This is a genomic window from Bacillus sp. EB V-12, from assembly GCF_056158125.1.
This window is the reverse complement of the sequence record NZ_JBUXJL010000003.1, coordinates 633,933-691,603: the sequence shown is the minus strand read 5'-3', so window position 1 is coordinate 691,603 and position 57,671 is coordinate 633,933. Positions and strand designations below refer to the sequence as shown.

Genomic DNA, 57,671 nt, shown 5'->3' with positions numbered 1-57,671 from the left:
TTATATGCAAGGAGGTAAAACATGGATTACCTTTTATCGAAAGAAAAAGTGAAGCGATGGCCCAAAGATATGATAGCGGCGGGGCGTTGTCATACAGTTGGCCTGAAATCGGATGGCACGGTAGTAGCGGTGGGCCGGAATAAAGAAGGGGAATGTAATGTAAGTGGCTGGCGAGATATTGAAGCAGTCGCAGTGGGCAATGTTCATATGGCAACGAACACGGGTAATGCTCATACAATCGGTCTTACATGTGACAGTACTGCGGTAGCAGTGGGTTGGAATAAGCATGAACAATGTGATGTAAACGATTGGCATAATATTGTAGCGGTTGCGGCAGGGTGGCGTCGTACTATTGGCCTGAAATCGGATGGCACGGTAGTAGCGGTGGGCCGAAATAAAGAAGGAGAATGCAATGTAAGCAGTTGGCAAGGTATTGTGGCAGTCACAGCGGGTGACTGGCATACAGTCGGTCTTAAATTGGACGGCACATTGACGACTGTGGGGAATAATCGATATGGTCAATGCAATGTAAGTAGCTGGCGAGGTATTGTAGCGGTCAAGGCTGGGTATCTTCATACTGTTGGTCTTAAACGAGACGGTACGGTGACAGCAGTGGGGAATGATAAACATAACCAGTGTGATGTAAGTGGCTGGCGAGATATTGTAGCAATAGCGGCTGGTACGAATCATACAATCGGACTTAAATCAAACGGTACCGTGGTGGCAGTGGGTTGGAATGAGTATGGTCAATGTAACGTAAGTGATTGGAGAGATATTGTAGCGATAGCGGCTGGTTGTGCACATACAGTCGGACTAAAATCAGACGGCACGGTGATCGCGGTAGGTAATAATGAATTTGGCCAATGCGATGTAGTTAGCTGGCGCGACATTCGGTTACCTGGCAAATAGTCAATTTACAATAAATCATTAGTAATATTATTCTATTTTAGGAGTAATTATGGAATAGGATATGTAGAAAATAATTAAACTTAAATCTGCTGAATAAGAATCTCTTTTGAAAAGGGATTCTTATTATTTTTCATAAAATGAGGGTGTAAATGGAATTTTTGAACAAATTTTATTTCAAAATTACAGTAGAAGATATAAATTAAAAAGTATAGAGGAGATAAAGGAATGCTTAAAAGGTTTTTACTTTCTTTACCGGATGTTTTACTTATATGTATCGTTCTCTACATAATGTACACAAATTCTTTTAGTTTTGGACAGATGCTAGTAATTTCCATTGCAATCGGAATTATTGGTGGTCTTGCTATTAGAATTTGTAAGGATGTATTCACGTATATAAGATGGACAATTAAACAAAGAAAAAATTGAATATGTTTAATAGTTATTAGGAGGGAATGAAATGACTAAGAAAAAGAATAGAGTGAAAAACGAGATAATACTTTGGTCACTAACAGCAATTGTTCTGTTAATTGTATGGTACTTTTATCAAAAATAAAAACGCAACGTACTAAAAAAGCACGATGCGTTTTTATTATTTTTTTTGCCAATTTTCTTTTATAAAGTCTTCACGCCCAGATTCTTTTTGCTCAGTAGCATATTTCTCTGGATTCTTTTTATAGAAATGTTGGTGGTATTCCTCTGCTTCGTAAAAAGGTGCAGCAGGACGAATTTCAGTCACGATTGGATCTTTAAACATACCGCTTTCTGCAAGAGCTTGTTTTGATTTTTCAGCAAGCCCTTTTTGTGTTTCGTTATGGTAAAAAATAGCGGTACGATAAGATGGACCACGGTCAAAAAATTGTCCGCCATCGTCAGTTGGATCGATTTGTGGCCAATATAAGTCTAGTAATTTCTGATAAGGAAAAATAGAAGGATCGAATGTAATTTGAACAACTTCTAAATGTCCAGATGTTCCAGCTTTTACTTGTTCATATGTTGGATTTTCTACATGACCTCCTGCATAGCCAGAAAGTACTTTATGAATACCAGGAAGTTCATCAAATGGTTTTACCATGCACCAAAAGCAACCGCCTGCGAAGGTTGCGAGTTCGTATGTTTTTTCGGACATTGCTGTAATCCTCCTAAATGTATATGTTTTATATAGTATTATATAAATTGTTTTATTGCGCAATAAAAAAGATTTGAAAATATATGTTTTTTATAAACAAGATCCTCCGCTCACATCAATTAATTGTCCAGTAACCCAGCGGCTGTCTGGAGAAGCAAGAAATGCAGCAGTATCGGCAATGTCCTCTACTTCACCTAAGCGATTGAAAGCGGAAATAGTAGTAGCGTACTGCTTCATCATTGGGTCGCTCAAGAGTTCTGCATTCATATCTGTTTTAATAAATCCTGGAAGTATTGCATTCACCGTTATTCCTCGTGCTCCAAGCTGTTTTCCTAGCGTAAAAGTCATTGTATTAATAGCGCCTTTCGTCATACTATATGCAACAAAATCAGGTAAAGAAATGCGGGTGGCAGCGGATGAAATATTAATAATTCGGCTATTGTCACGTAAACGTGGTAGTGCTAGTTGAATGATAAAGAATGGAGCTTTTGCATTTACTGAAACCATTCTATCAAAAAACTGTTCAGTCGTTTCTTCAATAAAAGCACCAGGACCAATGCCAGCATTGTTTATTAAAATATCAAATTGTGTTTCACCAGTGCGCTTTTGTAATTCAGTATCTAAAGCGTTATAAAGGTTTTCTACACCGTGTAAGGATTCTAGATTTGCGCCGATAGAAAAAGCTTGGCCACCATCTGATCGAATTTCATGAACAGTTTCTTCAGCGTCATCTTTTCGACTACCGTAATGAACAGCAACCAATGCACCGTCATTTGCTAAACGTTTAGCGATCGCTCGTCCAATTCCTCGGCTTGCTCCTGTAACTAACGCTACTTTCCCTTTTAACATAGTTTCCTCATCTCCTCATAAACTTTATAAGCTTTTCTTTATGTAGTAATGCAAACATACTTAAGTAATATATGAGTGTATGTAAGTAATGCATTCCAATTTTGATTTGAGAAAAAATAAATAGAATGAATTTTGATTTTTTTGAAAAAACATATTGACAATGAAAAGAACAACGTCCTATAATACGTGTAACAAATAAAAGTTAATTAAGAATTTTCTAACTTTATATGTTGTATATGCAAAGAAGAGGAAAGTAGATGATTATGATCGTTTCAGAGAGCTACTCCAAGGCTGTGAGGGTAGTAACAATCGAATCATTGAAGATCACCTCGGAGCATCGCTTGCGAAAGGGAAACTGAGTAGAGGGCGGCGGCATCGTCTCCGGTAAAAGGACGGAGGTCTGATTGGACCTACAAAGCTTATATTTCGTGAGAAGTATAAGGAAGCTGAGTGGTAACGCGAAACTCTCGCCTCAGCAATCAAAGCTACTAAATTGTAGTAGTTGATTGCTGAGGCGAGAGTTTTTATTTTTAAAAATAGAAGAAGAGAATGCGTAGAAGAGGAGAGTAAATGATAAAGATTGTTTCAGAGAGCTGCCTCGAGGCTGTGAGGGTGGTAACAATTCACTCATTGAAAATCACCTTGGAGCACTACTTTTGAAAACTAGTAAAAAGTAGCGGGGTTGTTCCCGATAGAAAAACAAAAGTCTAATTGGACTTGCAGAGCTTATATTTCGTGAGAAGTATAAGGAAGCTGAGTGGTACCACGATTCCCTCGTCTCAGCAATGGATTGCTACAAGTATGTAAATAATCGATTGTTGAGACGAGTATATTTTTAAGGTTTATATACTGAATATTCTGTTAAAAATACTCATCTCAGCAATCGATGTAGAAATAGATTGCAAAAAATAGAGAAAAAAAGAGGAGCGATGTGAGATGGGAAACCAGTACATTTACATGAATGGGGAATTTGTAGAAAAAGAAAAGGCAGTTGTTTCAGTATATGATCACGGTTTTTTATACGGAGACGGTGTATTTGAAGGGATTCGTAGTTACGGAGGAAATGTATTTTGTTTAAAAGAACATGTGAAACGATTGTATGAATCAGCGAAATCTATTTTACTAACAATTCCAATGACGGTAGAAGAAATGGAAGAAGCAGTTTTACATACACTCCAAAAAAACGAATATACTGATGCTTACATTCGCTTAATTGTCTCAAGAGGAAAAGGTGACTTAGGGCTCGATCCGAGAAGTTGTGTGAAGCCGAGCGTAATTATCATTGCAGAACAATTAAAGTTATTCCCACAAGAATTTTATGATAATGGGCTAAGCGTTGTATCTGTTGCATCAAGACGTAATACGCCAGATGCGTTAGATCCACGTATTAAGTCAATGAATTATTTAAATAACGTACTTGTAAAAATTGAAGCAGCACAAGCAGGAGTGTTAGAGGCTCTTATGTTAAATCAACAAGGATATGTTTGTGAAGGTTCTGGCGATAATGTTTTCGTTGTGAAAGATGGAAAAGTGCTAACCCCGCCATCCTATTTAGGAGCATTAGAAGGTATTACGAGAAATAGTGTTATCGAGCTATGTGAACGACTGAATATTCCGTGTGAGGAAAGACCATTCACTCGCCATGATGTATATGTAGCGGATGAAGTATTTTTAACAGGAACAGCAGCGGAGTTAATTCCAGTTGTAAAAGTTGATTCGAGAGAAATTGGAGATGGGAAACCAGGAAGTGTAACGAAACAATTGACCGAAGAATTTAAAAAATTAACGAGAGAAAGAGGAGTACGTGTTCCTGGGCTGACGGAAAGCTTAGCATAAATAAGGAGAGGAGTTAATGGAAATGAAGCAGCAGTATACAGCGTATGAGAAGTTACAGTATGAAGAAATGACAGGCGCTGGGCACGTGATTCAATGTTTGAAGAAATTGGGTGTAACGACCGTTTTCGGCTATCCAGGCGGAGCGATTTTACCAGTATACGATGCGTTATACGAAAGTGGTTTGAAACATGTTTTAACTCGTCATGAGCAAGCTGCCATTCATGCGGCTGAAGGATATGCGAGAGCTTCTGGAAAGGTCGGGGTAGTCTTTGCTACCTCTGGCCCAGGGGCGACAAATTTAGTTACGGGTTTAGCAGACGCTTATATGGATTCGATTCCTTTAGTTGTCATTACCGGGCAAGTTGCAACGCCTTTAATTGGTAAAGATGGATTTCAAGAAGCGGATGTTGTCGGAATTACAGTACCTGTTACGAAGCATAATTACCAGGTTCGTGATGTGAATCATGTATCACGAATTGTGCAAGAAGCTTTTTACATCGCCAAAAGCGGGCGCCCGGGACCAGTATTAATTGATATTCCAAAAGATGTTCAAAATGCAAAAGTCACCAGTTTCTTTAATGAAGAAGTTGATATTCCGGGGTACAAACCAGAACTTGTACCAGACAGCATGAAACTTAGAGAGGTGGCTAAAGCAATTTCAAAATCTAAGCGTCCACTTCTTTATATTGGAGGAGGTGTCATTCATTCAGGTGGATCCGATGAACTCTTCGAATTCGCAAGGGAGAACCGTATTCCAGTCGTTTCAACTTTAATGGGACTTGGTGCATATCCACCGGATGATCCATTGTTTCTAGGGATGCTTGGTATGCATGGGACATACGCTGCTAATATGGCGGTAACAGAATGTGATTTACTACTTGCATTAGGTGTTCGCTTCGATGATCGTGTAACAGGAAAATTAGAACTTTTTTCTCCAAACTCGAAAAAAGTACATATTGATATTGATTCTTCTGAGTTTCATAAAAATGTAACTGTAGAACATCCGATTGTTGGTGATGTAAAAAAAGCGTTACACATGCTGTTACATATGTCTATTTATACACAAACAGACGAATGGCTTCAGAAAGTAAAGACATGGAAAGAAGAATATCCACTTTCTTATAAGCAAAAAGAATCTGAGTTAAAACCACAGCACGTGATCAACTTAGTAAGTGAATTAACGAATGGTGAAGCGATTGTCACAACAGAAGTAGGTCAGCATCAAATGTGGGCTGCTCACTTCTATAAAGCAAGAAAACCTCGGACGTTCCTTACCTCTGGAGGATTAGGAACGATGGGGTTTGGTTTTCCAGCAGCAATTGGTGCTCAGCTAGCTAAAAAAGAAGAACTTGTCATTTGTATTGCAGGTGACGCTTCTTTTCAAATGAACATTCAAGAACTACAAACAATTGCTGAAAATAATATCCCTGTAAAAGTATTTATCATAAATAACAAATTTTTAGGGATGGTAAGGCAATGGCAAGAAATGTTTTATGAAAATCGTTTATCAGAGTCAAAAATTGGATCACCAGATTTTGTGAAAGTAGCAGAAGCTTATGGAGTAAAGGGATTAAGAGCAACAAATTCAACCGAGGCGAAACAAGTGATGTTAGAAGCATTTGCTCACGAAGGTCCTGTCGTAGTTGATTTTTGTGTAGAAGAAGGTGAAAACGTATTTCCGATGGTTCCGCCAAACAAAGGAAATAACGAAATGATTATGAAGAGGTGGGAAGAATGAGTCATACTTTTTCACTCGTTATTCATAACGAGCCAAGTGTCTTATTACGTATAAGTGGGATTTTTGCTCGGCGTGGTTATTATATTTCTTCTTTACATTTAAACGAAAGAGATACTAGTGGTGTTTCTGAAATGAAACTCACAGCAGTTTGTACTGAAAATGAAGCGACATTACTTGTTAGTCAGTTGAAAAAATTAATTGATGTTCTGCAAGTAAATAAATTATAAGGAGTGTATGGAATATGAAAACATATTATGAAAAAGATGCAAATGTAGAGTTATTACAAGGGAAAACTGTTGCAGTAATTGGTTATGGATCACAAGGGCATGCGCAAGCACAAAATTTACGTGATTCTGGTGTAGAAGTAGTAGTTGGTGTTCGTCCTGGTAAGTCGTATGAAGTAGCGAAAGCGGATGGGTTTGAAGTAATGTCTGTTTCAGAAGCGGTTCGAACCGCACAAGTTGTACAAATGTTATTGCCAGATGAACAGCAAGCACATGTATATAAATCAGAAGTAGAAGAGAATCTCCGTGAAGGACAAATGTTACTTTTCTCACATGGATTTAACATTCACTTCGGCCAAATTAATCCGCCAAGTTACGTAGATGTAGCAATGGTTGCGCCAAAAAGTCCAGGTCATCTCGTTCGCCGTGTATATCAAGAAGGAAATGGTGTTCCGGCATTAGTCGCAGTGCATCAAGATGCGACGGGAACAGCGCTACATGTAGCATTAGCGTATGCAAAAGGTGTAGGTTGTACACGGGCGGGTGTAATTGAAACGACATTCCAAGAAGAAACCGAAACGGATTTATTCGGTGAGCAAGCTGTACTTTGCGGCGGGGTAACTGCACTTGTGAAGGCCGGGTTCGAAACGTTAACGGAAGGTGGATATCGCCCTGAAATTGCATACTTTGAATGTTTGCATGAATTAAAGCTAATTGTTGACTTAATGTACGAAGGTGGATTAACGACTATGCGCCATTCTATTTCAGATACGGCAGAGTTTGGAGATTATGTAACAGGATCGAGAATTGTTACAGATGAAACGAAGAAGGAAATGAAGCGTGTTTTGACAGAAATTCAGCAAGGTGAATTTGCGAAGAAATGGATTTTAGAAAATCAAGCAGGGCGTCCGACGTATAACGCAATGAAAAAAGCAGAGCAAAATCATCAATTAGAAAAAGTGGGAGCAGAGCTTCGTGAAATGATGAGTTGGATTCATGCACCGAAAGAATTAGTAAAGAAATAGAGTAAGAGAGTATAAATGAAAAATATGTAAGAGGGGATTTGACAAGATGAGAAGTGACATGATTAAAAAAGGTTTTGATAAAGCGCCGCACCGTAGTTTATTAAAAGCAACTGGTTTGAAAGATGAAGATTTTGATAAACCTTTTATAGCGATTTGTAATTCTTTTATTGAAATTATTCCAGGGCATAAACACTTGAACGAGTTTGGGAAACTTGTAAAAGAGGCAGTTCGTGCGGCAGGTATGGTACCATTCGAATTCAATACAATTGGAGTTGACGATGGTATTGCGATGGGGCATATTGGTATGCGTTATTCTCTTCCGAGTCGTGAAATAATTGCAGATTCAGTAGAAACGGTTGTAAATGCACACTGGTTTGACGGCATGATTTGTATCCCAAACTGTGACAAAATTACACCAGGTATGATGATGGCTGCACTACGTATTAATATTCCGACTGTGTTTGTTTCAGGCGGCCCGATGGCAGCAGGAAAAACATCTAAAGGAGAAGTTGTTGATCTGAGTTCCGTTTTTGAAGGAGTAGGAGCTTATCAATCTGGGAAAATTTCAGAAGAAGAATTAAAAGATATTGAAGATCATGGCTGTCCATCTTGTGGATCTTGTTCGGGTATGTTTACCGCGAACTCTATGAATTGTTTATGTGAAGTGTTAGGTTTAGCTCTTCCTGGTAACGGGAGTATTTTAGCAATTGATCCAAGACGTGAAGAGTTAATTAAACAAGCAGCAGAGAAATTGAAAATTTTAATTGAAAGAGATATTAAACCAAGAGACATTGTAACGGAAGAAGCAATTGATGATGCGTTTGCGCTTGATATGGCGATGGGCGGTTCAACAAATACAGTGTTGCATACATTGGCGCTCGCGCAAGAGGCTGGATTAGATTACGATATGAACCGTATTGATGCCGTTTCAAGACGTGTACCACATTTATGTAAAGTAAGCCCTGCTTCCAATTGGCATATGGAAGATATTGATCGTGCGGGCGGGATTAGTGCAATTTTGAAAGAGATGAGCCGGAAAGAAGGAGTACTTCATCTTGATCGAATAACTGCTACGGGGCAAACATTAAGAGAAAATATTGCTGAGGCAGAGATTAAAGATAAGGAAGTTATTCACTCTCTTGAAAACCCTCATAGTGAGGAAGGAGGATTGCGTATATTAAAAGGCAACCTTGCGAAAGATGGAGCGGTTATTAAAAGCGGTGCAACAGAAGTAAAGCGTTTTGAAGGACCTTGCGTTATTTTTAATTCACAAGATGAGGCACTTGCTGGCATTATGCTTGGGAAAGTGAAAAAAGGAGATGTAGTTGTCATTCGTTATGAAGGACCAAGAGGTGGCCCTGGTATGCCAGAAATGTTAGCACCAACATCAGCAATTGCTGGAATGGGATTAGGTGCTGAGGTTGCATTATTAACGGATGGACGTTTCTCTGGAGCTTCACGTGGAATTTCAGTAGGACATATTTCACCAGAAGCAGCAGCGGGCGGGATGATTGCACTTCTTGAACAAGGGGATATTGTATGTATTGATGTTGAAGAACGTTTGTTAGAAGTAAGAGTGAGTGATGAGGAATTAGAAAAGCGTAAAAAAGAATGGAAACGACCAGAACCGAAAGTGAAAACTGGCTGGCTTGGACGTTATGCACAAATGGTAACATCGGCGAATACAGGGGCTGTTCTGAAAATCCCAAATTTTGATTGAGCCAATTTAAAAGAGATAAGGATGATATATAATGGTGCAAAAGGTAAAGGAGAGAGTGAAAATTGAAGATATCTTAATGGCTCATAATTGCATGAAAGATATCGTTATTAAAACACCGTTACAACGTGATACAGTTTTATCTGAGAAATATGATTGTGACGTTTATGTAAAACGAGAAGACTTACAATTAATTCGCTCTTTCAAAATTCGTGGTGCATACAATTTGATTCAAAGTTTACCGAAAGAAAAGTTACAAAACGGTGTTGTTTGTGCAAGTGCTGGTAATCATGCGCAAGGAGTTGCTTATACATGTAATTTATTGAAGATTCCGTCGAAAATATTTATGCCCACAACAACACCGAAACAAAAAGTATCACAAGTACAATTTTTCGGTGGTGATTTCGCAGAGATTGTATTAGTTGGTGATACATTCGATAGCTCTTTCCAAGAAGCACAGTGTTATTGTGAAGAAAATAGAATGACATTTGTTCATCCGTTTGATGATCCGTATGTCGTTGCTGGTCAAGGGACAGTGGCAGTTGAAATTATGCATGATATGGAGAAACCGGTTGATTATATCTTTACAGCAATCGGTGGTGGTGGATTAGCATCAGGTGTTGGTACATATGTAAAAGGTGTTAGTCCTACTACAAAGGTTATTGGTGTAGAACCGATGGGAGCTGCATCTATGAAAGAGGCTTTTCTTCAAAATGATAATGTCGCATTAGAGAAAATAGATAGTTTTGTTGATGGGGCAGCGGTTAAAAAGGTAGGAAAGTTAACTTTTGAAACTTGTAAAGATGTAATTGATGACATTGTTTTAGTACCAGAGGGAAAAGTTTGTACGACGATTTTAGAACTGTATAAGAAAAATGCGATTGTAGCTGAACCGGCTGGTGCACTCTCTATTGCAGCACTTGATTTATACAGGGATGAAATAAAAGGTAAAACAGTTGTATGTACGCTAAGTGGTGGAAATAATGATATTGATAGAATGCAAGAAATGAAAGAGCGTTCGCTCATTTATGAAGGACTGAAACATTACTTTATCATTGAATTTCCGCAACGTTCAGGTGCGCTAAGAGAATTTCTTGATAAAGGATTAGGACCAGAAGATGACATTACGCGCTTTGAGTATATTAAGAAACATAATAAAGAAAATGGTCCAGCATTAGTCGGAGTAGAATTAAAACATAAAGGAGATTATGAGCAATTAATTACTCGCTTTAAAGAAAATAATATTCAATTTATGGAGCTTAATAAAAACCCTGTTTTGTTTGATTTGCTTATTTAATAGAAGGGAAGAGTTAGCATCTAAATAAAAAAGATAGATACAAGCGAGGAAATATAGTGCTTGTTCTATCTTTTTTATAGTTAAACTAGAACATAAAAGTAGAACTGCTATAGACATTTTATAAATATTCTCTAACAAACTTACATTTTCTAATAAGTCTTTCAGCATGTTTATCACCTATTCTGTAAAGTATATTACAGAGAAATAGATCTTGAACTGTCTAGTTTCGTTTGTTTTTTATTTTCCCTGTATCATCAATTTCTACATCAGTTGAAATTGTTTGTAAATATTGAAGAGCTTTTTTCTTTTCTTCCTCATTTACAGGGGAAACTTGGTTGTTGCGAATGATATAAGGATTGAATGACATTTGGACATCCTTTCCTTTAAAAGTTAAAGTTAATACGCCAGTTTCAGCGCTTTTCCCATTCACATAACTCGGGAATAAAAAGTTACCTAATGAGTAAGCGATAGGAACTTTATTATAATACTCAAACCCTTGTAACCAATGTGGATGGCTTCCGACAATTGCGTTAGCTCCTGCTTCAACCATTTTAGGTACATATTGCTTTTGGTATTCTACCGGACGATTTGATTTTTCAACGCCCCAATGCATATAGACGATTAAATAGTCTGCATCTTGTTTTTGTTCTTTAATTGTTTTTGTTACAAGATTTAAATCATAGCCATTCGCAACGCCAGGTTTATTCTCACCAGCTACCCAATTAGAATCAGGCATAAATCGAACGAAGGAAAGAAATTTAAATTTTTTCCCTTTTACGGTCATTTCTCGTGCTGTATATGCATCTTTCGCATTTTTTCCGGCTCCAGTGTAAGGGAACTTTAATTTTTCTACGTGAGAAATCGTATCTAATAATCCATCTTGCCCATAATCAAGTGTGTGGTTATTCCCAATATTTACGATGTCATATCCAGTGTTTTTAATAGCTTGTAGTGTAGATGGATCACTTTTAATCCAAAACAGTTGCCCAGGTGCTTTCTTTTCTTTCGTTGTAAATGCCGACTCTAAATTCACAAAAGAAATATCAGCTTTTTTTATTTCTTCTTTTACATGTTGGAATGGGTAATCAGCCCCATTCTTTTCGATTATAGGACGTAATTGCCAATCAAACATTGTATCACCAGAGAAGGTGAGTGTGATTTCTTGGTCTTCTATTTTCTTTTCGCTTTTTGAAGCGGTTTTACTAGATTTGTTTTGCAAATCGGGTTTGTCTTTTGCTTTTGAAATAAAAGAGTAATTGATTAATAAAACAATCGGTGTAATGAAAAAGGCTATTAACAAAAATCGTTTTAGTAAAGTTTTCATATATACCTTCCCTTTTAATATTATCCCGCAATTAAATTAACACTGAATCTATTAAAGGTAATTAAAGTTACAAAAAATAGCGGGTTATGTAGTGGAAAACATTTGTTAATATTCTCAATATTAAGTTAACATATAGATAACCTGTAAATCAATGTGTAAACCAAAATATAGAAATAAAGAATTCGAAGGGTGAAGAATGAGAAATGGTTATATTAGGAGCAGTTGTAAATGGGATTTGTATTATATTTGGTACTTTACTTGGTAAATTATTTAGTAGGATTCCAGAAAGTATGAAAGGGACGATAATGCACGCAATCGGTTTAGCGGTTACTGTGCTTGGGCTTCAAATGGCATTAAAAAGTGAAAACTTTCTTGTTGTCATACTGAGTTTAGTGATTGGTACGGTAATTGGAGAATGGTTACAATTAGAAGAAAAGTTAAAACATTTAGGGGATTGGCTAGAAAATAAAGTTGGATCGAAAGGGAAAGGTAGCATATCAGAAGGTTTTGTAACAGCTACTTTAATTTTTGCAATTGGCGCGATGGGGATACTTGGTGCACTTGACAGTGGGATTCGCGGAAATCATGATATTTTATTTACAAAGGCGATTATCGATGGATTTATTTCTATTATATTAACGACAACTCTAGGAATTGGCGTAGTATTTTCGGCGATTCCAGTTGTTTTATATGAAGGTGGTATTGCAGTTTTTGCAACACAAATTAATAGTTTTGTCTCGAAAGAATTAATGAACCAATTTATAGTGGAGATGACGGCTACGGGCGGCATTATGATATCTGCTATTGGATTGAACTTACTTAGTATTATTAAAATCAAGGTGGCAAATTTACTTCCAGGTATATTGGTAGTGGGTGTAATTGTTTCAATTATTTATGGTTACGGTTTGTTAGTAAATTAGTAGAGGATGGAAACACATATGGAGGAATTTCAATTTACAAAACGTGTGCATAAAATATTGGAGATTGCAGCAAAAGAGAGTGAGTATAACATAATTCACCCAGTCCATCTGTTTATAGGTATGTGTAAAGAAGGTACAGGAGTTTGCGCTGAGTTATTTATGTATTTGTTTCACAAAGTCGGTCCAGATTTTTTAGAAAAACTTTCGTTACGAAAACAATTCGATTTACATAATCAAGAGTATAAAAAAATAGGGCAATATAAACTATCTTATAAGGCGATAGAAATTTTACAAATAGCGAAGAAACGTATGGAACGCTTTCAGCAAGTAGTAGTAAATGAAGGACATGTTATGTATGCATTATTTCGTGTAGATACAAATATTGGTGGATTTATACATACACAAATGCAAAAAGATATATTACGTATTACAGCTGCACCGAGAGACTTAGCGGTTGATTTAAATCGTTTTAAAGCTATTTATAATACATTATTTTGTCATGTAAGAAGAGTTAGTCCTTCTGATTTTGATAAGTTATCACGATTTGTAGTGGATGAATTTGGTGAACGGTGGTTACAGTCGATTGATTATGGATTTCGGACATATAACGAAAAGTTACCTATCTATATTGCACAGCAGGAGGAAGTAATAGTTGGTTTCGCCTGTTACGATGTAGTGAGAGGAAAGAAAGGCTTGTTTGGTCCAATGGGCATAGCGAAACAAAATCGTGTGAAAGGTGTAGGAAAAGAATTATTGCATCATTGTTTATATAATATGAAGCAAGATGGATATGAATATGCGATTATTGGACAAGCAGGTCCCATTGAGTTTTACGAGAGAAATTGTAATGCTCGTTTAATACCGATAGATAATAAGTAACCAACTTCATATAGAGGAGTTGGTTTTATTATGAAAATGATGTAGAGATGTAGTGGTTTTTACTAGAAAATAGCGGGTTTTGTAGTAAATCTTGCATATAAAGCAAATTACTAAACTTTTTACAAGAAAGGGTGTAGAATGGGTATCTAAAGAAAGAAGGTGTGAAAATGGCCAGCTGGAAACGGAATTTAATGATTTGTTGGCTAGGTTGTTTTACCACTGCAGCCGGTATGAGTTTAGTAATTCCTTTCTTATCTTTTTATATTGAGGAATTAGGAGTAACTGGCACTTCAAGCATTGCACAGTGGTCGGGACTTGCATTTGGTGTAACATTTTTAATGGGTGCGATCGTATCGCCAATATGGGGAAAGCTTGGTGATATACATGGACGGAAATTGATGCTTATTCGTGCTAGCCTCGGTATGGCGATTATTATGACGCTTATGGGGTTTGTAACGGATGTGTATCAACTAGTCGCACTAAGATTTTTAATGGGAGCAGTATCTGGTTTCCTTTCAACAGCGATGACATTTATTGCAGCAGAAACTCCGAAAGAACATTCAGGTTGGGCGATTTCCACAATTTCAACTGGTGGTGTGAGCGGTTCGTTACTTGGCCCGTTACTTGGAGGTTATTTGTCTGAGTTAATTGGAATGCGTCATGTCTTTCTTGTTACAGGAGCTTTTTTATTCCTTTCCTTTCTCATCGTTTTTTTCTTCTTGCATGAAGAAAATCACTCTGCTCAAGCAAAAAAAACACAGCCGAAAAAAGTATGGACGATGGTCCCAGCGAAGCATTTAATTATTAGTTTATTTGTAACAACATTTATTATTCAACTTGCTAATATGTCAGTTCAACCAATTGTTACATTGTACGTGAAAAATTTAGTAGGTCCTCATACTGCACATATTGAAACAATTGCGGGTGCAGTTATGTCAGCGACAGGATTAGCAGTTATTTTGGCAGCACCAAGACTAGGAAGATTATCAGATCATATCGGTCCTCAAAAAACGTTAGTTGTAGCGTTGTTTGCAGCTGGAATTATTTTTATCCCGCAAGCATTTGTAACCTCAGCTTGGCAACTATTAATTCTTCGATTTTTATTAGGTATCGCACAAGCAGGATTATTGCCTTCCGTACAAACTCTACTAAAACAACATACACCAACCCATGTTACGGGACGAATATTTGGATATAATCAGTCGTTTCAGTTTTTAGGAAATATGATTGGGCCAGTGCTCGGGGGACAAATTGCAGCGCATGCAGGCTTCCAATATGTTTTCCTCTCTACATCATCACTATTATTTATTGCGTGTATTTGGGTTTATTTTCATAATAAGAACGAAGAAGTATCAGAGAAACAACGTTTGGAAGTTAGTTAACTAAGTGAATGAAAAAGAAAAAGGATGAAGCAACATGTGCTTCATCCTTTTCTTTAAAATCGAAGACAAAGATAACTTAATGTACCAAGCTCGTAACTACGGTGAATGACTTCACCGCTATTTTCACTACTTCCCATAGCGATAAATAAAGGAACAAAATGTTCTGCTCTTGGTACTGCTAATTGTGCATGAGGAGCATTTTTCTCCCAATTAAACAATGCATCTTTATCGTTATTCTGCATATGTTTAATAATCCAATCATCAAATTCAATTGCCCATTTTTCAGGTGTAGTTTGATTCCATTTCAGTGCTCGTAAATTATGAACGGTAACGCCACTCCCGATTACTAAAATATCTTCTTGTCCGAGTCCTTTAAGTGCTTCTCCAATTTCAAATTGTTCTTTTGCAGAAAGGAATGGATTGACTGATATTTGCACGACAGGAATATTTGCTTCTGGATACATGCGGTGCAGGAGTGTCCATGAACCATGATCTAAACCTCTCGTCATATTATGATGGACTGAAATACCTTTGTTCTTAAATTTTGTTTCTAAAATAGATGCAATATGAGAAGAGCCTTTCGCACGATATTTGATTTCGTATAACTCAGGGGGAAAACCTCCAAAATCATAAATTGTTTCATACTCGTTATCTGATGAGGAAATCGTTAATACTTCACTTTCCCAGTGAGCAGTGAAAATAACAATTGCTTTCGGTTTATATGTTTCTCCAAGTATTTTTAAAAATCGTGTATAGTCTGTATCTTGAATAGCGAGCATAGGCGAACCATGTGCTAAAAATAATGATGGCATCATAATAGTAGAAACCTCCTAAAAATTATATAATTACTTTATGTAAGTAACTATATAATTTTATTTTGAATTCGTCAAGAGATTAGTTTAAAAGCAAGTCTGAAAAATACATCATTTGTCATAATGAAAGCAATTACATATAATATAAAATAAGAAAAGTGAATGGATATTCATTTTCTTAAAGCTATACATAATAGAGTTGGGGGCTGACGAAATGAATGTACAGGAAAGTTTCGTTACGGCATTGGATGGATCGGAAATTTATTTGCGTAAATGGTTACCAGAAGGAGATCCGAGAGGAATTATTCAAATTGCACATGGCATGACAGAGCATGCAGGGGTGTATACAGAATTTGTAGATGCTTTATTGGAAGCAGGGTATGGTGTTTATGCGCATGATCATAAAGGACATGGGAAAACAGTAAAAAAAGAAGAAGATTATGGTCATTTTGAACCAAATATAGGGTGGAATCAAGTTGTATCGGATGTTATCTTTGTTTCAGAAAGGATAAAAGAAGAGCAGTCAAGTCCTTTGTTTTTACTTGGACATAGTATGGGTTCTTTTTTATCAAGACGTGCTGTACAACTTAGGGGTGAACTATACGATGGATTTCTGATTTCAGGAACAGGTGGAAATCCAGGGCTTTTAGGAGCTATTGGTCATAAAGTAGCAACAATCGAAATGAAATTGCGCGGGGCAAAAACGAAAAGTCCAATGTTAAACTTTTTATCTTTTGGAAACTTCAATTCGAACTTTAAGCCAAATCGTACAAAATTTGATTGGTTATCTTCAGATAATAATCAAGTTGATAAATATATTGCGGATCCGTTATGTGGTTTCATTTGTACGACGAGTTTTTACCGAGAATTATTTTCTGGAGTATTAGAAGTAAATAAACTAGAAGAATACAAGAAGACGCCAAAGAATCTTCCAATACATATATTCTCTGGTGATCGTGATCCTGTTGGCGATATGGGGAAAGGTGTAAAAGAAGTATATGAAAACTATAAAAAATGTGGTGTGAAAGACGTGACACTACGTTTATATGAAAATGGTAGACATGAAATGTTTCATGAAGTAAATAAGGATGAAGTATTTAAAGATTTAATTTCGTGGTTAGATGCGCATAATAAATGAGAAAGATAATCCCAAACTGTTTGTAATTTGGGATTATTTATTATACAGAAATAGGGGCAATAAATTCTTAAATTCACTTTACTTAATAAAAAATAAATCTTATTCTATAGTCGTTCAAAAAATAAAGAAATATTGTATGAGAGGAAACCTCACTTTTCTGAAGTGAGGTTTTTTGTAGTAACGAAGTAATAGTGAATAAAACTAATTTTAAAAGTAACCTAAAATCAAACTTTTTATAAAGCAACAGATGCTCGTTCATAATAGTAGTATAATAGTGAATGAGGTGTTAATAGAATGGAAGATAGAACATTAGGTTTATTACTAGATGTTGTTGGTGAATTATTTTCAGATGAAATTTCAATTGCTGTTTCGAATACGAAAGAATATATTTACTATCGGCCAAGTAAACGAATTGATTTAAAGATTAGTGTCGGGGATCCTATAAAGGAAGGAACGATTGCTCATAAAGCGATGGTGATGAATCAAAAAACATCTGAGTTTATGAATCGGGATGTTTTTGGTATTCCTTATCATGGAATGGCTGTACCATTTTCAAACAATGGAAAGCTTGAAGGGTGCGTAACGGCAATTTATCCAGCTTTAACGGATGGAAAGTCAGTCGTTACTTTAAAAACAACAGACGGCTGGATTCCGGTTCCTTTTTCAAAGGTTATGTATTTAGAGGCTAAAGATAAAAAGACGTACGTGAATTCAGAAGAGTTATCAGGAACACATAAATACTCTCTGCAAGAATTCGAATACTTGCTTCCGAAAGATTCATTTATTAGATGTCACCGTTCGTTTATTGTAAATGTTAATCATATTAAAGCGATTTATCCTGATACCCATTCTACTTTTGTACTTTCGATGGATAATGGTGAGAGAGTACCAGTTAGTCAATCATACGCTAGTTATTTCCGTAAGCTTCTAGGATTCTAAATTTTTCTGCTTTAGAACCTAGATTTGCTGTTCTGTCTGAATTTTCGGCATTGTATACTAAAATCCCTATTTTGATAGTGTTAATGTGTAAAATAATTATGAATATTCAATGAGAGAGGGATTACATATGGAGAATAATTTAGATAGAATCAGAGATCAACGTCTAAAAGATCGGGTAGTTACACCTGAAGAAGCAGCCTCCTGGATTCAAAGTGGAATGACTTTAGGCTTAAGTGGGTTTACACGTGCAGGTGATGTAAAAGCAGTCCCATTTGCGCTTGTAAACCGAGTTAAGAATGATGAATCTTTTAAAGTAAATGTTTATACTGGGGCTTCTTTAGGCTCGGATGTAGACAAATTATTTGCTGAGGCAGGAATTTTAGGGAAAAGATTACCTTTCCAAGCTGACGCGACTATGCGAAAAGGAATTAATAACGGAGACTTTTTATTTGTGGATCAACACTTGTCTCATACAGCAGAGTTACTCCGCGCTGACGTTCTGGATATAGATTTCGCTATTTTGGAAGCGGTTGCGATTACAGAGGACGGAATGATTATTCCAACCACTTCAATTGGAAATTCCTTAGCGTTTTCCTTAAATGCTAAGTCTATTATTATTGAAATGAATATGGCTCAATCCGCGCAATTAGAGGGGCTACATGATCTATATGAACCAGGTAAACAAGGGGAGAGGCTTCCAATTCCGCTTGTGAAAACAGATGACCGAATTGGAACAATCGGTATTCCAATTGATCCTGAAAAAGTAAAGGGAATTGTGTTTACGAATCAATTGGATTCGCCATCGACAATTGTTCCTCCGGATGAAGAAACTGTTATTATGGCACAGCATTTAATAGAATTCCTTCGAGAAGAAGTTAAAGTAGGCCGATTAACAAATCGTTTAGCGCCGTTACAATCAGGAATTGGTTCAGTGGCTAACGCCGTATTGCATGGAATGTTAGATTCAGAATTTGAAGATTTAGAAGTATATTCCGAGGTTTTACAAGATGCAGTTTTTGAACTTATGGATGCTGGAAAAGTCAATTTTGCTTCTTGTTGTTCTATCACGCTTTCTGAAGAGAAAATGCAACAAGTATTTTCTAACTTTGAAAAATATCGTGACAAATTAATGATGCGTCCGCAAGAGATTTCCAATCATCCTGAAATCATTCGTCGCCTTGGATTAATCTCAATTAATACTGCATTAGAATTAGATATATACGGAAATGTTAACTCTACTCACGTTTTAGGTACAAAAATGATGAATGGTATTGGTGGGTCTGGTGATTTTGCAAGAAATGCACGCTTAGCTATCTTTGTTACTAAATCGATTGCGAAAGGTGGTAACATTTCAAGTATTGTTCCTTTCGTTTCTCATGTAGACCATACTGAACATGATGTAGATGTTATCGTCACTGAACAGGGGTATGCCGACTTAAGGGGACTTGCGCCAAGAGAAAGAGTGGAACTTATTATTGAGAATTGCGCACATCCAATGTATCGTGATCAACTACGTGCTTATTACGAAGAAGCAAAAACAAGAGGTGGACAAACTCCTCATATTTTAGAAAAAGCTTTTTCTTGGCATACGAATTATGCTAAAAATGGAACAATGCTTGAAGCGGTAGTAGAAACTGTATAGGTTTGTATCGTACAAAATAGTAAAATGAATGAGTGAGTTTGAAGATTAAATTTTAGAAAAAGAGAACGCCAACTTTTAGGGATGGCGTTCTTTTTCTTTAAAAAAATTGTTGAAAATTGTACTGGTTATAATAAAGATTTATAAAAATAATCTCTAATTTATGAAAATAAAAGGTTTTTTGAAGTGCTTTCCGAATCAATTTAGTAGTTTACATATCGAAGGTGAGGAAAAAGAATCATGAAGATAAGAGAAGCGTTATTAAGTGAAGCAAATGAATTAAGTGAACTCGCACTACAATCAAAAGCAACGTGGGATTATAGTGAAGAATTCATACTTGCTTGTAAGGAAGATTTAACAATTACAGAAGAATACATAAAAAATAATTTTGTATATGTTTTAGAAAACGATAATGCGAAGATTGGTTTTTTCTCATTTTTACGTAATGATAAAGCTCTCGATTTCTTGTACATTCATCCTGATTACAAAGGAAAAGGTTACGGGAAAATACTTTGGGAGTATGTAATAGAAAAAGCCAATGAACTAGGATTAAAAAGTTTTACGATTGATAGTGATCCGAATGCAAAAGGATATTACTTGAAAATGGGAGCACAGTTAATAGGAGAGACACCATCAACTGTCTTTAAGGGTCGTGTACTGCCTCTTTTGAAATATGATGTGTAAAACTATTAATAGTAGGGGAAGATTAGAATGGATGATGTAAAGGAAAAAAGAATATATGAAGCACTAATAAAATCGTGGTCGATTGAAACAAGTTCAAAGTGGATAATTGAAAACCCAGCAAAGGGACAATGTGGTGTTACAGCTCTTGTCGTTCAAGACATATATGGAGGAGAAATTAAAAAGACAAAAGTAAGAGAGGTATGGCACTTTTATAACTTTATAGATGGGCAGAGATTTGATTTTACAGAGACTCAATTCAATGGGAAATTGAATTATATGGATGAAAAGTCAAATCGGGAAGAAGCATTTGCAGATACAAATGAAAAACAATATAGCATTTTGAAGGGAAAAATAACGAAAGAATTAAAATTATCTTTTGACTCTTAATCTTTAATAAGTTACTATAATGGTGGTAACTTATTAAAGGGAACTTCATAGAGTTGAAAGGGGAAATACTTTTGAAAACAACTTATGTAAACGCTACAATTGTAACGATGAATGAACAAAACGAAGTGATAGAAAATGGATATATCATTGTAGAAAATGATCAAATTATAGATGTAAAGAGCGGAGAATTCGCTAATGATTTTGAAGTAGATGAAGTAATTGACATGAAAGGAAAGTGGGTTTTACCAGGGCTTGTAAATACACATACACACGTTGTAATGAGTCTCCTAAGAGGTATTGGCGATGATATGTTATTACAGCCGTGGCTTGAGACGAGAATTTGGCCACTGGAAAGTCAATTTACTCCCCAAATTGCGGTCGCTAGTACGGAATTAGGATTACTTGAGATGGTGAAAAGTGGTACAACATCATTCTCTGACATGTTTAATCCAATTGGAGTAGATCAAGACGCAATTATGGAAACGGTATCAAGGAGCGGGATGCGAGCTGCTGTTTCAAGGACTTTATTTAGCTTCGGAACGAAAGACGATGAAAAGAAAGCGATTGAAGAAGCTGAGAAATATGTGAAGCGTTACTATAACGAAAGTGGCATGTTAACTACGATGGTTGCACCACATAGTCCATATACATGTAGTACAGAATTGTTAGAAGAGTGCGCACGGATTGCAGTAGAGAATCAAACAATGGTTCATATCCACCTTTCTGAAACAGAGCGTGAAGTACGTGATATTGAAGCACAGTACGGAAAACGTCCAGTAGAATATGCAGCGAGCTGCGGATTGTTTAAACGCCCAACAGTTATTGCACACGGTGTAGTATTAAATGATGATGAGCGTGCATTTTTAGCAGAACATGATGTTCGAGTAGCACATAACCCAAATAGTAATTTAAAACTAGGTTCTGGTATAGCGAATGTAAAAGCGATGCTAGAAGCAGGAATAAAAGTAGGAATTGCAACAGATAGTGTTGCATCTAACAATAATTTAGACATGTTTGAAGAAATGCGCATAGCGACTTTATTACAAAAAGGTATTCACCAAGATGCAACAGCATTACCAGTTGAAACAGCTCTTACACTTGCGACTAAAGGGGCTGCTGAAGTAATCGGGATGAAACAAACAGGGTCACTAGAAGCTGGTAAGTGTGCTGATTTTATTACGATTGACCCGTCTAATAAGCCGCATTTACAACCAGCGGATGAAGTGTTATCACACCTTGTATATGCTGCTAGTGGAAAAGATATAAGCGATGTAATTATTAACGGAAAACGTGTCGTTTGGAATGGCGAATGTAAAACGTTAGATGAAGAGCGTATTATATTTGAAGCAAGTCGTTATAAACGAGGTCTGCAAAGATAGATAATTATGTGGCAGTTGAAAAAGCTATCCTTTTAAAAGGATAGCTTTTTTCTTGAACGAATAAATATTCAAAAGAATGTCGCATCTTTCTGTTAGTATTTCTGCTATAATATATTACGCTTTATAATATTTTATATTTAAGGAGAACAACTCATGAAGCGAAAAAAGAGCCATTTAATGGTAATGGCACTTGTTACATCTTTATTATTAACAGCTTGTAATAATAAAGCGGATAAAAGTGACATAGAGGTTAAAAAACAAGTGTTAAATGTAACAGTATCAGAAGAAATTCCTTCTCTGGACACTGTGAAAACAACAGATGGTACATCAGCACACATTATGCAGAATATATTTGAAGGGTTATATGTATTAAACGATCAAGATCAGCCTACTCCAGCCATAGCAAAATCGTTTAAAAGAAGTGAAGATGGTAAGAAATATACATTTGACTTGCGTAAAGATGCAAAATGGTCAAATGGGGATAATGTAACAGCAAATGATTTTATATTTGCTTGGAAACGTGCAATTAACCCTGAAACAGCCTCTCAATATGCGTCCATGCTCTTTTATGTAAAAAATGCGAAAGAGATCAATAAGGGAACAATGCCTCTTGATGCACTTGGGGTTAAAGCGATAAATAATTATACGTTAGAAGTTGAACTCGAACAGCCAGTTCCGTATTTTTTACAGTTGTTAGCACTACCTATATACTTACCACAGCATGAATCATTTTTGAAAGAACAAGGAAACAATTATGCATTGGAACCTAGTAATCTCATATATAACGGTCCATTTGTATTAGAAAAATGGAAGCATGAACAAGAGTTTCAATTAAAGAAAAATACTACATATTGGGATCGAAAGAAAGTGAAATTAGATGAAATAAACTTTCATATCCTAAAGGATACAATGACAGCTGTAAATTTATATGAAGCCGGAGATTTGGATCGAGTACCTATTAATTCGCAAGTTGTAGACAAGTATAAAGGGAATAAGGAATTACATATGTCGAGTGATCCTGGAATTGCTATGCTTCGTTTTAATGAAAAAAATAACGCGTTAGCAAATAAAAAGGTGCGTCAATCTATTTCATTAGCGTTAAATAAAGATGATTTCGTTGCTCACTTTATTAATAACGGAGCAAAACCTGCAAGTGGACTTGTACCAGTTGGTCATGTAAATGAAGTGACTGGTAAAGATTTTAGAAAAGAAAATGGAGATATTTCCTCATATGATTTGCAAAATGCGAAAAAACTTTGGGAAGAAGCGAAAAAAGAGCTTGGGGTAGAACAAGTAAACCTAGGGTTCTTAACGTTCGAACAAGATAACGCAATACGTATGGCAGAATATATAAAAGGTGATTTAGAGAAGAATTTGCAAGGACTCGCGATACAAATTAAACAACAGCCATTTAAGCAAAAATTACAGTTAGAACAAATAGGTGATTACGATATAACTATGGCAAATTGGGGACCTGACTATAAAGACCCAATTAGTTATTTAGAGTTATTTACGACAGGGAATCCGAATAATAAAATGAATTATTCTAATGTTCGTTACGATGAATTAATAAAGAAAGCGAAAACGGATTTTGTACTAGATACGGAAAAACGATGGGAAGCGTTGCGAGAAGCCGAGCAGGTATTATTAGAAGATGCTGCGGTGGCGCCGCTTTATCATATTGGCTCAGCATATGTACAAAAGGATTATGTAAAAGGAATTGAAAAGCATCAATTTGGTGGTATTTATACTTATAAGAATGCTTATATTGCTAATGAATAAATACAAAAAACCTTACTTTTTAAAAGTAAGGTTTTTTACACATAAATTCTATTAAACTGATTTTAATAAAGCGTAAAAATTCGTATCATATGGGATATCATCTTGATACATATAATTTTTTAGAACGCCTTCTTTTTCAAAACCTAATTTTAATAGTACTTTATTGGAAGCTTCATTTTCAAGAAATACAATTGCTCCAATCCGCTTTAAATGAATCGTATGGAAACCGTATGATATAACCTCAGAAACAGCTTCAGTCGCATATCCTTTTCCCCAGTGTTCAGGCAAAAAGGCATAACTTATATTGGCTCGTTTATGCTCAGAAGACCAATCGTGAAAACCAATGGTACCGATGAGTTCTTTCTTGTCTTTTAATTCGATTCCCCATTTTATACCGCTTCTTGCATTGTAACTCAACTTAAAGTTATGAATGATTTGTTTCACTTGATCAACATCTTGTAACGGTTTTTGGCCATAATAGCGCAGTACATTAGTATTAGAAAAGCATTGTAGTATACGCGGTGCATCTTCTTCGGTAAGTTCTCTTAAAATAAGTCTTTCAGTTTTTAATAAAGGAAACATATTTTCGCTCCTTTTCACATGAAAATAGAATGTATTTGTTATTATATAATTTAATCTGAAAATAAAGATTATTCAAGGTGTAAGGGTAGATTTGATTTATGATAAACTTAGATGTGGAATATATTTCAAAAAAGAGGTTTGGAAATGGAAAAAAATTCGATATTAATTGTAGATGACGATAAAGATATTATTCAATTTATTAATGTGAATTTAAAACAAGAAGGTTTTAAAGTTTTTAGTGCTCATAACGGAGAAGAGGCTTTAGAAATAATAAATAATAACAGTATTCAACTTGCTATTTTGGATATTATGATGCCTCAAATGGATGGTATAGAACTTTGTAGAAGGATTAGAGAGAAACATAGTTTACCAATTATGTTTTTAAGCGCGAAATCATCGGATGTAGATAAGGTAATTGGATTTAGTACTGGGGCAGATGATTATATTGTGAAGCCGTTCAGTACAATTGAATTTATAGCAAGAGTGAAAGCTCAATTAAGAAGGTATACATATTTCAATCAAAATGCTCCCCAAGTAATGGAAAAGAAAATAAATATTAGAGGTTTAGAAATAGATGAAGTGTCGAGAACAGTAATGTTATATGGAGAGAGAATCAATCTTACGAAAACTGAATATGATATTTTACACTTAATGGCAGCTGCAAGGAATCGTGTGTTCACAATTGAAGAAATATATGAGAGCGTTTGGAACGAAAGAGCCTATGAAAGTAATAATACAGTAATGGTTCATATTGCAAGATTGAGAAATAAAATTGAAGAGAATCCAAAAGAACCGAAGTTTATACAAAATGTTTGGGGAGTCGGATATAAAATTGAAGATTAAATCATTACAAGGCATTAGAGCTAAGTTTTTTATCGCATTCATATGTAGCATCTTGTTAGCGACTGTAAGTATAATAGTGTTTCAAATTTTGGTTGGAAATATATATAGTCAGGTTAATGTTTTAGAGGAAAAATATTCATTTTTATATTTTATAGTTTTTTTGATTTTTACTACAACATACTTTGCATTAATGACAAAAACACTGATGAAAAGGTTGTCTCAAATTAAAAAGAACGTGAAGGAAATAAGTGACGGTAATTTTGAAATACATATACCTATTTTGAAAAATGACGAGATTGGTGAACTAGCGGCAAATGTTAATAGAATGGCGAAAAGTTTAAAAGAGTCTATCGAGAATGAAAAAAAATCACAGGAAATGAAAAATGAAATGATTAGTAATATTTCTCATGACTTACGAACGCCAGTAACATCTTTAATCGGTTATGCGGACCTGTTAGGAAATAAACTTCATTCGAATGGAGAAGAATGTGAACAGTATGTAAGTATATTAAAGCGAAAAAGTTATGAATTAAAAAATCAAGTAGATGATTTATTAGAATACTGTCAAATAAATTATAGAGAGATTGAATTACATAAAGATGAAGTAGATATGAAAGCATTAATTGAACAAATCATGATTGACTTTGTACCACAATTAGATGATGCCAATATGAGCTTTTATATTAAAAGTGATGAAGTGCTACATGTAGAAGTTGATGTGACACTTATAGTGAGACTATTTGAAAATGTAATAGGTAATAGTATTATGTACGGGAGAGATGGAAAGGGAATTGCAATTGAAATTTTCAATAAAACAATGAATGTTGAAGTAGAAATTAAAAATTTTGGACAATGCATTCCGAAAGAGGACCTTCCTTACATTTTTGAGAAGTTTTATCGTAGTGAAAAATCACGTAGTTCTCATACGGGCGGTAAAGGAATAGGACTTGCAATTTCAAAAAGTATAGCCGAGCTCCATCAAGGGGATATCACTGTACGTAGTAATGATAAAGAAACAGTTTTTACTGTGAAATTACCGCAGTATAAAAAAGTAAGAAAGTCGTAAGTATTTCTTTTATATGTCGTAATTTTTACTTTGTATCATTGAGAAAAAGGATATGAGAGTAGGGATGCGACATGTGGAAGAAATTTTTATTAGTAATTATAGTTTCTTTTTTAATTATAAGTTGGATCTTAGTTTATGTAGCTAATGGTGTTACATCAGTCTTTGTTTGGTGGAGTATACAGGCTTTTAGTGTAATTTCCGTTTTTCTCTTAATAGGATCAATAATAATATTTTTTTGGAAAGGCATTTTTAGAAAGCGGATAGATAGAACGCTATTTTTAATCATTCTGTTTTCTATAATTGGAGCTTGGCCTTTCGGTTGGTTTGCTAATATAGGTAGAATTGCTTACCCAGCAGATATACAATCTATGAGTCCTAAAGTAGTAGTTCGTTTTCCTTTGAAGGAACGAGCATTAATCGGTTGGGGTGGTGATCGGTTAGAAACGAACTATCACGTTATAAAACCAAATGAAAGGTGGGCATATGATATTCTCATTCCACCTGCTGAAGTGAAAAGTAGTAAGTTAGAGGATTACGGAATATATGGAGCAAAAGTAATGGCGCCAGCTTCTGGGACGGTTGTATCAATTAATAATAATGAACAAGATTTAGTTCCGGGATCGGATAATTTTCAGTCAATGGCTGGTAATCATATTTATTTACGACTAGATGAAACGGGCACATTTTTGTTCCTTGGTCATTTAAAGAAAGGCTCAATTAAAGTAAAAGAAGGGCAACGTGTAAATGAAGGGGATATTCTTGCGCAAGTTGGTAACTCAGGAAGTTCAAGTGAGCCGCATTTACATATTCATCATCAAAGGCAAGATCCGTCCAAAGTAAGTATGTTTTTTGCGGAAGGATTGCCACTTTACTTTCGAACTGAAAATGGTGTGATGATGCCGGAAAGAGGGGCATACATAAGTGGTAACTAGAAGAAAATCATTTCATCCAAAAAGGGTATTCCAAATTAAAATTGGAATACCCTTTTTCATTACCCTACAAATGTTTGATACAGTAAGAAGATATTTAAAACGATAACGAGAGCAGCAATTATCCATGCGATAAATGTTGTTATGCGGTGGTTAACGAGTGCACCCATAATCTTTTTATTACTTGTAAACATAATAAGTGGCACTAATGCAAATGCAATACCGAATGATAAGACGACTTGGCTCATGACTAGAGCGTATGTTGGATTTACACCTAAAGCGATAATTACTAGTGGTGGAATCATTGTAATAAATCGGCGTAAATATAACGGAATATGCATGCGAATGAAACCTTGCATAATAATATCACCCGACATTGTACCGACAGAAGAGCTAGATAGTCCTGCTGATAAAAGTCCAATCCCAAATAATGCAGCCGATACAGGACCTACTAAATTGGTAAATTGAGTGTAAGCAACATCTAAATCTTCAACGTGCAAGCCATTTTTAAAAAATAGTGCAGCTGCTACAATTAACATACTTGCATTAATTGCTCCAGCAATAACCATTGCAATAATAATATCGATAAATTCGAAACGAAAAATCTTTTTCTTTTGTTCGTCAGTTGTTCCGACCACACGGCGTTGTGTTAATGCAGAATGCAAGTATATTGCATGCGGCATAACTGTCGCACCTAAAATCCCTGCTGCAAGTAATATACTGTCTACACCTTGGAATTTTGGAATAAATAGTCCTGAAAGAAGGGGACTTAATTCTGGTTTTGCATAAAAAACTTGAATCCCAAAAGCAATTACTACAATGAAAATCATTCCTGTAATAATAGCTTCTAGTGGACGAAATCCTCTACGTTGAAATTCAAGGATAATAAATGATCCGGCTGCTGTAATTAAAGCGGCAGGTAGCATGGGGATTCCAAATAGTAAGTAAAGCCCCAATGCAGCTCCAATAAATTCCGCTAAATCTGTAGCCATAATAACTAGTTCACCTTGTATCCATAAGCCGATAGACACAGGCTTTGGAAAGTTTTCACGAGCTATTTCGGGTAAATTGTTTCCTGTAGCAATTCCTAATTTAGCCGATAAAGTTTGGATTAATACAGCCATTAAGTTAGAAGCGAGTATAACCCATAATAGTAAATATCCATATTGTGAACCAGCTGCGATATTTGTAGCAAAGTTGCCAGGATCAATATAAGCAACGGACGCGATAAAAGCGGGCCCTAAAAATGGTAACAGTCTTTTCCAGCCTTTTGTTTCTCCACTTAAAGCTAAATGAGCTGATTGTACAGTTGTACTTTCAGAAGGGAGATGTTCATCTTTTGTTATATCTTTATTCATAGTAGTTTTCCCCTTTAAAATGTTAACTTGATGAAATTATTGTATTTATTCTTACTCATTATTTCAATACATTTAAATATGTTATATGATAATTTCATTTGAACACGAAAGTTTCCTTAATGCAAATTATATGCCTTTATGCAATGGATGGTGTGATAACGTAAAATAAATTGGGAGTTTATGGTGTGATGACGTGGGGAAACATAATAAATTAAAGGGTCAATTTTGAAATTTATGTGAACATAAAGCCGATAATCCAGCATATTAATTGATGGAATTGCATTTGTATGATATATAATATATTGGGATTACAACATAACCATAGTGTTTTGATGTGTAATCTTGTTTTTTATTTTTGTTAACTGATAGAAAATAGTATAAAGAAAAGAAAATGGGATTCATTTTCTTATTATATATGTTTTGATATGAACGTTAACTTATACATGATTTTAAAAATTAGATAGGTGGTAGAAATACATTGGCAACTACAAAACCATACAGAGTATTACTATATTACATGTACACAACAATTGAAAACCCAGAAGAATTCGCGGCAGAGCATTTAGAATTTTGTAATTCACTTGAATTAAAAGGAAGAATTCTTGTAGCGAAAGAAGGTATTAACGGAACTTGTTCAGGAACTGTAGAACAAACAGAGAAATACATGGAAGCAATGAACAATGATCCACGTTTTGACGGTATTGTATTTAAAATAGATGAAGCTGATGGTCATGCATTCAAGAAAATGCACGTGCGTCCTCGTCCAGAGTTAGTTACACTTCGTCTAGAAGATGACATTAACCCACACGAAATAACTGGCAAGTATTTAGAACCAAAAGATTTTTATGAAGCAATGAAACAAGAAGATACAGTTATCATTGATGCACGAAATGATTATGAGTTTGATTTAGGTCACTTCAAAGGTGCGATTAAACCTGATATCGAATCATTCCGTGAATTACCAGATTGGATTCGTGAAAATAAAGAAGTACTTGAAGGTAAAAAGATTTTAACTTATTGTACAGGCGGAATTCGTTGTGAGAAGTTTTCTGGTTGGTTAGTTCGTGAAGGCTATGAAGATGTAAGTCAGCTTCACGGCGGAATTGTAACGTACGGAAAAGACCCAGAGGTACAAGGTGAGCTTTGGGATGGACAATGTTACGTGTTCGATGAGCGTATTGCTGTACCAGTAAACCAAAAAGAACATGTTATCGTTGGTAAAGACCACTTTACAGGTGAACCTTGTGAGCGCTATGTAAACTGTTCAAATCCAGAATGTAATAAGAAAATTTTATGTTCTGAAGAAAACGAAGCGAAATATTTACGTGCATGTTCTCATGAATGTCGTGTAAGTCCACGTAACCGCTACGTAATACAACATGAATTAACGGAAGAGCAAGTAGCTGCTGCATTAGAGCAAATCGAAGCAGGGAAGTAAACTGAATTCGTATAATAAAAGGGGTACTCCAAGTTTAATTTTGGAGCACCCTTTTTTTATTATCAGGTCCTGTTATTTGTCGGTAAGTCGATATATTAAAAAAATCGCTGATATATTTCGAGTTGCCGATATAATGGGAAAATCGCTGATAAAAATTCACTTACTGCAGCGGGCCAAGAATTTGAAAATAATCTTCTTTAATTTTTATCTTCTTTCTCTTTAACGGCAGAAAGTACAGTTTGTTTTACCCAAGCTTTTCTTCGTTTATGCTGTAAACCCCATTGGTATAAACTTTGAGCTCCTAAAATAAGTGAAATGACAATGCCGCTAATCGCAATTAATAGAGCGAAAAATTCAAGAGGTGACGATATTTTGTTTGAATCGGTGTTTCTTAAAAGGTCAATCATAGTAAACCCTAACATTTGGCCCACTACAGAGTAGAGCGTTAAAATTAATAATAAGAGGCTATCTTTTTTAGAGGCGACATTTTCTTGATATTTAAACAAACTATCAAGATTTTGTTTCGCGTTCGAGTATAGAACCTCAATATTAAAAAGTTTTCTTAAACGAAAGAAAATATCTTCACTCTGTGATTGGGATACTAATTCTAAAGAAAAATAATTAGCAGTGAACGAATTGATCGAATAAATTAATTTCTCTATTTCATTAGTATCTTGTTCAATATTTAGCTCAGCATAGGCGTTCGCCATTTTTAATAAAACAATTTTATGGAATAGGTTTAATAATAAAGCGTAATAAAATTCCCCGTACATTTGACTAGCAAGTTTAGCGATTTCGCGTTCTCCTTCATTTGTTACACATGTAAAAATATGTTCTTCCATTATGAAATAACGATTTGGAGCCCATCTCTGGTAAGCGTGTTTTTTTAAATAGTCATGAATGTAAGGAAGGTTATTTGCACTCACATATGGCTTACCATCACTTGTTAATCCGGAAAGACTAGAAGTACGATAAACATCCACTTCATTAAGTTCCATACCTTCTTTTAGTGACAATAAAGTTTGGACGTACATTCTTTGGTCTTCGAAGAAAGGGAAGGTTTGAAAGTATGAACTTCTTAATCTCTTCTTTTCAAAGAAATCAGTTACACCATGAAATAAATAACCAAAAATGAATTTTTCAACTTGGGAATACTTTTTTCCGTTACATTCAATACAAATAGTCTCATTTGTATCATTTTTAGTTTCAAGTACACGGAAGCGAGCAGCGAATTCGATTGCTTCAGATAAAGTCATGTTTGGAGCAGTGTTTACTTCTGTTCGAATTGTTAAGAAGCCAAGTTCATAAGGACAAAGTGTTACATCAATAGAGTGTATCTTGAATGGGATTGAAATAAGGTTTGTTGTTAAATGTCCAGTTAAGTTAAGGTCCTTTGAATAACGTTGCAAGCCCTTTTGATGCTCTGAGTGAGGAAAGAGAATTTTATTGGTAAATGAAAGATAGTATGCTTCCATATTTTGATGTGAAACTTTAAACTCCCCATAATATGTATTTTCATCATCGAGATGATCGAGCCGAAAAGGACGAAAATCGTTTTTTTGTAAGAAAGGGAACATATTTTGTTCATATCCAGTTTTAAAAGAAAACGGGAATATAAATTGAAATATAGCTGTTGTTACATCTTTTTCCTCAATTGCTTGTATTGCCTCCATCTACATTGTTTCCTTTCCGTATATGCTATAGAAACAACATGCCCAAATTTATTTGAAAATAACCACTGTTTTATACCCGATTGAGAGTGAAAATTCAGCTTATTTAGCAGAGGACATGTATAATGTTATGTATACTAAAAGTTATAAAATTTTATTTTGAAAAGGGGGATGCTGTATGCGGATTTTAGTATTAGGCGCTGGTGGAGTCGGAGGATTTTTTGGTGGCAGATTAGTCGAAAAGGGAGCAGATGTTACATTTCTTGTTCGTAGTAAACGGAAAAAACAATTAGAGGAAAGAGGACTTGTAATCCGAAGTGTTAACGGGGATTTTTCCTTTCAACCGAAATTAATAACGAAAGAAGAGAGAACTTCTCCATTTGATGTCATTTTATTTTCAACAAAAGCGTATCACTTAAACGAGGCAATTCAAGATTTGAAGCCGTTTGTTGGCGAAAATACTGTAATCATTCCATTGTTAAATGGTATCGCTCATTTATCGCTATTACAAAAAGAATTCGGCGAAGAAAAAGTAATTGGCGGTTTATGCTTTATCGAGACGACGTTAAACGATCAAGGAGAAATTGTACAAACTAGCGCTGCCAACAGAATTGTGTTTGGAGAAATTAAGTCTCAAAATTCAGAGAGAGTAAAGCATATTTCTAAAGCATTTGCAGGTACGAAATCTAGTTTTGTTTTAAGTGAAAATATTACGCAAGATATGTGGCATAAATATTTATTTATTACTGTAATGTCCGGTGTGACAACGTTAATGCGTGCACCAATTGGACCAATCCGTGAAAGTGAAGGCGGCCGTGATTTTATCCGTAATGTATTTGAGGAATCTGTACAAATCATGAGAGTATTAGGAGCTCCCGTAAAGGAAAATATTGCCGAGGAACATATGAAAACAATTGATAAAATTTCGTATGATATGAAGTCATCGATGCAACGTGATATGGAGAAGGGTTCGTTTATTGAAGGGAAGCACTTGCAAGGATATTTACTGGATGTAGCAGAGCAATTTTCTATAGCGGCACCATTATTAGGCACTATATATCAAAATTTAAAGGTGTATGAAGAGATGACCTTTAACAGATCTGTAATAGAATTAGATGTATGAAAAAATAAAAAAGATAGCAATATATAAGTGTATTGCTATCTTTTTTATTTTTTTGTATGACAAATTATTTATTTCTTTTCGTTCTATCTGTCAAATTTATTTCCTGTTCACGTTTACCATATAACTGATTAATTTCATTTGCTACTGCATCTAAATATGAATCGGAAAAAATAGGCTTCTTTTCTTTAGACATATGGGTCTCCTTTGCGGATTTTTTAGTATTCATTATGTATATTTCTCAGTGGATTATGCACAATCATTTTAATTTTTTTCTTATTGAAAATTTTTGTTTACTTTTTGAAAATAAAGGAGTATTATAATCCACAGTTTCAATTTTCTAAATCGCTGAAACCGCATGGTACGGGGGACCCGTTTTTACGGATTAGTACATAATCCGATGGGGTGAATCCTTAAAAAAGGTAGGGCTACTCATAGGCCCGAATCCGACAGCTAACCTCGTAAGCGTTATATTGAGAAGGAAGGTGGAGCTTGTGCGACAAAAAAAATAATGTCTACAAGTCTATTTCGCTATGGCTTGTAGACATTTTTTGTTTTCTGAGGAAATAGTTTACTGGCTGTAACAAGCAGAAAAGTTCGTACAAAATTATTGGAGAGTGGACAGCATTGGTTTCATCTATTAAAAGATTTTTAATTGGAAGACCGTTAAAATCAACGGAGCTTGGAGAACAAAAGCTTAATAAAACGAAAGCTTTAGCTATTTTATCTTCTGACGCATTGTCATCAGTTGCTTACGGTCCAGAGCAAATTTTAATTGCTTTAGCAGGTGTTGGAGCGATCGCTTATTGGTATTCCATTCCGATCGCTGTTGGGGTATTAGTATTATTGACAGCCCTTATTTTATCTTATCGTCAAATTATTTTTGCTTATCCGCATGGCGGGGGAGCGTATGTTGTATCAAAAGAAAATTTAGGGATGAATCCAGGCTTAATTGCTGGAGGATCTTTATTAGTTGACTATATTTTAACTGTTGCGGTAAGTGTGTCCGCTGGTACAGATGCAATTACGTCTGCGTTTCCTAGCTTACATGCACACAACGTAATTATTGCGGTTATATTTGTTATATTAATTACGATATTAAATTTAAGGGGAGTAACGGAATCAGCTTCCGTTTTAGCATATCCTGTTTATTTATTCGTTTTAGCACTATTTATATTAATTGGTGTAGGCATATATAATATTTTAACTGGTCATGTTTCACCCACTTTACATGCGCCGATTGGTACACCAGTTGCAGGGATTAGTTTATTTTTATTACTAAGAGCATTTGCATCAGGTAGTTCTGCTTTAACAGGTGTTGAAGCAATTTCAAATGCAATTCCGAACTTTAAAGATCCTGCGCCAAACAATGCTGCAAAAACATTGCTTGCAATGGGTGCATTACTTGCTGTGTTATTTTCAGGAATTGTATTTTTAGCTTATTATTACGGAGTGACTCCGAGTAAAGAAGTAACAGTTGTTTCTCAAATTGCTGAACAAACATTTGGACGTAATTTCATGTACTATTTCATACAAGGTACAACAGCTTTAATATTAATTCTCGCTGCTAATACAGGTTATTCTGCATTTCCTTTATTAGCGGTTAACCTTGCAAAAGATAAATTCATACCGAGAATGTTTACGATTAGAGGAGACCGTCTAGGTTACTCAAACGGTATTATTATACTTGGAGTTGCTTCGATTATTTTAATTGTAGCTTTCCAAGGACAAACAGAACATTTAATTCCGTTATATGCAGTAGGTGTATTTATTCCATTTACACTTTCTCAAACAGGGATGGTATTAAAATGGCTTCGCGAAAAGCCTGAAGGATGGGCTTTAAGATTAACGGTTAATTTAATTGGTGCAGTTATTAGTTTTATCGTAATGAGCATGTTCTTTTTAACTAAATTTGCACAAGTTTGGTCGATTCTTATTTTCTTACCAGTTATTATCTTCTTATTCCATCGAATTAAGAAGCATTATGATGCAGTGGGTGATCAATTAAGTTTAAAAACTTGCGAACCTCTTATTCCAATTGAGGGGAATGTAATTGTCGTTCCTGTAGCAGGTATGACCCATGTAGTAGAAAATTCATTGAACTATGCGAAATCTCTTTCGGCAGATCAAGTTATCGCAGTATATGTTGCTTTTGACAGAGAAGAGGAAAAGAAATTTGAAGAGAAATGGAAGAAGTGGCAACCTGAAGTAAGGCTTGTTACATTACATTCCCATTATAGAAGTATTATTCAGCCGCTAACGAAGTTCATTGATACAGTGCAATATAAGGCAAGTGAATCGAATTACCGCGTTACGGTCGTTATACCACAGTTCATTCCGAAAAAAGGTTGGCATAACATTCTTCATAATCAATCCAGTTTACTCATACGTGCGTATTTACTTTATAAAAGAAATGTTGTTATTACGACAGTTCCATATCATTTGAAAAAATAAGAAGATTTTTAAGGATAGCTTTGTGAAAATGAAGCTATCCTTTTTGTGTATATGCTATGCATAATTGCATATGGGCTTAAAAATTATACTGATATAATTTTATTAGTTATTTATAAGTAGTGTTTTCTGTTGTGATATGTAGATATTTCAATCGATAAAGCGAATCGGATTATATTTTGAAATAAGGACATGAAAGCTTGAAAATAAAGGGAATGAAAATACTTCTTTACGATATATAAACAGCTGTGTTTAAATGACCTTACAGTACAAAACTTATATGAAAACAAAACGGAATTTCATATTTACTTACGTTATTAAGTTTAAAATGAATAATATTTTTATGTAATATATTCACTGTATCGATGTGGAAAATGAGGGTCGATAGAAAATTTATGCAATGTTATTCATACTAAGCACATATGAAAAGTTTTATAACAATAAGTAAGTACTGTGGCAATAACAGTTGGGAGAGATGGTTCGTACGTCAATCACGGTGAGTACGTCCTCTATTTTAACTATCTTAAATTATATGCAAGAAAATAGAATAATAAAATGCGATAGTAATAGTTGCTAATACATAGGAGGAGTTAAAGTGAAAAAAACTTTAATTACAGGGTTATTGGTTACAGCAGTATCTACGAGTTGCTTCATTCCTGTAAGCGCTTACGCTAAGGAGGGGCAAACGGAAGTGAAAACAGTATATGCGCAAAATGTAATTGCTCCAAATACATTATCCAATTCAATTAGAATGTTAGGATCACAATCACCGCTTATTCAAGCATACGGATTAATTATTTTGCAACAGCCAGACATTAAGGTAAATGCGATGAGTAGCTTAACGAATCATCAAAAGTTTGCAAAGGCGAATGTACGAGAGTGGATTGATGAATATAATCCGAAGCTAATTGACTTAAATCAAGAGATGATGAGATACAGCACTAGATTCAATAGCTATTATAGTAAGCTCTATGAACTAGCAGGAAACGTAAATGAAGATCAGCAAGCAAAATCAGATTTTATGAGTGCATATGGAAAATTACAATTGCAAGTACAGAGCATCCAAGAGAGTATGGAGCAAGATTTATTAGAGTTAAATCGATTTAAAACAGTATTAGATAAAGATAGTAACAACTTATCAATTAAAGCCGATGAAGCAATAAAAACACTGCAAGGATCAAGCGGAGATATTGTGAAATTAAGAGAAGATATTAAAAGGATTCAAGGGGAAATTCAAGCTGAACTAACTACTATTTTGAATAGACCTCAAGAAATCATTAAAGGTTCTATTAATATCGGTAAACAAGTATTTACAATCACAAATCAAACTGCACAAACGAAAACAATCGATTTTGTTTCTATCGGTACTTTAAGTAATGAAATTGTAAATGCCGCAGATAGTCAAACGAGAGAAGCAGCTCTTCGTATTCAACAAAAGCAAAAAGAGTTATTGCCACTTATTCAAAAGTTATCACAAACTGAAGCAGAGGCGACTCAAATTACATTCGTTGAAGATCAAGTAAATAGCTTTACAGAATTAATTGATCGTCAAATTACAACTTTAGAAACGTTATTAACGGATTGGAAAGTTTTAAATAATAATATGATTCAAATTCAAACAAATGTTGAAGAAGGCACGTATATAGACAGTAGTTTACTTCAAAAACATTTTAATCAAATTAAAAAAGTAAGTGATGAAATGAATAAGCAAACAAATCAATTTGAAGATTACGTTACAAACGTTGAAGTACATTAAACAGAAAAATAATTAGCGATATAGGGAGAGAAGAAAAATGACAAAAAAACCTTATAAAGTAATGGCTCTATCAGCACTGATGGCAGTATTTGCAGCAGGAAATATTATGCCGGCTCATACGTATGCAGCTGAAAGTACAGTGAAACAAGCTCCAGTTCATGCGGTAGCAAAAGCTTATAATGACTATGAAGAATATTCATTAGGACCAGAAGGCTTGAAAGATGCAATGGAAAGAACAGGTTCAAATGCTTTAGTAATGGATCTGTATGCTTTAACAATTATTAAACAAGGTAATGTTAACTTTGGAAATGTATCGACTGTTGATGCAGCTTTAAAAGGAAAAGTGATTCAGCACCAAGATACAGCTAGAGGAAATGCGAAGCAATGGTTAGATGTATTAAAGCCACAGCTTATTTCAACGAATCAAAACATCATTAACTACAATACGAAATTCCAAAACTATTATGATACTTTAGTTGCTGCGGTAGATGCAAAAGATAAAGCGACTCTTACGAAAGGCCTAACTAGATTATCAAGTAGTATTAATGAAAATAAAGCACAAGTGGATCAGTTAGTAGAAGACTTAAAGAAATTCCGAAATAAAATGACGTCGGATACGCAAAACTTCAAGAGTGATGCAAATCAAATTACATCTATATTAGCTAGTCAAGATGCAGGAATTCCACTTCTGCAAAATCAAATTACAACGTACAATGAAGCAATTAGTAAATATAATGCAATTATTATCGGTTCATCTGTTGCGACAGCTCTAGGACCAATTGCAATTATTGGTGGTGCAGTAGTTATTGCTACGGGCGCAGGAACACCGCTAGGAGTCGCATTAATTGCAGGTGGTGCAGCAGCTGTAGGCGGTGGTACAGCTGGTATCGTATTAGCGAAGAAAGAACTTGATAATGCACAAGCTGAAATTCAAAAAATAACTGGACAAATTACAACTGCTCAATTAGAAGTAGCTGGGTTAACGAACATTAAAACACAAACTGAGTATTTAACAAATACGATTGATACTGCAATTACAGCGTTGCAAAACATTTCAAACCAATGGTATACAATGGGATCAAAATACAATTCTTTACTTCAAAATGTGGATTCAATTAGTCCAAACGATCTTGTTTTCATTAAAGAAGATTTAAACATTGCGAAAGATAGCTGGAAAAACATTAAAGACTATGCAGAAAAGATTTATGCTGAAGATATTAAAGTAGTAGATACGAAAAAAGCATAATCGAATACGAATCGTTAGGGCGTTAAGTGTTGATGAATGATTTGAAGCTCCTGTTCAGTTGTGAGCAGGAGCTTTTGATATCCTTATAAAGAGAATAGGTGAAAAATATGCAGAAACGATTTTATAAAAAATGTCTTTTAGCGGTAATGATTGCTGGGGTGGCAACGAGTAACGCATTTCCTTTACATCCTTTTGCAGCAGAACAAAATGTAACGGTGCTACAAGAAAATGTGAAAAACTATTCTCTTGGACCAGCAGGATTCCAAGATGTAATGGCACAAACGACATCAAGCATATTTGCAATGGATTCATATGCAAAATTAATTCAAAATCAACAAGAGACGGATTTAAGTAAAATAAGTTCGATTAATAGTGAATTTAAAGGGAATATGATTCAGCATCAAAGAGATGCAAAAATTAATGCGGCATATTGGTTAAATAATATGAAGCCTCAAATTATGAAAACAGATCAAAATATTATAAATTACAATAATACTTTTCAATCGTATTATAATGACATGTTAATAGCGATTGATCAAAAGGATAGCGGAAAATTAAAAGCGGATTTAGAAAAGTTGTATGCGGATATTGTAAAGAATCAAAATGAGGTAGATGGATTATTAGGAAATTTGAAAGCTTTTCGCGATAGAATGGCGAAAGATACAAATAGTTTCAAAGAGGATACAAATCAGTTAACATCGATATTGGCAAGTACGAATGCTGGTATTCCAGCTCTAGAGCAACAAATAAATACATATAACGATTCGATTAAAAAGAGTAATGATATGGTCATTGCTGGTGGCGTACTTTGCGTAGCTCTAATAACATGTCTTGCTGGCGGGCCGATGATTGCGGTTGCGAAAAAAGATATCGCAAATGCAGAAAGAGAAATCGCCAATTTAAAAGATAGAATTTCAGGAGCACAAGCAGAAGTCGTAATTTTGACTGATGTAAAAAATAAAACAACAAACATGACAGAAACAATTGATGCAGCAATTACAGCACTACAAAACATATCAAATCAATGGTATACAGTAGGTGCAAAATATAATAATTTACTACAAAACGTAAAAGGAATTAGTCCGGAAGAGTTTACGTTTATAAAAGAAGATTTACATACAGCGAAAGATAGCTGGAAAGATGTAAAGGATTATACAGAAAAATTACATGAAGGTGTGGCAAAGTAAACAGTGGACTAGTTCTGCTGTTTATTTTTTTATCCTGTTTTTTGTAAGGGTTGAACTTGCAATTATATATAAGTTTGTCATGTGTTTTATCCATGTGTGCGTAAAAATCTTTTCGTTATCGCTCCCTTTGATAGAATCCATGTTCATATAGTTTTTTTACCGAATTTTTTAAAAATTAAATTTTACGACTTGATAATTCGTTTAAAATGATTTAATCTTATGTCAAATGATATATTTATCTATCAAAAATACTTTTGTAAAGATAAAGAAGTGATTGAGAATGTTAAACGCCCCATTGATGGTAAACCTTTAGGTGCAGCAGCATTGAAAAGATTGGGAAGAAATGAGTGAGCTTTCACAATAAAGAACTCTATAATTTGATGTAGTGTTTGATACCTTCGATTAGATTTTTTGAAAAACAAACCAATATTAATTGAATCAAAGTTTAGAAAGTATGGTATGAAAGCAGGTTAGTGAGGGGAATTCAAAACCAATTTGATAAAAGCGAGGTAAATAATATGACTTTTGAAGAAAAATTACAAGCATATGCAGAACTTACGGTGAAAATCGGTGTCAATATTCAACCAGGGCAATACTTATTAGTCAATACATCAGTAGTTGCACTGGATTTCGCCCGTATAGTTGTCAAAGAGGCTTATAAGGCTGGGGCAGCGCGTGTTCATGTTAATTTTTCGGATGAAGAAATGGAACGTGCGTACTTTGATTATGCCTCAGATGAAGAATTTAATCGCTTCCCAGAGTGGATAGTCAAAATGAATGATGAGCTGATCGAACGTAAAGGAGCACTATTAATGATAGATGCTGCAGATCCTGATAAATTTACAGGTATTTCATCTGATCGTCTAGCTACCTATCAAAAGGTAGCAGGAGCTGCTCTGAGAAACAATCGCAACGCCGTAATGAAGGATTCAATAGCTTGGTCGATGGTAGCAGTTCCTTCACCAAAGTGGGCATCGAAGGTGTTCCCGGATTTAGCAACTGAGGATCAAGTACCAGCATTATGGGAGGCTATTTTTAAAGCTGTTCGTATTGGTGAAGGCAGTGCTATTGAAAAATGGTGTGAACATGTAACAAATTTAGAATCTCGTGCGGTCCTACTGAACAATAAAAAATATATGAAGCTTCACTATACAGCGCCAGGTACTGATTTAACAATTGCATTAGCACCACAGCATAAATGGGTTACTGGAGGTGGTAAAACTCCTGATGATACTATCTTTATGGCTAATATGCCGACAGAAGAGGTTTATACGTTACCGATGAAACAAGGTGTAAATGGCTATGTAAGCAATACAAAACCATTAGTTTATCAAGGAAATATTATCGATGGCTTTAAACTGACATTTGAAGAAGGAAAAATTGTTAAAGCTGAAGCACAGGTAGGACATGATTTATTACAGGAGCTTATTAATGTGGATGAAGGCTCTTGCTATTTAGGTGAAGTAGCACTTGTACCACATGAATCACCAATTTCAGCATCGGGAATTTTATATTTTAATACATTGTTTGATGAAAATGCATCGAACCATTTAGCGATTGGTAAAGCTTATCCAACTTGCTTAGAGGATGGAAGAGATTTAGAAAACGATCAGCTTGAAACGTTATGGGCAAATATTTCAGTAACACATGAGGACTTTATGATTGGCAGCAGTGAGATGGACATTGACGGTATTCTACCAGATGGAACTGTGGAACCAATTTTCCGTAAAGGTAGCTGGGCATTTTAAGTTTTTAATTTGAATAAAGGAGTAGAATGAATGAAACGGTTACTAAGCATAATTGGTGCAACTATATAGGTGTTTCATCTGCTTTTGCTTAGGCTGAAAACTACCTCTTTAATTAGAAGTAAAATGCATGCAAAGGAGATAGGCCAATGAATTTCTGGGAAGTTGTTTTGATAGTAGTGAATTTTAGTCTATTGAGTTGGATACTGTTAATAGGCAGAGAAACGAAAAAGTGGTCTAAATTAGCTACTTTGATTGCCGTTGTAATGGTTACAGTTCAGTTATTGGCAGAAGGTTTTAGGTGGCAGATGATTCCGGCATATGTATCCCCAGTTATCTTAATTTTATGCTATTTATTAACTGGGCGGAAAAAGGGCTTTAGAAGTTCGGGTATATTCATAGTTAAGACTTCGTTACTATGTATCTATTTGTCTGTAGCAGTTGCGCTACCCTTACTTATGCCAGTATTTTCATTTGAAGAACCAACTGGTCCACATAGGGTCGGTACGAAGCTATATCATTGGGTTGATCATCAGAGAAATGAACCATATTCGAAAAATCCAAACGATCGGCGCGAACTGATGGTGCAAATTTGGTATCCTGCAGCTGAAAAAAGCAAGGGGGATCCAGAACCTTATATTCGTAACATAAATGAGCTCTCCAAGGGATTGGAAAAAACATTGTCTATTCCTGCATTTGCATTCAGCCACATGGAATTGGTAAAGTCTCATTCGTTTATGGATTTACAACTCTCAGACTCAGAGAATCACTATCCCATAGTACTCTTCTCTCATGGTTTTAATGGTTTTCGTAATCAAAACACGTTTCAAGTTGAGGAGTTGGCTAGTCAAGGATATATTGTTCTAAGTATCGATCATACCTTTGATGCTGCAGCTACCGTCTTTCCAGGTGGTCGAACTGCTTACGTACAGCCCATCAATTTAACTGATGAAGGAGATAGCCACATAAAATTATGGGAGGAAGATGTCAGCTTTGTCCTTAATCAGATAGAGAAACTTAACGAAAACGATGAGACCGGTTTCTTTACAGGAAGACTGGATACCTCGCGAATTGGAATGTTTGGCCACTCTTACGGTGGAGCTACCGCAGCACAAATACTTGCAAAAGATTCTCGTGTCAAAGCAGCTATCAATATGGATGGTACATTGTATGGTGAAATCTTGCCTGAAAGTGGCATTGGAAAACCATTTCTGCTTATGAGTGCAGAAGAGCCTGATGAAGCAGATCCCTTTGAAGTGAGGGAGCGATACGGACGCGGGTTAGCTGGCGGTGGTATGTCAATGGTCATTCCTCATACGGATCATACAAGCTTTACCGATTTACATTTGTTCTCACCTCTGTTGGAGAGCCCAGGTGAAAATCCAAAGGAAGTTCATCGTATTATTAACGAATTCAGCCTGGAATTTTTTGACCAGTATGTAAAACAGAAGGATGACGGCTCCACCCTTAAAAGGCTGATGACCAAATACCCGGAAGTGAATTTTAAAGTAAACCGATAACTTTATGCAGAAAGTAACGCGTACCATTTCTTTTAGCTTTTGTATTTATTGCATTAAAGAATTGAATTTCTTCATCGTTATCTAAGTAATGGAATGATAAAAATGAAACATTCAAAGTGCTATCAGTTTCAGTAATATAATTCTTTTTGAAAAGCTACATTCAGCAGCTGGACACTTTATTTGAGATTGTTTATTATAATATCAAATGATATATTTATCTATCAAAAATGACGACTTTATACAGACAAAGGGAGAGATTGACGATGAAGAAAGACTTGTCAGCGTTTAAGGAAGCGAGATTTAATGCAATTCTTGATTCAGCTACTATATTGCTTGTTGAAAATCCTACTGCTTCGATGAATGAAATTGCGGAATATGCGGGAATTGGAATTGCTACGCTCCATCGCTACGTCGAAAGCAGGGAGAAATTGATGCTGTTCTTGGGCCATCGGGCTATACAACTGGTAAGTGATACTGTAAATCAAATTCCACTGGATGAGGAAAGAATCGAAAACTATATCCCTGAACTCATTGAAGCATTAATCCCTTTAGGTGACAAAATCTATTTTCTAGGTCATGATGCATCTGTATTTAACAACAAAGAATTAGGTGAAGCAGAAGAGAAACTGAGGGAACCCTTACGACGCGTTATTGAACTGTTACAACAAAGAGGTTACTTTCAGCAAACGGTTAGTAGCGAATGGATTTTGAATACCCTTTATGCTCTGCTTTTCCATACTTGGGAACAGGTACATGAAGGAAATGTGGCTAAAAAATCTGCTGCAGAGCTTGTTTTAAATACATTTTATTATGGTTTCAAAGCTAAGGATGAATTGAGAGGGGAGTGAACTGATTCACATCCATGATAATTAATATTAATAATATAGAAAGTGAAAAGGAGCAATAGGATAATGAATAAAATTTCTATTGTAAAGGCTGTTCATCAATCCATGGTCGGCGCCCAGCTAAATGTAATGGCATTGGAATACATGGCGTTTCCACTTGCAGGATCTGAGGAGAAGAACACAGTCGATTGGACATTTTGTAAGCTATGGCGGCAGGAGAACAACCGTTTTAGTCATCAATACGCCTATGAAGCTCAAATGGACGGGAAAACTTTAGGGATGATTACTTGCTATCCCATACCCGTTTTAAATCGTCTTACCTGGCCCACTTTTAAACAGCTGCTTTCGTTCCGAAAGCTGGGGTTTGTTGTTTATAACATTCTGAATATCAAAATGCTTTATTCCATGTTTACCTTGAAGGAGGGAGAAGATGACGAGTTTCACGTCGGAACAATTGCCTTACTGCCCGAAAGTCGAGGACTAGGGATAGGTACCAGATTACTTGAGTTTGCAGAGGAGCAAGCTTCGCTGCAAGGCTTTTCAAAATGCTCTCTGACAGTAAAGAAAGAGAACCAACTTGCCATTAAATTGTATCAGAGGATAGGCTACCAGATTACAGGTGAAATCAATAAACCAAAGTTATCGTTGTACAGAATGGTCAAAAACGTAGAAACTTACAACCGTTTATAAAAAAGTTGTACAGTATTAGGGTAACGCAACATGCCTATAAACTTAAGGATTCAAAATTACCCCAAAGCGAAAAAATGGACATTTTGTACAAGTTAACACAAAATTTTTAGCTTGATAGTGATGGGATGGGGCCTCTATATAAAAAAACACAGTTTACACTCAAACTGTGTTTTTTCGACGTACAATGATTTATTAATATCTCTTTTTATTTACTTATATACGTACAGCTGTACCACTGACAGCAACCATTAACATTCCATCACGAACAACTTCGTAATCTACGTCAATGCCAACGATAGCGTTCGCACCTTTTTGTTTTGCAAGTTCTTTCATTTCGTCCATCGCAATATCACGGGCTTCTTTTAGCTTACTTTCATAAGCACCAGCACGGCCACCGACAACATCACGAACGGAGGCGAATACATCGCGTACAATGTTTGCACCCATAATAGCTTCACCATTTACAATATCAATATACTCAATAATCTCTTTACCTTGAATTCCAGAAGTCGTTGTTACAATCATGACTGACACTCTCCTAATATATTATAATTTTTGATTAGCTTTCTTATGCCATAGAAAAAGTAGTTCTGATGCCAAAAATGCTTGATAGAAACATAGAATATTTTTGGCATCAGAAACAAGTCTGGTTTCTTACAGAATGAAACCAAGGCAATTGTTTAACATATGTATCGCTATAACATATGCAATGGATCTTTTAGAAATAAGGTAAGCCGCAGTAAGTATCAACGATCCAGGTAAATAAATAGCAATATCCGCAAGTTGGTTCGTATGAAGAAGTGTAAAAATCATAATCGAAATGATAGATGCAATAGCAGTACCAATATGGTAAGAAAAACGATTTATTAATATGTGGCGAAACACAATTTCTTCAAGTATTGGACCCAGAATACCAAATACAAGCAATGTAAATACAAGAGGTACCTTTGTACCCGTTTCAAGGAGCTGCTCTTGGTTCTCTGGTTGACCAGTTGCTAGAAAATGCATAACACACTGTTCCACAATTAACGTAAATAAAACTACCATAGGAATACTTACTATTTTCAAAATTGTCTTCTCTTTAAAATAAGTAAAACTTTCAATAATTTCTTTCCTAAAGCAAATGATTCCTACAATAGCAGGTACAGTAAAACCGATGGCACTAAGAACAAATTCTGATTCAACTAAATTGACATTAGCTAAAAGTGATATGCCAAATAGTATGTACAAGCCAATTTGAAATGGTACAAACAGTGTAAAGATTATTAGCATAATGATTTCTTTTTTATTCATTTTTATAAAGTTCACTGTATTGCCCCCATAATTAAATTACCTATAATTTTTGATTTTTCTTTCTGCATAACGCTCTCCTTCTAAATATATTTATATAAGATTCTAAACCGGACGGTTCGGTCTGAATCGAAATCTAATGATACTACAAGTTTCTAGTTTTTTAAACCCTTTTTATAAAGTATTAACAAAATCAAAATGGAAAAAAGCAAATATATTTATATTTCAGTTGCTTTGTTACAATTTAATTCCAGTAATCATTAATGGTTAATCTTTTATAGAATGAAGTGAAAGTGGGAGTAGTTCAAACACTTTAGCTAAACATATTGATAAAAATTATATATAATAATCATATGTCTATACATTAAAATTAACTATATATTTTTACATCTCTACAATTTTAGATAAAATTAGTTGTATAATATGACTGAATTAAACAATTGGTCATGTTGTTTTAACAGAAAATTCACTTAATTTATGTGGGTAATACAATTTGATTAACTTCTTTTCAAACTGTATTGTTTGAGGTTTCCATAAGATAGGGATTGATAAGATATTTCTGTTCCAAACTTATTTATACTTACAAAAAAATTAAGAAAATAGAGGGTAAACATTACCTAGAATATTAGGATCGTTTTCATTAGGAGGATTACAAAGCATGACTAAAGTTGATAAGGTTAAAGAAAAAATTATTGAAACATCTTTATATTTATTTAATACTAATGGGATAACTCGCACATCCATCCAGGATATAATGACAGCTACTGAACTACCTAAAGGATCTATTTATCGTAGATTCAAAAGTAAAGAAGAAATTGTCCTTGCTGCCTACGACAAAAGTGGTGAGATTATGTGGAGTCATTTTCATAAAGCAATGGAAAATAAAAAAACAGCAATTGATAAAATCCTTGCAATTTTCCTTGTATATCAAGATGCAGCTAATAATCCTCCTATTGCTGGAGGCTGTCCATTACTTAATAGTGCCATTGAAAGTACTGGAGTATTTCCAGAATTACAAAAAGCAGCAGCAAAAGGTTATGATGATACAGTAATGTTAATGGCTTCTCTCATAAAGGAAGGAATAGAGAAACAAGAACTTAAAGAAGATATAGACATTATATCGCTCGCTTCTTTTCTTGCATCTTCAATGGAGGGAGCTATTATGGCAAGTCGAGTATCTAACGATAATATACACCATCATTATTTTATTGAACAAATAAAACATCATCTTTTCACTTATTCTAAATAAGTGAGAACTTGCATTGTTTCCATCCAATTTTTATAAAGTTGAATTGAATAAATACCCCTTATAAACAGTATCTTCTGTTTATAAGGGGTATTTGAATAGTTTTTAGCAAAGGTAGTCTTTAGATGATGTTTCATGTTTCTTATTGAACGATTTCATTATATATAATAAGCGTAATAGAAGTTCAGTTAAATAAAATTCAGTAGTCGAATTTTTTTGCATAAAGCTGTATAATGCTTGTAACGAAAGGGAAATACAGGAAGGGATTTGTAATGAGTTACTATGGAAAAAGATAAACAACAATTAAGCGTTGAAGTTGCAAGATTATATTATCAATCAGATTATAGTCAGCAAGAAATTGCTAATAAATTAAATATTTCAAGACCGACGATTTCTAGATTGTTAAAGTACGCGAAAGAAAAAGGGTTTGTTCAAATTAGCATCGCTGATCCATTTGCTGATTTAGATAACGTCGGGAATTTACTGAAAGAAAAGTACAACTTGTTAGAGGCACATGTGGTATTTTCTCCAGTGCCGGAATATGCAACGATTACAGAGTATATAAGTAAATATGCTGCTGAGTATATGGAAAAGACAGTTAAAAACGGTGATATTGTTGGTGTAAGCTGGGGCATGACTATGTATGAAATCGCTAGAAAAATCGTACCGCAACATGTAAAAGGGGTAGAGGTTGTCCAGCTAAAAGGTGGTATTAGTCATTCAAGTGTAAATACGTATGCGAATGAGACGATAGCTTTATTTGCAGATGCTTTTCAAACGACGCCAAGAAATCTACCTCTTCCGGTTATATTTGATAATGCAGTGACAAAAGAATTAGTGGAGCAGGATCGACATATTCATCACATTATCGAAATGGGAAAACAAGCGAATATTGCAATTTTCACTGTAGGAACAGTGCGAGACGAAGCACTATTATTCCGATTAGGTTATTTCGATAAGGATGAAACAAATTTACTCAAAAAACAATCGGTCGGTGACATTTGTTCACGTTTCTTTGATGGAGACGGAAATATTAGTAGTGAAGAAATCAATAAGCGTACCATTGGAATTGAGTTAGAGGAACTGAAATTAAAGAAACGCTCTATTTTAGTTGCAGGTGGTAATAGAAAAATAAAAGCAATTGATGGTGCGTTACGTGGCGGGTATGCAAATGTATTAATTATCGATCAGCATACAGCAAAAGAATTGTTACATTATCAAAAAGATTAGAAATAAAGGGCGTTCTCAAGATGTTAATTTTGAGAATGCCTTTTATTTTGTTATGTATGAATGATAGGAGTCTTTTTTGAACACAAATTGCCTTTTTAAAAATAATTATGGATATGGAGATACATACTACCATTGTTAACATAAAAATTTTGATTATATATCTGAAGTGTTCTTTGTTAGAATGCGCTTTATTTGCTACAAGAAAATTACTTTTAAAAAAGAATGAACAAAATTTCAAAAGTATATTTACATTTGTTCAACTAAGAGTTAGAATGAAGTTGTTAAAAGATATGAGGAGTGAAGATAATGAACATTGCAAAGTTAATTGACCATACAATTTTAAAAGCTAATTCTACAAAAGAAGATGTTATGAAAGTAATCGAAGAAGCAAAGGAATATAAATTCGCTTCTGTTTGTATTAACCCAACATGGGTAAAATTAGCGGCTGATGAACTAGCTGGACATGATGTAGATGTTTGTACTGTAATCGGTTTCCCATTAGGAGCAAGCACGACTGAAACAAAAGCATTTGAAACAAAAGATGCTATTGCAAAAGGTGCAACTGAAGTTGATATGGTAATCAACGTAGGCGCTTTAAAAGATGGTGACAACGAACTTGTTGAAAAAGACATTTATGAAGTAGTACAAGCAGCAAAAGGAAAAGCTCTTGTAAAAGTAATCATTGAAACTTGCCTATTAACAGATGAAGAGAAAGTACGTGCTTGTGAATTATCAGTAAAAGCTGGTGCTGATTTCGTAAAAACTTCAACTGGATTCTCAACTGGCGGAGCAACTGCTGAAGATATCGCATTAATGCGTAAAACAGTAGGACCAAACATTGGTGTAAAAGCATCTGGCGGTGTTCGTACACGTGAAGATGCAGACAAAATGGTAGCTGCTGGAGCTTCTCGCGTTGGAGCAAGTGCTAGTGTTGCAATCGTATTAAATGATGCAAAAGGTGCTACAGATAACTACTAATCGATAAAAGATTAAAGCAATAGATATACATTTAAAGTATATCTATTGCTTTAATAATTGAAAAAAATGTAAGCGGATACGAATGGGAGGAAACGGCTTATGAAATACTTAATCGGTGTTTTTGGCCTCGTATTGATTTTAGGTATCGCTTGGCTTGCTAGTAATGATAGAAAGAAAGTCAAATATCGCCCAATCATAACGATGGTTATATTACAATTCATTTTGGGGTTTCTATTATTAAATACAAGTGTAGGGAATATATTAATAAGCGGAATAGCAGATGGTTTTGGAGAGCTATTAAAATATGCTGCTGACGGTGTGAATTTCGTATTTGGTGGATTAGTAAATCAAAAAGAGTTTTCGTTCTTTTTAAGTGTATTAATGCCAATCGTATTTATATCAGCCTTAATAGGTATTTTGCAACATATTAAAGTATTACCTATTATTGTGAAATCTATCGGTCTAGCATTAAGTAAAGTAAATGGAATGGGGAAACTAGAATCATATAACGCTGTGGCATCAGCGATTTTAGGACAATCGGAAGTATTTATTTCAGTTAAGAAACAACTAGGGTTATTGCCAGAGAAAAGAATGTATACATTATGTGCATCAGCAATGTCTACAGTTTCTATGTCTATCGTTGGATCATATATGGTGTTATTAAAACCACAATATGTTGTAACCGCTTTAGTGCTTAACTTATTCGGTGGCTTCATCATTGCTTCTATCATTAACCCGTATGAAGTTACTGAGGAAGAAGATATGTTAGAAGTACAAGAAGAAGAGAAAAAGACTTTCTTTGAAGTATTAGGGGAATACATTATTGATGGATTTAAAGTTGCGATTACAGTAGCAGCTATGTTAGTCGGTTTCGTTGCTCTTATCGCATTCATTAATGCAGTATTTAAAGGTGTAATCGGTATTTCATTCCAAGAAATTCTTGGTTATGCATTTGCACCATTTGCATTTATTATGGGTGTACCTTGGCATGAAGCAGTTAATGCCGGAAATATTATGGCAACAAAATTAGTATCAAATGAATTTGTCGCTATGACAGATTTAGCACAAGGAAACTTTAATTTCTCAGATAGAACGACAGCGATTATCTCTGTATTCTTAGTTTCATTTGCAAACTTCTCTTCAATTGGGATTATTGCAGGAGCAGTTAAGAGTTTAAATGAAAAGCAAGGGAATGTAGTCGCAAGATTTGGTTTGAAATTACTATTCGGTGCAACATTAGTAAGTTTCTTATCAGCAACAATCGTTGGCTTACTATTTTAATAGATTCATATAATATAAAAAGGAATGGTGATTGTAATGAGAATGGTAGATATTATTGCAAAAAAACGTGACGGCAAAGAATTAACGACTGAAGAAATCAAATTCTTTATTAATGGATATACAGACGGAAGTATTCCTGATTATCAAGTGAGTGCGCTTGCAATGGCAATCTTCTTTAAAGATATGACAGATCGCGAACGTGCAGATTTAACGATGGCGATGGTTGAGTCTGGAGAAACGATCGACTTATCAGCAATTGAAGGAATTAAAGTAGACAAACATTCAACTGGCGGTGTTGGTGATACAACAACATTAGTATTAGGACCATTAGTAGCTGCTTTAGATGTACCAGTAGCAAAAATGTCTGGTCGTGGTTTAGGACATACGGGCGGAACAATTGATAAATTAGAAGCGGTAGAAGGATTCCACGTTGAAATTACGAAAGAGCAGTTCATTGATATTGTAAACCGTGACAAAGTAGCTGTTATTGGACAAACAGGAAACTTAACACCTGCAGATAAAAAAATCTATGCATTACGCGACGTAACCGGAACGGTTAACTCAATTCCTTTAATCGCAAGTTCAATTATGAGTAAAAAAATTGCAGCTGGTGCTGACGCAATCGTACTTGATGTAAAAACAGGTGCTGGCGCATTTATGAAAACAGAAGAAGATGCAAAAGAATTAGCACATGCAATGGTACGTATCGGAAATAATGTAGGACGTCAAACTATGGCTGTTATTTCAGATATGTCACAACCTCTTGGATTTGCGATTGGTAATGCTCTAGAAGTGAAAGAAGCGATTGATACGTTAAAAGGTGAAGGTCCAGAAGATTTAACAGAATTAGTACTTGTATTAGGAAGTCAAATGGTTGTACTTGCGAAAAAAGCAAATACGTTAGAAGAAGCTCGTGAAATGCTAATTGAAGTGATGAAAAACGGAAAAGCAATTGAGAAATTTAAAGAGTTCTTAAGTAATCAAGGCGGAGATAGCTCAATTGTAGACAATCCAGAAAAAATGCCACAAGCTAAGTATGTAATTGATGTACCTGCAAAAACTTCAGGTGTTATTTCTAACATTGTTGCAGATGAGATTGGTATTGCAGCTATGTTACTTGGTGCAGGTCGTGCAACGAAGGAAGATGAAATCGATTTAGCGGTAGGTTTAATGTTACGTAAAAAAGTTGGCGATGCAGTAAAAGAAGGCGAGCCGTTCGTAACAATCTACGCAAATCGTGAAAATGTAGAAGATGTAAAAGCAAAAATTTATGAGAACATCTCTATTGCTGAAACAGCAGTGGCTCCTAAATTAGTTCATACAGTTATTACTGACTAATCATCATTTCATTTACTTTGAGGGGGAAATAATATGGATAAGAAAAAATATATTGAAGAAGCAAACAAGATGTTATCGAAAGCGTATATTCCGTATTCTAAATTTCCTGTTGGCGCAGCGTTAGTTACGAAAGAAGGGAAAATCTATACTGGTTGTAATATAGAAAATGCTTCTTATGGTTTATGTAACTGTGCAGAAAGAACAGCAATATTTAAAGCGGTATCAGAAGGGGAGCGCGATTTTAGTTATTTAGTTATTACAGGAGAAACTGATGGACCTATTTCACCATGTGGTGCGTGTAGACAAGTAATTGCTGAATTCTGTGATCCGAAAATGCCTGTATTACTAACGAATGTAAAAGGTGATGAAAAAGAAGTGACTGTTGAGCAATTACTTCCAGGTGCTTTCACAATTGACGATTTAAAATAAGTTAAAAAGCCATTTTGCAATTATTAATTGCAGAATGGCTTTTTTGTTCATATTCCGTTCATAAACTTTGCGTAAAATGATTGCAGCGAATATGGAAAGTTTACAGCAGGAGGAATATAATGAAGAAATTCTATAATGTGGCATGTAGTTACTTATTGGTTTATGATTTTGCTAAAAAAGTCATTTAAATAGATAGGAGTGGAAAGTATGATAGCACTTTTATCAAGTGTCATAGCGGTTTGTATGGCTGTTGGGGTAATGTTTCTACGTTTTAAAGCAGCGAAAAAGCCGGTAACGAAAAAGAAAATTATATTGCCGCCAATTTTTATGAGTACAGGCGGGATGATGTACTTTTTACCAGAGTTTCGATTAACATCGTTAGAAATAGTCGAGGCAATTAGTATAGGGCTTATCTTTTCTATTTTTCTTATTAAAACAACTAAGTTCGAAATAAAAGGCGAACATATATTTATGAAACCGTCAAAAGCATTCATATTTATTTTAGTAGGCTTATTAGCTGTACGCGTGGCATTAAAGTCATATTTAAGCCAATCAATTGATTTGGCAGAGTTAAGCGGAATGTTTTTCTTACTTGCATTTGCGATGATTGTGTCGTGGAGAATTGCGATGTATCGCTCGTTTACTAAATTAGAAAAGACAATAAACAGAGCTGGAATTTCTATATAGGAAATCCAGCTCTGTTTATGTTTTATTAAAATTCTTTAGCGCGGAACTCATTTGCTTAATTTTAAACGTATTTGAGCATCTTGTAATGCGGCTGGTGTAACGTTAAGACCATTTTGATCAACAATTTTTGTGTTTAATAAAATGGAATCTAAGCTTCCACGAAATGTTTGTGTATAGTTTTGACGCAACATTTGTTGTTCTTGTTTTTCATCAACTGTTAATCCAGTTGCTTTTTCTTTTTTGGACAATTCGTTAATACGGAATAAAATATTTTTCATTTGTTTCACCTCTAGTTAGATTTAATTACATTAGCTACTTACTAATGTATAGTTATTTTAACCTATCTTTTAATAAGTGTCAATGTCTATAAAATGCCTTGTTTTGTAAGTGTATGGGGTGAGAGAGAATGTAAATGACTACTAATACTTGAAATAGAAAAGATGTTAATATACAATACCGTAGTAGGGTATAAAATTGTTGTTTTACATTATGAAAGAAATGAGCACAAAGGAGTATGTAATAATGAATGCAGTAATTTCAAAGAAAGAAACAATCATCTCATATACGATTGCTATTTTATTTATTTTAGCCATGGTAACAGCGGGTGTGTTATTAAATGATCCAGAAGTCATTTTGCCGGAAATAGCGGCGATGGCAATTGCTTTATGGGCGTATCGTGAGCCAGGATGGTTAAGACAACCAGAAAAAATTTTTATTGCACCGTCAATAACAGCTGTAATCGGTTTTATGGTGAATCAAATGGATATAGCCTATTTAGGGAAAGTAAGCTTAACGCTTGTATTCATGATGCTGTTTTTGCGTGTAATTCAATCCAATTTAGCACCATCAATTGCGACAGGTTTATTACCATTAGTAACAAATGCGACGGAATGGTCATTTGTTATCGCGGTCTGCGCTTTAACATTTATATTAATGGTTGGTGTACTTATATTTAAATTGAACAGTGGTCTGGAGCGAAAAGTGAATATACAGTATAAGTATATGATTGTATTTCTAATACTAAACTTTGTGTGGATCAGTTTATGTTGGATAACTGGTTATGAACAATTAGCAGTTATTCCACCAATATTAGTTGTCGTGTATGAATCACTTCAAAAGCCGATGTACAATGAAAAAATGGCTTTTAAACAAATAGTCGTATTAACTGCATCTGCAACTGTTGGAACAATATTGTACTTTGCGATTGATTCATGGATTGTAGTCACTTTATTAAATATGATATTAATGCTTATTTTATTAAAAATTGTTGGTGTACGTATTCCAGCAGTGTATGCATTTCCATTATTGCCGCTCGTATTTCCAGATGGAATGATAAAGATGTTACCAGTAGCTTCATTTGTTGCGGGAGTATTTTTATTTGGTGCAGTACTACTGTATAAAAAGTGGGAGATGAAGCAAAAGGGCATGGCAATGTAGATAGAGTAAAGATAGCTTTTAATTAGTAAAATAAATAGACACCTGTGAGTGTCTATTTATTTTATGAAAAATTTAGTTTAATTCATTTAAGTAATGAACAAGTGCCGATGCTTTAGAGAAAAATGGAGAATGATCAGCTTCTAAAGTAATAACTTTCTTGCAAGGTGTTTCTGTATTCATTCGGCGCTGAAAATCAATTGGAATCGCTCTATCTAGAGTCGTTTCAATATAAATGCGATCTATGGCTCCAAAGTTTTCTTCAGATATTTTCAGCTCTTGTTGGAAGGGTCCTAGTGGTTGAGGACGCATTTGATTAAAAGATGCTTCTTTAATAGAACCGTCTTCTGTAGCATTTAAAAATGTTTGTTCAATTAGATTAGGTATAAGTTCAGCAGTCAAGTCATTTTCATTTATAGTGAATTGCGGGCCATCTTCTCCGTCTAATTTACTACCAAGACTTTCTCCGTTTTGTGGTAAAAAGGCACAAAGATATACTAATTTATCGATTTTATTTGGTATAAGTTCAGCAGTTTGAGTAATAACGATTCCACCCATACTATGTCCAACAAGAATAACCTTTTCATTTTGTTGATTTATATTAGCTGTTACTGCATCAACATAGGAATCTAACGTTATATTTTGTGAAGGAGTTGTATCTTTCCCACTTCCAGGTAAGTCTAGTGTAATAACAGTGTGACCTAAAGCCTCTAGTTGAGGTTTTACTAATTCCCATGCCCATTCACCTTGCCATGCTCCATGTACTAAAATGTAAGTACTCATTTAATCAACACTCCTCTAGGGTATATAAGTTTCATCTATTTGTAATATTGATGATGTATACTCAGTGTAAATGAAGTGGTTTCATAAATATAATGAAGGTTATTTATAGATGATATAAATATATTTTATATAAGGAGAACAGAATGAATGTTTTTGATTTTAAAGTCTTTACATATGTGGCTCGTTTAAATAGTATTAGTCTGGCAGCAAAGGAATTACATATGACACAGCCAGCAATAACCCATATTATTAACAAATTAGAGAAACGATATGCTATAACGTTATTTGATCGCTCTAGACAAGGAACGATTCTAACTGAAAATGGCAAAGAATTTTTAGTTGGTGTGAATCGACTTCTAATGGAGTATGAAAAACTTGAGGAAACAGCTTTCCAGTTGAAAAATAAAAGCTTGTATAAAATTGTACTAGCTACGTATCCTTCCGTTACTGTATATTGTTTGGCGGAGTGTATTCAACTAGGGAATATTGATCATAGTCAATATGTACTTGCAGTTCGAGAAGGAAGCTATCAAGAAGTGTTAGATTGGCTATCATCAGGTAGTGCAGATTTTTCTATTTCTATAAAAGAAAATTTAATACAAGGATTTCATTATGATGTCATTGGTGAAGATCCGTATGTTATGGTTTCTTCAAAAAAAGTTCCGCCTAACCTTACTATTAATGATATAAAAAATTATCCTTTTATTATGCCGCTTTCTGGTTGCAAAGAAGTGCTCGAACCGTATTTGATGAAAAATGAAATAACAGTTAATAAAGTGATGGAGTCAGAATCAATTAGTTCAGCATTAGCACTTACTATACAAGTTCATGGCATAACAATCGTTCCGTTATCAGGACTACATAAGCAAATTATTCATGACTTCATTGTACAGCCGATAGAAATTACAATTCCACGACAACTTATTATGCAATGGTCACCTAAAAAAGAGAATGACCCGCTGTTTCTCGCGTTTGTTAAGAACTTATTAGCTCAACTACAGCAAAAGAAAAAATGAATATAATATTACAAAAGATAAGCTCATTTCACTAGAGCTTATCTTTTGTATGTATTACCAATAAAGAGCAGTATCATAAAATCCGATTAAAATAAGGAGAAAACCAGCTATACGCTGAATGCTATTTCCTATTTTCCTGCTCTTCTTTAGTAATGCCCCGTTTAATCCCAGATAGGAGATGAAGGACATTAATACGACGATAGGAAGAGCAGTTCCTATCGAAAAGAACGTTGGAAACAAGTACCCGTAATTAAATGATAAAGATAAAGGGATTAACGTTCCAAAAAATAGAACGAACATAGTCGGACAAAAAGCTAAGGAAAAGAAGAATCCGAGTAAAAATGAACCAACTTCATTTTGATTTCGTATAAATTTAATCGAGAAGAAATATCTTCTTTTTATAATACCTGACAACAGTAGCCCCATTAAAATTAATAGAGGTCCCATCATTTTTCGTAACCATGGAAAATACAAAGTCAATATTTGCTGAATCTCTTTTCCTAAAAACCATACTAATAGTCCAAGCGTCGTAAAAGCCATTATTTTTCCTAAAATGAATAAAAGTATATGTTTCCATACATGTTCCTTTTGTAAAGATTGGTTGCTATAAAGTGTAATAGCACTAATGTTTCCTGTTAATTGGCAAGGAGCAAGGGTACCTACTATGCCTAATAAAAACGAAAATAAAAGAGGTACAGATTTCGTAGCATTCGCGGCATCCATTAAAGGAGACATGAGTTGATAGCTCCATTCACTAATTGTTGAAAACACGTTATATTCACCCTTCTACTTAAATTGGAATGTTCCTTCATTAGCAATCTGCTTCCACGTATTACCCTCATCCGTAGAAAGGAACACATTTGCTTTCATTGTAGCAAATACAATTTCAGCTGAATTTTGAGGGTTTTGTGATATATACATAATTGTATCTTTAGGATCTAAAGGTGGAATTTGTATGTTTGTCTCCTCATTTGTAGCAATTGATTTCTTCGTTACGATTTGCTTATTGATAGGCGCGTAAATAACATCTTCATTACTTAATGTAATTGCGGTCGATTCAAGTGATTTAGCGAATATTTCAAACGTATTTCCGTAATCTGTAGATAAGTAAACACCGTCTTTGGCACTTACTGCGACTACACTAGATTGATTCGGATGTACGGAAAAGGAATGAATCGTACTTGAAAGACCTTTTAACTTACTATTTTCCCAATCTTGTCCGTTGTTCGTACTGAAATAAAAACCTTGTTGTAATTTAGAATTTGGACGCTCATTGTATAAATAAATTGCTTCTGTATTATATCCGACAGCAAGGTTATGAAAATCAGATTCTCCGTAAAATGCTAGTTTTTCAAGAGTATTACCACCATCAGAACTTTTCAATAATCCTAAAGGGTTTTTTAAATTTGCACCTGGTTCAGGGTGACCGCTGGCAAAGAATCCGTTCTTCGTTGCCTGAAATCCCATATAATCATGTAGCTCAGTCTTAGTTTCAAACCATTTGCCATCTTGATAAACTTTTATCCC

Annotated in this window: 56 protein-coding genes, 1 riboswitch and 1 other annotated feature (1 of these 58 only partly in view); of the genes, 41 read left to right on the top strand and 15 right to left on the bottom strand. The window is 34.9% G+C overall.

Going from position 1 to position 57,671, the window contains the following annotated elements:
* Positions 1–21 precede the first annotated feature (21 nt).
* Positions 22–909, top strand: coding sequence for an RCC1 domain-containing protein (locus tag ACZDYH_RS15050; RefSeq protein ID WP_000385092.1), 888 nt, complete (start codon positions 22–24; stop codon positions 907–909).
* Positions 910–1,134: 225 nt separating this feature from the next.
* Positions 1,135–1,335 carry a hypothetical protein gene (locus ACZDYH_RS15045; protein ID WP_000919314.1) on the top strand — a complete coding sequence of 67 codons (201 nt, stop codon included), beginning with the start codon at positions 1,135–1,137 and terminating at the stop codon, positions 1,333–1,335.
* Positions 1,336–1,498: 163 nt separating this feature from the next.
* On the opposite strand, the gene msrA is transcribed toward ACZDYH_RS15045, so the two are convergent.
* Both msrA and ACZDYH_RS15035 read right to left on the bottom strand, forming a co-directional pair.
* Positions 1,499–2,035, bottom strand: a complete 537-nt coding sequence (gene msrA, locus ACZDYH_RS15040) for a peptide-methionine (S)-S-oxide reductase MsrA (RefSeq protein ID WP_001291883.1) — start codon at positions 2,033–2,035, stop codon at positions 1,499–1,501.
* A gap of 90 nt (positions 2,036–2,125) precedes the next feature.
* On the bottom strand, positions 2,126–2,884 hold the full coding sequence (locus tag ACZDYH_RS15035; RefSeq protein ID WP_474886523.1) for an SDR family oxidoreductase: 759 nt from the start codon (positions 2,882–2,884) through the stop codon (positions 2,126–2,128).
* Between the two features lie 545 nt (positions 2,885–3,429).
* Positions 3,430–3,669, top strand: a binding site (T-box leader).
* 151 nt (positions 3,670–3,820) lie between these two features.
* On the opposite strand from ACZDYH_RS15035, the gene ilvE reads away from it, so the two are divergent.
* From ilvE to ilvA, 6 genes are read left to right on the top strand one after another with little or no spacing between them, the layout of a single operon-like run.
* Positions 3,821–4,720: a branched-chain-amino-acid transaminase gene (gene ilvE / locus ACZDYH_RS15030; RefSeq protein ID WP_016122282.1), complete on the top strand. Its 900-nt coding sequence runs from the start codon at positions 3,821–3,823 to the stop codon at positions 4,718–4,720.
* 22 nt (positions 4,721–4,742) lie between these two features.
* On the top strand, positions 4,743–6,458 hold the full coding sequence (gene ilvB / locus ACZDYH_RS15025) for an acetolactate synthase large subunit (RefSeq protein ID WP_002153104.1): 1,716 nt from the start codon (positions 4,743–4,745) through the stop codon (positions 6,456–6,458).
* Positions 6,455–6,685, top strand: a complete 231-nt coding sequence (locus tag ACZDYH_RS15020; RefSeq protein ID WP_000019916.1) for an ACT domain-containing protein — start codon at positions 6,455–6,457, stop codon at positions 6,683–6,685. Before ilvB ends, ACZDYH_RS15020 begins: the two co-directional genes overlap by 4 nt.
* A gap of 14 nt (positions 6,686–6,699) precedes the next feature.
* On the top strand, positions 6,700–7,707 hold the full coding sequence (ilvC, locus tag ACZDYH_RS15015; protein WP_000861137.1) for a ketol-acid reductoisomerase: 1,008 nt from the start codon (positions 6,700–6,702) through the stop codon (positions 7,705–7,707).
* Positions 7,708–7,753: 46 nt separating this feature from the next.
* Positions 7,754–9,427 (top strand): dihydroxy-acid dehydratase, encoded by a 1,674-nt coding sequence (ilvD, locus tag ACZDYH_RS15010; RefSeq protein WP_001255815.1) that lies wholly within the window; start codon positions 7,754–7,756, stop codon positions 9,425–9,427.
* A 31-nt stretch (positions 9,428–9,458) separates the two neighbouring features.
* Positions 9,459–10,721, top strand: a complete 1,263-nt coding sequence (gene ilvA / locus ACZDYH_RS15005) for a threonine ammonia-lyase IlvA (RefSeq protein WP_046392610.1) — start codon at positions 9,459–9,461, stop codon at positions 10,719–10,721.
* On the opposite strand, the gene ACZDYH_RS15000 is transcribed toward ilvA, so the two are convergent.
* Positions 10,641–10,889, bottom strand: coding sequence for a hypothetical protein (locus ACZDYH_RS15000; protein WP_016122285.1), 249 nt, complete (start codon positions 10,887–10,889; stop codon positions 10,641–10,643). The genes ilvA and ACZDYH_RS15000 overlap by 81 nt on opposite strands.
* Positions 10,890–10,941: 52 nt before the next feature.
* On the bottom strand, positions 10,942–12,045 hold the full coding sequence (locus ACZDYH_RS14995) for a CapA family protein (RefSeq protein WP_016122286.1): 1,104 nt from the start codon (positions 12,043–12,045) through the stop codon (positions 10,942–10,944).
* Positions 12,046–12,248: 203 nt separating this feature from the next.
* Between ACZDYH_RS14995 and ACZDYH_RS14990 the strand changes: the two genes are divergently transcribed.
* From ACZDYH_RS14990 to ACZDYH_RS14980, 3 genes are all read left to right on the top strand, one after another.
* Positions 12,249–12,965, top strand: a complete 717-nt coding sequence (locus ACZDYH_RS14990) for a DUF554 domain-containing protein (protein WP_000236032.1) — start codon at positions 12,249–12,251, stop codon at positions 12,963–12,965.
* Positions 12,966–12,983: 18 nt separating this feature from the next.
* Entirely contained in the window at positions 12,984–13,844 is an 861-nt protein-coding gene (locus ACZDYH_RS14985; protein WP_103597463.1) for a GNAT family N-acetyltransferase, read from the top strand.
* A gap of 167 nt (positions 13,845–14,011) precedes the next feature.
* Complete coding sequence (locus tag ACZDYH_RS14980) at positions 14,012–15,226, top strand: multidrug efflux MFS transporter (protein ID WP_000179302.1); 1,215 nt, start codon at positions 14,012–14,014, stop codon at positions 15,224–15,226.
* Between the two features lie 53 nt (positions 15,227–15,279).
* Here the strand turns inward: ACZDYH_RS14980 and ACZDYH_RS14975 are convergent, their stop codons facing one another.
* Positions 15,280–16,041 carry a DODA-type extradiol aromatic ring-opening family dioxygenase gene (locus tag ACZDYH_RS14975; RefSeq protein ID WP_006918225.1) on the bottom strand — a complete coding sequence of 254 codons (762 nt, stop codon included), beginning with the start codon at positions 16,039–16,041 and terminating at the stop codon, positions 15,280–15,282.
* Positions 16,042–16,252: 211 nt separating this feature from the next.
* Between ACZDYH_RS14975 and ACZDYH_RS14970 the strand changes: the two genes are divergently transcribed.
* From ACZDYH_RS14970 to ACZDYH_RS14940, 7 genes are all read left to right on the top strand, one after another.
* Positions 16,253–17,176 (top strand): alpha/beta hydrolase, encoded by a 924-nt coding sequence (locus ACZDYH_RS14970; protein WP_001102583.1) that lies wholly within the window; start codon positions 16,253–16,255, stop codon positions 17,174–17,176.
* Between the two features lie 294 nt (positions 17,177–17,470).
* Positions 17,471–18,115, top strand: coding sequence for a LytTR family DNA-binding domain-containing protein (locus ACZDYH_RS14965; protein WP_000390211.1), 645 nt, complete (start codon positions 17,471–17,473; stop codon positions 18,113–18,115).
* A 127-nt stretch (positions 18,116–18,242) separates the two neighbouring features.
* Positions 18,243–19,757, top strand: coding sequence for an acetyl-CoA hydrolase/transferase family protein (locus ACZDYH_RS14960; RefSeq protein ID WP_086411628.1), 1,515 nt, complete (start codon positions 18,243–18,245; stop codon positions 19,755–19,757).
* 237 nt (positions 19,758–19,994) lie between these two features.
* Positions 19,995–20,438 carry a GNAT family N-acetyltransferase gene (locus ACZDYH_RS14955; protein ID WP_000701909.1) on the top strand — a complete coding sequence of 148 codons (444 nt, stop codon included), beginning with the start codon at positions 19,995–19,997 and terminating at the stop codon, positions 20,436–20,438.
* A gap of 27 nt (positions 20,439–20,465) precedes the next feature.
* Positions 20,466–20,825, top strand: coding sequence for a YunG family protein (locus tag ACZDYH_RS14950; RefSeq protein WP_000342902.1), 360 nt, complete (start codon positions 20,466–20,468; stop codon positions 20,823–20,825).
* Positions 20,826–20,878: 53 nt separating this feature from the next.
* Positions 20,879–22,204, top strand: a complete 1,326-nt coding sequence (locus tag ACZDYH_RS14945) for a bifunctional S-methyl-5'-thioadenosine deaminase/S-adenosylhomocysteine deaminase (RefSeq protein ID WP_002023818.1) — start codon at positions 20,879–20,881, stop codon at positions 22,202–22,204.
* 153 nt (positions 22,205–22,357) lie between these two features.
* Complete coding sequence (locus ACZDYH_RS14940; protein ID WP_000823500.1) at positions 22,358–23,986, top strand: peptide ABC transporter substrate-binding protein; 1,629 nt, start codon at positions 22,358–22,360, stop codon at positions 23,984–23,986.
* Positions 23,987–24,037: 51 nt separating this feature from the next.
* Here the strand turns inward: ACZDYH_RS14940 and ACZDYH_RS14935 are convergent, their stop codons facing one another.
* Positions 24,038–24,568, bottom strand: coding sequence for a GNAT family N-acetyltransferase (locus ACZDYH_RS14935; protein ID WP_000484225.1), 531 nt, complete (start codon positions 24,566–24,568; stop codon positions 24,038–24,040).
* Positions 24,569–24,712: 144 nt separating this feature from the next.
* On the opposite strand from ACZDYH_RS14935, the gene ACZDYH_RS14930 reads away from it, so the two are divergent.
* The 3 genes from ACZDYH_RS14930 to ACZDYH_RS14920 all read left to right on the top strand — a co-directional run bounded on the left by ACZDYH_RS14930 (position 24,713) and on the right by ACZDYH_RS14920 (position 27,409).
* Positions 24,713–25,411, top strand: coding sequence for a response regulator transcription factor (locus tag ACZDYH_RS14930; RefSeq protein ID WP_000414517.1), 699 nt, complete (start codon positions 24,713–24,715; stop codon positions 25,409–25,411).
* Positions 25,377–26,477 carry a sensor histidine kinase gene (locus tag ACZDYH_RS14925; protein WP_474886516.1) on the top strand — a complete coding sequence of 367 codons (1,101 nt, stop codon included), beginning with the start codon at positions 25,377–25,379 and terminating at the stop codon, positions 26,475–26,477. Before ACZDYH_RS14930 ends, ACZDYH_RS14925 begins: the two co-directional genes overlap by 35 nt.
* 71 nt (positions 26,478–26,548) lie before the next feature.
* On the top strand, positions 26,549–27,409 hold the full coding sequence (locus tag ACZDYH_RS14920) for a M23 family metallopeptidase (protein WP_000265538.1): 861 nt from the start codon (positions 26,549–26,551) through the stop codon (positions 27,407–27,409).
* A gap of 59 nt (positions 27,410–27,468) precedes the next feature.
* On the opposite strand, the gene ACZDYH_RS14915 is transcribed toward ACZDYH_RS14920, so the two are convergent.
* A complete protein-coding gene (locus ACZDYH_RS14915) occupies positions 27,469–28,764 on the bottom strand; it encodes an Nramp family divalent metal transporter (protein WP_001030679.1) in 1,296 nt (431 codons plus the stop codon).
* Between the two features lie 478 nt (positions 28,765–29,242).
* Between ACZDYH_RS14915 and trhO the strand changes: the two genes are divergently transcribed.
* On the top strand, positions 29,243–30,202 hold the full coding sequence (trhO, locus tag ACZDYH_RS14910) for an oxygen-dependent tRNA uridine(34) hydroxylase TrhO (RefSeq protein WP_000246231.1): 960 nt from the start codon (positions 29,243–29,245) through the stop codon (positions 30,200–30,202).
* Between the two features lie 197 nt (positions 30,203–30,399).
* Here trhO and ACZDYH_RS14905 read toward each other — a convergent pair whose 3' ends face one another.
* Positions 30,400–31,875 carry a hypothetical protein gene (locus tag ACZDYH_RS14905; RefSeq protein WP_088859462.1) on the bottom strand — a complete coding sequence of 492 codons (1,476 nt, stop codon included), beginning with the start codon at positions 31,873–31,875 and terminating at the stop codon, positions 30,400–30,402.
* A gap of 175 nt (positions 31,876–32,050) precedes the next feature.
* Here ACZDYH_RS14905 and panE point away from each other — a divergent pair, with 175 nt between their 5' ends.
* Positions 32,051–32,995, top strand: a complete 945-nt coding sequence (panE, locus tag ACZDYH_RS14900; protein WP_474886514.1) for a 2-dehydropantoate 2-reductase — start codon at positions 32,051–32,053, stop codon at positions 32,993–32,995.
* Between the two features lie 64 nt (positions 32,996–33,059).
* On the opposite strand, the gene ACZDYH_RS14895 is transcribed toward panE, so the two are convergent.
* Entirely contained in the window at positions 33,060–33,188 is a 129-nt protein-coding gene (locus ACZDYH_RS14895) for a hypothetical protein (protein ID WP_000031873.1), read from the bottom strand.
* 140 nt (positions 33,189–33,328) lie between these two features.
* Positions 33,329–33,475: riboswitch (cyclic di-AMP (ydaO/yuaA leader) on the top strand.
* Positions 33,476–33,619: 144 nt separating this feature from the next.
* Between ACZDYH_RS14895 and ACZDYH_RS14890 the strand changes: the two genes are divergently transcribed.
* The 9 genes from ACZDYH_RS14890 (at position 33,620) to ACZDYH_RS14850 (ending at position 44,432) form a co-directional block, all read left to right on the top strand.
* A complete protein-coding gene (locus ACZDYH_RS14890; RefSeq protein WP_000254887.1) occupies positions 33,620–35,446 on the top strand; it encodes an APC family permease in 1,827 nt (608 codons plus the stop codon).
* Between the two features lie 592 nt (positions 35,447–36,038).
* Positions 36,039–37,199 (top strand): non-hemolytic enterotoxin NHE subunit A, encoded by a 1,161-nt coding sequence (gene nheA / locus ACZDYH_RS14885; RefSeq protein WP_474886512.1) that lies wholly within the window; start codon positions 36,039–36,041, stop codon positions 37,197–37,199.
* A gap of 37 nt (positions 37,200–37,236) precedes the next feature.
* Complete coding sequence (gene nheB, locus ACZDYH_RS14880; protein ID WP_061113361.1) at positions 37,237–38,445, top strand: non-hemolytic enterotoxin NHE subunit B; 1,209 nt, start codon at positions 37,237–37,239, stop codon at positions 38,443–38,445.
* Between the two features lie 107 nt (positions 38,446–38,552).
* Positions 38,553–39,632: a non-hemolytic enterotoxin NHE subunit C gene (gene nheC / locus ACZDYH_RS14875; RefSeq protein WP_001171992.1), complete on the top strand. Its 1,080-nt coding sequence runs from the start codon at positions 38,553–38,555 to the stop codon at positions 39,630–39,632.
* A 219-nt stretch (positions 39,633–39,851) separates the two neighbouring features.
* Entirely contained in the window at positions 39,852–39,983 is a 132-nt protein-coding gene (locus ACZDYH_RS14870) for a hypothetical protein (protein WP_257790052.1), read from the top strand.
* Between the two features lie 167 nt (positions 39,984–40,150).
* Positions 40,151–41,380 (top strand): aminopeptidase, encoded by a 1,230-nt coding sequence (locus tag ACZDYH_RS14865; RefSeq protein WP_474886509.1) that lies wholly within the window; start codon positions 40,151–40,153, stop codon positions 41,378–41,380.
* Between the two features lie 146 nt (positions 41,381–41,526).
* A complete protein-coding gene (locus ACZDYH_RS14860; RefSeq protein ID WP_474886502.1) occupies positions 41,527–42,897 on the top strand; it encodes an alpha/beta hydrolase family protein in 1,371 nt (456 codons plus the stop codon).
* Positions 42,898–43,160: 263 nt separating this feature from the next.
* Positions 43,161–43,745: a TetR/AcrR family transcriptional regulator gene (locus ACZDYH_RS14855; RefSeq protein WP_474886499.1), complete on the top strand. Its 585-nt coding sequence runs from the start codon at positions 43,161–43,163 to the stop codon at positions 43,743–43,745.
* Positions 43,746–43,808: 63 nt separating this feature from the next.
* Entirely contained in the window at positions 43,809–44,432 is a 624-nt protein-coding gene (locus ACZDYH_RS14850) for a GNAT family N-acetyltransferase (protein WP_049107649.1), read from the top strand.
* Positions 44,433–44,645: 213 nt separating this feature from the next.
* Here ACZDYH_RS14850 and ACZDYH_RS14845 read toward each other — a convergent pair whose 3' ends face one another.
* Complete coding sequence (locus ACZDYH_RS14845) at positions 44,646–44,957, bottom strand: heavy metal-binding domain-containing protein (protein WP_000637514.1); 312 nt, start codon at positions 44,955–44,957, stop codon at positions 44,646–44,648.
* 129 nt (positions 44,958–45,086) lie between these two features.
* Positions 45,087–45,740, bottom strand: a complete 654-nt coding sequence (locus ACZDYH_RS14840) for a CPBP family intramembrane glutamic endopeptidase (protein ID WP_049107648.1) — start codon at positions 45,738–45,740, stop codon at positions 45,087–45,089.
* A 640-nt stretch (positions 45,741–46,380) separates the two neighbouring features.
* Here ACZDYH_RS14840 and ACZDYH_RS14835 point away from each other — a divergent pair.
* From ACZDYH_RS14835 to ACZDYH_RS14805, 7 genes are all read left to right on the top strand, one after another.
* The gene (locus tag ACZDYH_RS14835; protein WP_152121338.1) at positions 46,381–46,971 is read left to right on the top strand and encodes a TetR/AcrR family transcriptional regulator; all 591 of its coding nucleotides are present in this window, start codon (positions 46,381–46,383) and stop codon (positions 46,969–46,971) included.
* A gap of 279 nt (positions 46,972–47,250) precedes the next feature.
* Positions 47,251–48,198 (top strand): sugar-binding transcriptional regulator, encoded by a 948-nt coding sequence (locus tag ACZDYH_RS14830; RefSeq protein ID WP_000409780.1) that lies wholly within the window; start codon positions 47,251–47,253, stop codon positions 48,196–48,198.
* Positions 48,199–48,504: 306 nt separating this feature from the next.
* On the top strand, positions 48,505–49,176 hold the full coding sequence (gene deoC / locus ACZDYH_RS14825) for a deoxyribose-phosphate aldolase (RefSeq protein ID WP_001017432.1): 672 nt from the start codon (positions 48,505–48,507) through the stop codon (positions 49,174–49,176).
* Positions 49,177–49,275: 99 nt separating this feature from the next.
* The gene (locus ACZDYH_RS14820; protein WP_000876188.1) at positions 49,276–50,457 is read left to right on the top strand and encodes a NupC/NupG family nucleoside CNT transporter; all 1,182 of its coding nucleotides are present in this window, start codon (positions 49,276–49,278) and stop codon (positions 50,455–50,457) included.
* 36 nt (positions 50,458–50,493) lie between these two features.
* The gene (locus tag ACZDYH_RS14815; protein WP_025710128.1) at positions 50,494–51,795 is read left to right on the top strand and encodes a pyrimidine-nucleoside phosphorylase; all 1,302 of its coding nucleotides are present in this window, start codon (positions 50,494–50,496) and stop codon (positions 51,793–51,795) included.
* 33 nt (positions 51,796–51,828) lie between these two features.
* Positions 51,829–52,224 carry a cytidine deaminase gene (locus tag ACZDYH_RS14810; protein WP_000358533.1) on the top strand — a complete coding sequence of 132 codons (396 nt, stop codon included), beginning with the start codon at positions 51,829–51,831 and terminating at the stop codon, positions 52,222–52,224.
* A 207-nt stretch (positions 52,225–52,431) separates the two neighbouring features.
* Complete coding sequence (locus tag ACZDYH_RS14805; protein ID WP_474886495.1) at positions 52,432–52,911, top strand: CcdC family protein; 480 nt, start codon at positions 52,432–52,434, stop codon at positions 52,909–52,911.
* A 47-nt stretch (positions 52,912–52,958) separates the two neighbouring features.
* On the opposite strand, the gene ACZDYH_RS14800 is transcribed toward ACZDYH_RS14805, so the two are convergent.
* Complete coding sequence (locus ACZDYH_RS14800; RefSeq protein WP_000789783.1) at positions 52,959–53,189, bottom strand: DUF896 domain-containing protein; 231 nt, start codon at positions 53,187–53,189, stop codon at positions 52,959–52,961.
* Between the two features lie 244 nt (positions 53,190–53,433).
* Between ACZDYH_RS14800 and ACZDYH_RS14795 the strand changes: the two genes are divergently transcribed.
* Positions 53,434–54,348, top strand: coding sequence for a hypothetical protein (locus tag ACZDYH_RS14795; protein WP_000994721.1), 915 nt, complete (start codon positions 53,434–53,436; stop codon positions 54,346–54,348).
* 72 nt (positions 54,349–54,420) lie between these two features.
* On the opposite strand, the gene ACZDYH_RS14790 is transcribed toward ACZDYH_RS14795, so the two are convergent.
* Positions 54,421–55,128, bottom strand: a complete 708-nt coding sequence (locus ACZDYH_RS14790; RefSeq protein ID WP_025710127.1) for an alpha/beta fold hydrolase — start codon at positions 55,126–55,128, stop codon at positions 54,421–54,423.
* A gap of 143 nt (positions 55,129–55,271) precedes the next feature.
* On the opposite strand from ACZDYH_RS14790, the gene ACZDYH_RS14785 reads away from it, so the two are divergent.
* Positions 55,272–56,144 (top strand): LysR family transcriptional regulator, encoded by an 873-nt coding sequence (locus ACZDYH_RS14785; RefSeq protein ID WP_474886492.1) that lies wholly within the window; start codon positions 55,272–55,274, stop codon positions 56,142–56,144.
* A 54-nt stretch (positions 56,145–56,198) separates the two neighbouring features.
* On the opposite strand, the gene ACZDYH_RS14780 is transcribed toward ACZDYH_RS14785, so the two are convergent.
* Positions 56,199–56,915, bottom strand: a complete 717-nt coding sequence (locus tag ACZDYH_RS14780; protein ID WP_000493100.1) for an urease accessory protein UreH domain-containing protein — start codon at positions 56,913–56,915, stop codon at positions 56,199–56,201.
* Positions 56,916–56,930: 15 nt separating this feature from the next.
* Positions 56,931–57,671: the 3' portion of a F510_1955 family glycosylhydrolase gene (locus ACZDYH_RS14775; RefSeq protein WP_069604609.1), read on the bottom strand. It continues 243 nt past the right edge of the window; 741 of the gene's 984 nt are visible here — the last part of the coding sequence; its start codon lies beyond the right edge, outside the window — the gene reads right to left on this strand; it ends in the stop codon at positions 56,931–56,933.

Excerpts from the sequence above, each read along its gene's own strand:
- ACZDYH_RS15050 (WP_000385092.1), top strand. The coding sequence starts at position 22 with ATGGATTACCTTTTATCGAAAGAAAAAGTGAAGCGATGGCCCAAAGAT.
- ACZDYH_RS15045 (WP_000919314.1), top strand. The coding sequence starts at position 1,135 with ATGCTTAAAAGGTTTTTACTTTCTTTACCGGATGTTTTACTTATATGT.
- msrA (WP_001291883.1), bottom strand. The coding sequence starts at position 2,035 with ATGTCCGAAAAAACATACGAACTCGCAACCTTCGCAGGCGGTTGCTTT.
- ACZDYH_RS15035 (WP_474886523.1), bottom strand. The coding sequence starts at position 2,884 with ATGTTAAAAGGGAAAGTAGCGTTAGTTACAGGAGCAAGCCGAGGAATT.
- ilvE (WP_016122282.1), top strand. The coding sequence starts at position 3,821 with ATGGGAAACCAGTACATTTACATGAATGGGGAATTTGTAGAAAAAGAA.
- ilvB (WP_002153104.1), top strand. The coding sequence starts at position 4,743 with ATGAAGCAGCAGTATACAGCGTATGAGAAGTTACAGTATGAAGAAATG.
- ACZDYH_RS15020 (WP_000019916.1), top strand. The coding sequence starts at position 6,455 with ATGAGTCATACTTTTTCACTCGTTATTCATAACGAGCCAAGTGTCTTA.
- ilvC (WP_000861137.1), top strand. The coding sequence starts at position 6,700 with ATGAAAACATATTATGAAAAAGATGCAAATGTAGAGTTATTACAAGGG.
- ilvD (WP_001255815.1), top strand. The coding sequence starts at position 7,754 with ATGAGAAGTGACATGATTAAAAAAGGTTTTGATAAAGCGCCGCACCGT.
- ilvA (WP_046392610.1), top strand. The coding sequence starts at position 9,459 with ATGGTGCAAAAGGTAAAGGAGAGAGTGAAAATTGAAGATATCTTAATG.
- ACZDYH_RS15000 (WP_016122285.1), bottom strand. The coding sequence starts at position 10,889 with ATGCTGAAAGACTTATTAGAAAATGTAAGTTTGTTAGAGAATATTTAT.
- ACZDYH_RS14995 (WP_016122286.1), bottom strand. The coding sequence starts at position 12,045 with ATGAAAACTTTACTAAAACGATTTTTGTTAATAGCCTTTTTCATTACA.
- ACZDYH_RS14990 (WP_000236032.1), top strand. The coding sequence starts at position 12,249 with ATGGTTATATTAGGAGCAGTTGTAAATGGGATTTGTATTATATTTGGT.
- ACZDYH_RS14985 (WP_103597463.1), top strand. The coding sequence starts at position 12,984 with ATGGAGGAATTTCAATTTACAAAACGTGTGCATAAAATATTGGAGATT.
- ACZDYH_RS14980 (WP_000179302.1), top strand. The coding sequence starts at position 14,012 with ATGGCCAGCTGGAAACGGAATTTAATGATTTGTTGGCTAGGTTGTTTT.
- ACZDYH_RS14975 (WP_006918225.1), bottom strand. The coding sequence starts at position 16,041 with ATGATGCCATCATTATTTTTAGCACATGGTTCGCCTATGCTCGCTATT.
- ACZDYH_RS14970 (WP_001102583.1), top strand. The coding sequence starts at position 16,253 with ATGAATGTACAGGAAAGTTTCGTTACGGCATTGGATGGATCGGAAATT.
- ACZDYH_RS14965 (WP_000390211.1), top strand. The coding sequence starts at position 17,471 with ATGGAAGATAGAACATTAGGTTTATTACTAGATGTTGTTGGTGAATTA.
- ACZDYH_RS14960 (WP_086411628.1), top strand. The coding sequence starts at position 18,243 with ATGGAGAATAATTTAGATAGAATCAGAGATCAACGTCTAAAAGATCGG.
- ACZDYH_RS14955 (WP_000701909.1), top strand. The coding sequence starts at position 19,995 with ATGAAGATAAGAGAAGCGTTATTAAGTGAAGCAAATGAATTAAGTGAA.
- ACZDYH_RS14950 (WP_000342902.1), top strand. The coding sequence starts at position 20,466 with ATGGATGATGTAAAGGAAAAAAGAATATATGAAGCACTAATAAAATCG.
- ACZDYH_RS14940 (WP_000823500.1), top strand. The coding sequence starts at position 22,358 with ATGAAGCGAAAAAAGAGCCATTTAATGGTAATGGCACTTGTTACATCT.
- ACZDYH_RS14935 (WP_000484225.1), bottom strand. The coding sequence starts at position 24,568 with ATGTTTCCTTTATTAAAAACTGAAAGACTTATTTTAAGAGAACTTACC.
- ACZDYH_RS14930 (WP_000414517.1), top strand. The coding sequence starts at position 24,713 with ATGGAAAAAAATTCGATATTAATTGTAGATGACGATAAAGATATTATT.
- ACZDYH_RS14925 (WP_474886516.1), top strand. The coding sequence starts at position 25,377 with ATGTTTGGGGAGTCGGATATAAAATTGAAGATTAAATCATTACAAGGC.
- ACZDYH_RS14920 (WP_000265538.1), top strand. The coding sequence starts at position 26,549 with ATGTGGAAGAAATTTTTATTAGTAATTATAGTTTCTTTTTTAATTATA.
- ACZDYH_RS14915 (WP_001030679.1), bottom strand. The coding sequence starts at position 28,764 with ATGAATAAAGATATAACAAAAGATGAACATCTCCCTTCTGAAAGTACA.
- ACZDYH_RS14905 (WP_088859462.1), bottom strand. The coding sequence starts at position 31,875 with ATGGAGGCAATACAAGCAATTGAGGAAAAAGATGTAACAACAGCTATA.
- panE (WP_474886514.1), top strand. The coding sequence starts at position 32,051 with ATGCGGATTTTAGTATTAGGCGCTGGTGGAGTCGGAGGATTTTTTGGT.
- ACZDYH_RS14895 (WP_000031873.1), bottom strand. The coding sequence starts at position 33,188 with ATGTCTAAAGAAAAGAAGCCTATTTTTTCCGATTCATATTTAGATGCA.
- nheB (WP_061113361.1), top strand. The coding sequence starts at position 37,237 with ATGACAAAAAAACCTTATAAAGTAATGGCTCTATCAGCACTGATGGCA.
- nheC (WP_001171992.1), top strand. The coding sequence starts at position 38,553 with ATGCAGAAACGATTTTATAAAAAATGTCTTTTAGCGGTAATGATTGCT.
- ACZDYH_RS14870 (WP_257790052.1), top strand. The coding sequence starts at position 39,852 with ATGTCAAATGATATATTTATCTATCAAAAATACTTTTGTAAAGATAAA.
- ACZDYH_RS14865 (WP_474886509.1), top strand. The coding sequence starts at position 40,151 with ATGACTTTTGAAGAAAAATTACAAGCATATGCAGAACTTACGGTGAAA.
- ACZDYH_RS14860 (WP_474886502.1), top strand. The coding sequence starts at position 41,527 with ATGAATTTCTGGGAAGTTGTTTTGATAGTAGTGAATTTTAGTCTATTG.
- ACZDYH_RS14855 (WP_474886499.1), top strand. The coding sequence starts at position 43,161 with ATGAAGAAAGACTTGTCAGCGTTTAAGGAAGCGAGATTTAATGCAATT.
- ACZDYH_RS14850 (WP_049107649.1), top strand. The coding sequence starts at position 43,809 with ATGAATAAAATTTCTATTGTAAAGGCTGTTCATCAATCCATGGTCGGC.
- ACZDYH_RS14845 (WP_000637514.1), bottom strand. The coding sequence starts at position 44,957 with ATGATTGTAACAACGACTTCTGGAATTCAAGGTAAAGAGATTATTGAG.
- ACZDYH_RS14835 (WP_152121338.1), top strand. The coding sequence starts at position 46,381 with ATGACTAAAGTTGATAAGGTTAAAGAAAAAATTATTGAAACATCTTTA.
- ACZDYH_RS14830 (WP_000409780.1), top strand. The coding sequence starts at position 47,251 with ATGGAAAAAGATAAACAACAATTAAGCGTTGAAGTTGCAAGATTATAT.
- deoC (WP_001017432.1), top strand. The coding sequence starts at position 48,505 with ATGAACATTGCAAAGTTAATTGACCATACAATTTTAAAAGCTAATTCT.
- ACZDYH_RS14820 (WP_000876188.1), top strand. The coding sequence starts at position 49,276 with ATGAAATACTTAATCGGTGTTTTTGGCCTCGTATTGATTTTAGGTATC.
- ACZDYH_RS14815 (WP_025710128.1), top strand. The coding sequence starts at position 50,494 with ATGAGAATGGTAGATATTATTGCAAAAAAACGTGACGGCAAAGAATTA.
- ACZDYH_RS14810 (WP_000358533.1), top strand. The coding sequence starts at position 51,829 with ATGGATAAGAAAAAATATATTGAAGAAGCAAACAAGATGTTATCGAAA.
- ACZDYH_RS14805 (WP_474886495.1), top strand. The coding sequence starts at position 52,432 with ATGATAGCACTTTTATCAAGTGTCATAGCGGTTTGTATGGCTGTTGGG.
- ACZDYH_RS14800 (WP_000789783.1), bottom strand. The coding sequence starts at position 53,189 with ATGAAAAATATTTTATTCCGTATTAACGAATTGTCCAAAAAAGAAAAA.
- ACZDYH_RS14795 (WP_000994721.1), top strand. The coding sequence starts at position 53,434 with ATGAATGCAGTAATTTCAAAGAAAGAAACAATCATCTCATATACGATT.
- ACZDYH_RS14790 (WP_025710127.1), bottom strand. The coding sequence starts at position 55,128 with ATGAGTACTTACATTTTAGTACATGGAGCATGGCAAGGTGAATGGGCA.
- ACZDYH_RS14785 (WP_474886492.1), top strand. The coding sequence starts at position 55,272 with ATGAATGTTTTTGATTTTAAAGTCTTTACATATGTGGCTCGTTTAAAT.